The organism is Leptospiraceae bacterium, assembly GCA_016708435.1.
In the GTDB taxonomy this organism is placed as follows: domain Bacteria; phylum Spirochaetota; class Leptospiria; order Leptospirales; family Leptospiraceae; genus UBA2033.
The window spans coordinates 1-57,671 of record JADJFV010000008.1; the positions used below are offsets into that span (position 1 = coordinate 1).

At 35.1% G+C, this 57,671-nt stretch carries 49 protein-coding genes (1 of these 49 running past the window's edge); 22 read left to right on the forward strand and 27 right to left on the reverse strand.

Annotated elements, in window-relative coordinates:
• From IPH52_13175 to IPH52_13200, 6 genes are all read right to left on the reverse strand, one after another.
• Window positions 1-556 (reverse strand): ATP-binding protein (locus tag IPH52_13175; GenBank protein ID MBK7055977.1); only part of this gene is annotated, 556 nt, incomplete at its 3' end.
• 49 nt (window positions 557-605) lie between these two features.
• A complete protein-coding gene (locus IPH52_13180) occupies window positions 606-1,079 on the reverse strand; it encodes a tRNA (cytidine(34)-2'-O)-methyltransferase (protein MBK7055978.1) in 474 nt (157 codons plus the stop codon).
• A gap of 9 nt (window positions 1,080-1,088) precedes the next feature.
• Window positions 1,089-2,228, reverse strand: coding sequence for a S1 RNA-binding domain-containing protein (locus tag IPH52_13185; protein MBK7055979.1), 1,140 nt, complete (start codon window positions 2,226-2,228; stop codon window positions 1,089-1,091).
• Between the two features lie 18 nt (window positions 2,229-2,246).
• Window positions 2,247-3,452, reverse strand: a complete 1,206-nt coding sequence (locus IPH52_13190; GenBank protein ID MBK7055980.1) for a hypothetical protein — start codon at window positions 3,450-3,452, stop codon at window positions 2,247-2,249.
• A gap of 172 nt (window positions 3,453-3,624) precedes the next feature.
• Window positions 3,625-4,053, reverse strand: a complete 429-nt coding sequence (locus tag IPH52_13195; protein MBK7055981.1) for a PIN domain-containing protein — start codon at window positions 4,051-4,053, stop codon at window positions 3,625-3,627.
• Window positions 4,046-4,294, reverse strand: coding sequence for a transcriptional regulator (locus IPH52_13200; protein ID MBK7055982.1), 249 nt, complete (start codon window positions 4,292-4,294; stop codon window positions 4,046-4,048). Before IPH52_13200 ends, IPH52_13195 begins: the two co-directional genes overlap by 8 nt.
• Before the next feature lie 528 nt (window positions 4,295-4,822).
• Here IPH52_13200 and ilvC point away from each other — a divergent pair.
• From ilvC to IPH52_13215, 3 genes are all read left to right on the forward strand, one after another.
• A complete protein-coding gene (gene ilvC / locus IPH52_13205) occupies window positions 4,823-5,824 on the forward strand; it encodes a ketol-acid reductoisomerase (GenBank protein MBK7055983.1) in 1,002 nt (333 codons plus the stop codon).
• 311 nt (window positions 5,825-6,135) lie between these two features.
• Complete coding sequence (locus IPH52_13210) at window positions 6,136-7,761, forward strand: caspase family protein (protein ID MBK7055984.1); 1,626 nt, start codon at window positions 6,136-6,138, stop codon at window positions 7,759-7,761.
• 45 nt (window positions 7,762-7,806) lie between these two features.
• The gene (locus IPH52_13215) at window positions 7,807-8,223 is read left to right on the forward strand and encodes a hypothetical protein (GenBank protein ID MBK7055985.1); all 417 of its coding nucleotides are present in this window, start codon (window positions 7,807-7,809) and stop codon (window positions 8,221-8,223) included.
• Between the two features lie 33 nt (window positions 8,224-8,256).
• On the opposite strand, the gene IPH52_13220 is transcribed toward IPH52_13215, so the two are convergent.
• The 3 genes from IPH52_13220 to IPH52_13230 form a co-directional block, all read right to left on the reverse strand.
• A complete protein-coding gene (locus IPH52_13220) occupies window positions 8,257-9,021 on the reverse strand; it encodes a slipin family protein (protein ID MBK7055986.1) in 765 nt (254 codons plus the stop codon).
• 175 nt (window positions 9,022-9,196) lie between these two features.
• Window positions 9,197-9,589, reverse strand: coding sequence for a hypothetical protein (locus IPH52_13225; GenBank protein MBK7055987.1), 393 nt, complete (start codon window positions 9,587-9,589; stop codon window positions 9,197-9,199).
• Window positions 9,590-9,750: 161 nt separating this feature from the next.
• Window positions 9,751-10,038 carry a nucleotidyltransferase domain-containing protein gene (locus tag IPH52_13230; GenBank protein ID MBK7055988.1) on the reverse strand — a complete coding sequence of 96 codons (288 nt, stop codon included), beginning with the start codon at window positions 10,036-10,038 and terminating at the stop codon, window positions 9,751-9,753.
• Between the two features lie 367 nt (window positions 10,039-10,405).
• Between IPH52_13230 and IPH52_13235 the strand changes: the two genes are divergently transcribed.
• Entirely contained in the window at window positions 10,406-11,182 is a 777-nt protein-coding gene (locus IPH52_13235) for a redoxin family protein (GenBank protein ID MBK7055989.1), read from the forward strand.
• 192 nt (window positions 11,183-11,374) lie between these two features.
• On the opposite strand, the gene rfbC is transcribed toward IPH52_13235, so the two are convergent.
• From rfbC to IPH52_13275, 8 genes are all read right to left on the reverse strand, one after another.
• Window positions 11,375-11,923: a dTDP-4-dehydrorhamnose 3,5-epimerase gene (gene rfbC / locus IPH52_13240; GenBank protein ID MBK7055990.1), complete on the reverse strand. Its 549-nt coding sequence runs from the start codon at window positions 11,921-11,923 to the stop codon at window positions 11,375-11,377.
• The gene (rfbA, locus tag IPH52_13245; GenBank protein MBK7055991.1) at window positions 11,904-12,782 is read right to left on the reverse strand and encodes a glucose-1-phosphate thymidylyltransferase RfbA; all 879 of its coding nucleotides are present in this window, start codon (window positions 12,780-12,782) and stop codon (window positions 11,904-11,906) included. The genes rfbC and rfbA overlap by 20 nt, the downstream gene beginning before the upstream one ends.
• 69 nt (window positions 12,783-12,851) lie before the next feature.
• The gene (locus IPH52_13250) at window positions 12,852-14,882 is read right to left on the reverse strand and encodes a bifunctional (p)ppGpp synthetase/guanosine-3',5'-bis(diphosphate) 3'-pyrophosphohydrolase (GenBank protein MBK7055992.1); all 2,031 of its coding nucleotides are present in this window, start codon (window positions 14,880-14,882) and stop codon (window positions 12,852-12,854) included.
• Window positions 14,882-15,754: a carboxylating nicotinate-nucleotide diphosphorylase gene (nadC, locus tag IPH52_13255; protein MBK7055993.1), complete on the reverse strand. Its 873-nt coding sequence runs from the start codon at window positions 15,752-15,754 to the stop codon at window positions 14,882-14,884. The genes IPH52_13250 and nadC overlap by 1 nt, the downstream gene beginning before the upstream one ends.
• 47 nt (window positions 15,755-15,801) lie before the next feature.
• Complete coding sequence (locus tag IPH52_13260; GenBank protein MBK7055994.1) at window positions 15,802-17,184, reverse strand: LysM peptidoglycan-binding domain-containing protein; 1,383 nt, start codon at window positions 17,182-17,184, stop codon at window positions 15,802-15,804.
• Window positions 17,185-17,213: 29 nt separating this feature from the next.
• Window positions 17,214-17,549, reverse strand: a complete 336-nt coding sequence (locus IPH52_13265) for an STAS domain-containing protein (protein MBK7055995.1) — start codon at window positions 17,547-17,549, stop codon at window positions 17,214-17,216.
• Window positions 17,550-17,652: 103 nt separating this feature from the next.
• Window positions 17,653-18,759: a tRNA guanosine(34) transglycosylase Tgt gene (tgt, locus tag IPH52_13270; protein ID MBK7055996.1), complete on the reverse strand. Its 1,107-nt coding sequence runs from the start codon at window positions 18,757-18,759 to the stop codon at window positions 17,653-17,655.
• A gap of 88 nt (window positions 18,760-18,847) precedes the next feature.
• Window positions 18,848-20,647: a methyl-accepting chemotaxis protein gene (locus tag IPH52_13275; protein ID MBK7055997.1), complete on the reverse strand. Its 1,800-nt coding sequence runs from the start codon at window positions 20,645-20,647 to the stop codon at window positions 18,848-18,850.
• Between the two features lie 118 nt (window positions 20,648-20,765).
• Between IPH52_13275 and IPH52_13280 the strand changes: the two genes are divergently transcribed.
• The 3 genes from IPH52_13280 to IPH52_13290 are packed head-to-tail and all read left to right on the forward strand — an operon-like array spanning window position 20,766 to window position 24,602.
• Entirely contained in the window at window positions 20,766-21,662 is an 897-nt protein-coding gene (locus tag IPH52_13280; GenBank protein ID MBK7055998.1) for a site-2 protease family protein, read from the forward strand.
• Window positions 21,663-21,705: 43 nt separating this feature from the next.
• Complete coding sequence (locus IPH52_13285; protein MBK7055999.1) at window positions 21,706-22,137, forward strand: hypothetical protein; 432 nt, start codon at window positions 21,706-21,708, stop codon at window positions 22,135-22,137.
• Window positions 22,138-22,160: 23 nt separating this feature from the next.
• Window positions 22,161-24,602: a DUF2135 domain-containing protein gene (locus tag IPH52_13290; GenBank protein MBK7056000.1), complete on the forward strand. Its 2,442-nt coding sequence runs from the start codon at window positions 22,161-22,163 to the stop codon at window positions 24,600-24,602.
• Window positions 24,603-24,659: 57 nt separating this feature from the next.
• Here the strand turns inward: IPH52_13290 and IPH52_13295 are convergent, their stop codons facing one another.
• The 3 genes from IPH52_13295 to IPH52_13305 all read right to left on the reverse strand — a co-directional run bounded on the left by IPH52_13295 (window position 24,660) and on the right by IPH52_13305 (window position 34,080).
• On the reverse strand, window positions 24,660-30,008 hold the full coding sequence (locus IPH52_13295; protein MBK7056001.1) for an AAA family ATPase: 5,349 nt from the start codon (window positions 30,006-30,008) through the stop codon (window positions 24,660-24,662).
• Between the two features lie 199 nt (window positions 30,009-30,207).
• Window positions 30,208-31,401: a dipeptidase gene (locus tag IPH52_13300; GenBank protein MBK7056002.1), complete on the reverse strand. Its 1,194-nt coding sequence runs from the start codon at window positions 31,399-31,401 to the stop codon at window positions 30,208-30,210.
• A gap of 177 nt (window positions 31,402-31,578) precedes the next feature.
• Window positions 31,579-34,080 (reverse strand): SpoIIE family protein phosphatase, encoded by a 2,502-nt coding sequence (locus IPH52_13305; GenBank protein ID MBK7056003.1) that lies wholly within the window; start codon window positions 34,078-34,080, stop codon window positions 31,579-31,581.
• Window positions 34,081-34,595: 515 nt separating this feature from the next.
• Here IPH52_13305 and IPH52_13310 point away from each other — a divergent pair.
• The 5 genes from IPH52_13310 to IPH52_13330 all read left to right on the forward strand — a co-directional run bounded on the left by IPH52_13310 (window position 34,596) and on the right by IPH52_13330 (window position 39,831).
• On the forward strand, window positions 34,596-35,795 hold the full coding sequence (locus tag IPH52_13310) for a hypothetical protein (GenBank protein ID MBK7056004.1): 1,200 nt from the start codon (window positions 34,596-34,598) through the stop codon (window positions 35,793-35,795).
• 98 nt (window positions 35,796-35,893) lie between these two features.
• Window positions 35,894-37,333: a hypothetical protein gene (locus IPH52_13315; protein MBK7056005.1), complete on the forward strand. Its 1,440-nt coding sequence runs from the start codon at window positions 35,894-35,896 to the stop codon at window positions 37,331-37,333.
• Window positions 37,334-37,417: 84 nt separating this feature from the next.
• The gene (locus tag IPH52_13320) at window positions 37,418-37,897 is read left to right on the forward strand and encodes a hypothetical protein (GenBank protein ID MBK7056006.1); all 480 of its coding nucleotides are present in this window, start codon (window positions 37,418-37,420) and stop codon (window positions 37,895-37,897) included.
• 98 nt (window positions 37,898-37,995) lie between these two features.
• The gene (locus IPH52_13325) at window positions 37,996-39,150 is read left to right on the forward strand and encodes a hypothetical protein (GenBank protein MBK7056007.1); all 1,155 of its coding nucleotides are present in this window, start codon (window positions 37,996-37,998) and stop codon (window positions 39,148-39,150) included.
• 261 nt (window positions 39,151-39,411) lie between these two features.
• Window positions 39,412-39,831, forward strand: coding sequence for a response regulator (locus IPH52_13330; GenBank protein MBK7056008.1), 420 nt, complete (start codon window positions 39,412-39,414; stop codon window positions 39,829-39,831).
• Here IPH52_13330 and IPH52_13335 read toward each other — a convergent pair.
• A complete protein-coding gene (locus IPH52_13335) occupies window positions 39,828-42,770 on the reverse strand; it encodes a TonB-dependent receptor plug domain-containing protein (GenBank protein MBK7056009.1) in 2,943 nt (980 codons plus the stop codon). The genes IPH52_13330 and IPH52_13335 overlap by 4 nt on opposite strands.
• Before the next feature lie 180 nt (window positions 42,771-42,950).
• On the opposite strand from IPH52_13335, the gene IPH52_13340 reads away from it, so the two are divergent.
• From IPH52_13340 to IPH52_13355, 4 genes are all read left to right on the forward strand, one after another.
• On the forward strand, window positions 42,951-44,525 hold the full coding sequence (locus tag IPH52_13340) for a hypothetical protein (protein ID MBK7056010.1): 1,575 nt from the start codon (window positions 42,951-42,953) through the stop codon (window positions 44,523-44,525).
• 9 nt (window positions 44,526-44,534) lie between these two features.
• Window positions 44,535-46,088: a SpoIIE family protein phosphatase gene (locus tag IPH52_13345; GenBank protein MBK7056011.1), complete on the forward strand. Its 1,554-nt coding sequence runs from the start codon at window positions 44,535-44,537 to the stop codon at window positions 46,086-46,088.
• Window positions 46,089-46,093: 5 nt separating this feature from the next.
• Entirely contained in the window at window positions 46,094-49,306 is a 3,213-nt protein-coding gene (locus IPH52_13350) for a HAMP domain-containing protein (GenBank protein ID MBK7056012.1), read from the forward strand.
• Window positions 49,307-49,539: 233 nt separating this feature from the next.
• Window positions 49,540-50,493: a hypothetical protein gene (locus IPH52_13355; GenBank protein ID MBK7056013.1), complete on the forward strand. Its 954-nt coding sequence runs from the start codon at window positions 49,540-49,542 to the stop codon at window positions 50,491-50,493.
• 77 nt (window positions 50,494-50,570) lie between these two features.
• Here the strand turns inward: IPH52_13355 and IPH52_13360 are convergent, their stop codons facing one another.
• Complete coding sequence (locus IPH52_13360) at window positions 50,571-51,368, reverse strand: alpha/beta fold hydrolase (GenBank protein MBK7056014.1); 798 nt, start codon at window positions 51,366-51,368, stop codon at window positions 50,571-50,573.
• A 350-nt stretch (window positions 51,369-51,718) separates the two neighbouring features.
• The gene (locus IPH52_13365) at window positions 51,719-52,057 is read right to left on the reverse strand and encodes a nucleotidyltransferase domain-containing protein (protein ID MBK7056015.1); all 339 of its coding nucleotides are present in this window, start codon (window positions 52,055-52,057) and stop codon (window positions 51,719-51,721) included.
• 208 nt (window positions 52,058-52,265) lie between these two features.
• Here IPH52_13365 and IPH52_13370 point away from each other — a divergent pair, with 208 nt between their 5' ends.
• Window positions 52,266-52,724, forward strand: a complete 459-nt coding sequence (locus IPH52_13370) for a hypothetical protein (protein ID MBK7056016.1) — start codon at window positions 52,266-52,268, stop codon at window positions 52,722-52,724.
• 31 nt (window positions 52,725-52,755) lie between these two features.
• Here the strand turns inward: IPH52_13370 and IPH52_13375 are convergent, their stop codons facing one another.
• From IPH52_13375 to IPH52_13385, 3 genes are read right to left on the reverse strand one after another with little or no spacing between them, the layout of a single operon-like run.
• A complete protein-coding gene (locus IPH52_13375; GenBank protein MBK7056017.1) occupies window positions 52,756-53,085 on the reverse strand; it encodes a nucleotidyltransferase domain-containing protein in 330 nt (109 codons plus the stop codon).
• A complete protein-coding gene (locus tag IPH52_13380) occupies window positions 53,082-53,426 on the reverse strand; it encodes a type II toxin-antitoxin system PemK/MazF family toxin (protein ID MBK7056018.1) in 345 nt (114 codons plus the stop codon). Before IPH52_13380 ends, IPH52_13375 begins: the two co-directional genes overlap by 4 nt.
• Window positions 53,420-53,671, reverse strand: a complete 252-nt coding sequence (locus tag IPH52_13385; protein ID MBK7056019.1) for a hypothetical protein — start codon at window positions 53,669-53,671, stop codon at window positions 53,420-53,422. The genes IPH52_13380 and IPH52_13385 overlap by 7 nt, the downstream gene beginning before the upstream one ends.
• Before the next feature lie 284 nt (window positions 53,672-53,955).
• Here IPH52_13385 and IPH52_13390 point away from each other — a divergent pair, with 284 nt between their 5' ends.
• The 5 genes from IPH52_13390 (at window position 53,956) to IPH52_13410 (ending at window position 56,134) form a co-directional block, all read left to right on the forward strand.
• Window positions 53,956-55,092: a minor capsid protein gene (locus IPH52_13390; protein MBK7056020.1), complete on the forward strand. Its 1,137-nt coding sequence runs from the start codon at window positions 53,956-53,958 to the stop codon at window positions 55,090-55,092.
• Window positions 55,089-55,301 (forward strand): hypothetical protein, encoded by a 213-nt coding sequence (locus tag IPH52_13395; protein MBK7056021.1) that lies wholly within the window; start codon window positions 55,089-55,091, stop codon window positions 55,299-55,301. The genes IPH52_13390 and IPH52_13395 overlap by 4 nt, the downstream gene beginning before the upstream one ends.
• Window positions 55,298-55,480 carry a hypothetical protein gene (locus tag IPH52_13400; GenBank protein MBK7056022.1) on the forward strand — a complete coding sequence of 61 codons (183 nt, stop codon included), beginning with the start codon at window positions 55,298-55,300 and terminating at the stop codon, window positions 55,478-55,480. Before IPH52_13395 ends, IPH52_13400 begins: the two co-directional genes overlap by 4 nt.
• A gap of 191 nt (window positions 55,481-55,671) precedes the next feature.
• Window positions 55,672-55,815: a hypothetical protein gene (locus IPH52_13405; protein MBK7056023.1), complete on the forward strand. Its 144-nt coding sequence runs from the start codon at window positions 55,672-55,674 to the stop codon at window positions 55,813-55,815.
• Between the two features lie 7 nt (window positions 55,816-55,822).
• Window positions 55,823-56,134, forward strand: coding sequence for a hypothetical protein (locus tag IPH52_13410; GenBank protein ID MBK7056024.1), 312 nt, complete (start codon window positions 55,823-55,825; stop codon window positions 56,132-56,134).
• A 760-nt stretch (window positions 56,135-56,894) separates the two neighbouring features.
• On the opposite strand, the gene IPH52_13415 is transcribed toward IPH52_13410, so the two are convergent.
• Window positions 56,895-57,671 carry the 3' portion of a glycine--tRNA ligase gene (locus IPH52_13415; GenBank protein MBK7056025.1) on the reverse strand. It continues 615 nt past the right edge of the window, so only the last 777 of its 1,392 coding nucleotides appear in the window; its start codon lies off the right edge, out of view; it ends in the stop codon at window positions 56,895-56,897.

Consider the following 57,671-nt stretch of genomic DNA (forward strand, 5'->3'; position numbering starts at 1 on the left):
TGTTAGATGAGTATTTGCCTCTTTCGATTTCATTGGTTAAGTCAAATTCTTTGATGTTGTTGATGATGTTTAGTTTTAAAGTGCGGCTACTATCGATTAGGTAGTCAATATGAACAATGTTTCCATCGCCGTATTTCACTGCATTTTCAATTGCTTCGATAGTAGCAATCGAAATATCCATGATGTCTTCTTCTCCAACGTAATTGTATTCTAGAAAATGCTCTTGTCTGCTTCTGACATATTGAATAGGAGAAAACTTTGCTTCGCCGTAAACTGAATAACTATCAGCTAAGAAGTCTGTTCGTCTTGGTAATGCGATAGGCGAAATACAATATTCTGCTTTATCGAATTTTCCTTCATTGGCGTAACCTTTTGCTTTAAACGAGTCCAAAATATTTTTTACAGAGATTTCGTCTACTTGTAGTTCTTCGTTGTATTTTAGAATTCCTTCCAATGAAATCCATGCACAATAGTCTTTAATTGTTCCGGTAAGCCCGTCTGCAAGAATATCGCTTAAAAGCTTCTCCAAAAGTATGTCTGTTATTTCTAATGCCATGGTTGGTTTACTAAGATGTAATATATTTTATTTGTGTAAAGTTTTTATTTTAAACATTTTTTGCTGACTGCTGATTCAATTGTCGGACAGCCTCATACGATACAATAGCAACCGCATTACTTAAATTCAAACTTCTGCATTCTGGTCTCATTGGTATATGAATTTGATTTGAATCGGGAAATTGATTTCTAATTTCTTCTGGTAAGCCGCTAGTCTCTCGACCGAACACAAAGTAATCATTTTCCTCGTAGTTTTGCTGAGAATACAGGGTCTTTCCGAATTTTGTGACTAAAAAGACTCTTGATAGATCAGGAATAGTCGCCATAAATGCGTCCCAATCTGCGTGCTGGCACAATAAAAGGTGTTCCCAGTAATCTAAGCCCGCTCGACGCACAGCTTTCTCGGACATGTCAAAGGATGGCTTTCCTACGATATGTAACTTCGCCTGAATCCCAACGCACAATCGAGCGATATTACCAGTGTTTGGTGGAATCTCAGGACGATAAAGGGCGATATTTAGCATTAAAAAAAATTATTTCTTCAAAGACTTCTTTAATAGGAGTCCAAAGCTCGATTCACTGGATGTTTTGTTTTCTGAGACGTAGCTTTCGAAGTCCATGCGATCTTTTGCATCTTTTGCTTTTGCGAGAGAAACAGCGATTTGCTTCTTCGCAGGATTGACTTCGGTGACAAATACATCTAACTCATCACCTGGTTTGAAGTGATTAGCAAGTGCAGTTCTCGCAGGGTAACCAGTTTCTTTGTTTGGGAGTAACGCATGAAAGTGATCGTTTAATCTCACGAAAACACCAAACTGTTTGATGGATTCAACAGTCGCTTTGACAATGTCTCCTTCCTTAAATGGAACGTTAGTTGACCAAGGGTCATTGGAAGAGTCTTTGAGAGAAATGGAAACTTTGTTTTCTTTCCAGTCCATGCTTAGAACTTTTCCGCGAACCGTTGCGCCAATTTGAAATTCTTTGTTTAGGTCTATGTTTTTCTTGAAGCTTGCTTCACTTGCTGGAACTAACGCATCGATTCCATTCATGTCTACGATTAGACCGAAGTTGTGAATGGATTTTATTTTGCAAGTAACGTAAGAGCCTTCTTTTAATTCGCCTTTTAGAATTTCTCTTTTTAAATCTCTTTCTTTATCTGAAATTTTCTTTTGGGAGAGAACAATCTTTTTGTTTTTCATGGAAAGATCGTTTACCATGAATTTTAATTTTTTCCCTTGCACACCTTGGTTTTTTAGTTCTGAGTCTATTTGCGAATAAGGACAAAATCCAGTATACTCTCCGATCTTTACTTCAAAGCCAGCAGCAGTCTCTTGACCTACTTGTCCTAACACCGGGATTTCATTTTCATGTGCTATTTCAAGATTATCGAGTGTGATATCATCTCCTGTCAATGCAGTAGTGAAGTAGTAGTCTCCGTGATTTTCGCGAAGAAAATATACGGAGTAAAAATTACCGGGAACAAGTTCTGTTCCCTCTTCTAAAAATTCTGCATTGGAAATAATTCCTCTGATATTGTCTTGCTCTGTCTGAATGAAAGTATAATCATTCTTAACCGTTGAAACACGAGCATTGTATTTTGCTCCCGGTTCAAGACTTTTTCTTTTTTTGAAACTTTCTTCGAGTAGTGCTGCAAAATCGTTCTTATTCGCCATAACTTAACTTCTTTCCTATTATTTTTGTTGTGCTAATTGTTGTAATTCTTGAATTCTCTTGTTCTTATCATCGCTTTCCCATGCTTTTTTGCTAAACGCAGAAGCCTGGTAAACTTTTGTTTTATATTCTTCTTTGAAAGGAATAATTAATTCCTTGTCCGGTTCAGTGGTTTTAGCCGCTTGAATTTTTTTGAGTCCTTCTTCCCCTTCGTCATACCATTTTGGGTCAATAGGTAAATTGACTCTATAGCCACGGACGTTAGTCATGGCATAGGGACCATCGTAACCTTTGTCTTTTAGAATTTTACCGAAGAATAAAAATTCTACTTCGTTAGTTCCCTGTTTTAAAGGTCCATCAAAAGTTGCATACGCTAAATAGTTGCCTTCTTTTTCTTCTTTTAGATTTGCATCTAATCTATAATTTCCTGCTTTATAAGCAATCACGGTTGCATGAATCACGAGAGAGCCATCAATTAGGCTATCACGAAACGTATTTCCGATTTCTGCTGGCTTATTAGGAGAAGAGAAGAAACTCGCTGTTAGCTTTGCTTTCTTGTCTTTCGCATAAGTGATATTAGTCTCTAAAGACATTTGTCCCCAATCTGCCTTGAGAGGTCTCCAACGGAAAGTAACGATTCCATCTTTTGCAACTTCATCCCCATCACGACCATCATCATTATAGTCAGCGCTATGAGTAGGAGTTTTTTGGTCTTCGAATTCTTTAAAAACAGTCGCATTAACAACGTTTACTTTTACTAACTCATTAGAAGAATCTCTACATTCTAATTTTATGAACATATCATTGCCCAGTCCTATGACTGCCCATTCTTTTGGTTGTAAATGACATCTGTAGCCATTACCTTCTTTTTCTGTTGGAGAGTCAACCATGGTGATAGCATTGATTCCGATTGTAAAAGGATGAATAATGTCGTCATTTAAAGAAGAAATTGGTCTTGAATGAGGAGGATATTGTGCCCATTCTGTGTATTGCTCTAGCAAAAATTGGGGAGTAACTCCATCATCAATCTTTCCAGTTCCATTGCCAGAGTTCGTTGTTGTCTTGTCTTCAAAATTTTGAGTCCCACTTTGTGTTGGATCACTCGATTGAGACATAGGGTCACCTGATTTCCCCTTTGAACCCTTTTTGTTTCCACCGAAAACAAAAAACAAACCAATTGCTACTACTAATAAACCAATAGCCCCATATATAACATTTTTATTCATACAGCCTTCCTCATATTTTATCTTTTTTAAAGGTAAAAATTATTCTATATATCCTACAAATCTTTTTTATTTTTTTGTAAAATCTTGGACCGTTCTTTGACGCATTTGCTCTATCTAAGGTTATTGTTTTTTATAAATTGGATTCTTTAGTTTCTGTCATTAGAGTATAATTTCATTTCAAAAGCACAATACTCTTTAACAAATGATCAAATTTTTTACCGTCCATTGTTCTATAAACAGAAAAATCACTATCGAGAGTAAGGATACTTTTTGTATTTAACTTGTTTGCCAAAATAACAAGACTGGCGTCTGCAAAATCCATCGGAGTATCTGCATATTTTTTCATATACTTATGGATTAATACGAAATCATCGCCTGAGATATCGACGACAGAGACAGCGCCGTCTTTAATCCATTCTATAAAATCTAGTTGTCTATTTTTATTTTCATCAAGTAAATACGAAGCTTCCGTGATGACGGCGAGGGTTGTAAAAAGTTTTCCTTGGAAATTTTTTAAATAATTTCGAACGGCTACTGAGTGTTTGTCGCCTTCATCAAAGAAAGCGACAATGGGTCCCGTATCTAGAATTGTTTTAAGCATTATGCTTTTGTCTTATTTTTTTTCGGATTAATTCTTTGTGGTTGACTGATTTATCAGAAGGAGTAGTTTCATATTTTCCAAAATACTTTTTGCCGAGTTCATAGGCAGATGTCTTTTGTTTTTTGGATTCTATGTATAATAGAAGTGACTCCTGTATGATTTTTGTCTTAGTCTTTTTTTCTTCTTGGCATAGAACTAAAAGCTGGCTTTCTAAAAAATCTGGAATTCTTAAACTTAGCATAAAAAGCCTCCTGTATGACGATTGTAATACGTAATTAATTCATGTCTAGTCTTTTTAAACCAAAAGCAGTCTTCCTCTTTTTGTTCTAGATTCCCGTTTGTGTTGGAGTCGCAAATCTTTTACCATCCGATAAGTTAACAATACATATCGTAGCAGTCCATGTTGCGGTTCAAGTATCAGTTTAACTTTATCCGCGAATTTTTAATAGTATATTTAAACTGCAATATGAACTGCAACTTGAACTGGTAGGTGGTGTATCGTCTTCATAAAAGTCATTAATTTTAAAGTAAAGTTTCTCTCTCTACTAGCGTTAGCGATCGAGTGGAAACTCCTCAGCTTCACCGAGGAGTTGGAAGGAGAGCGCGGCGGCAATTCCAAAACGTAGGGAACGGTTTGAAACCGTTCCGTTTTACGATGCTGCTGCCGCAACGCCCAAACAAGCGACATAAAAGGTATCCTATTTTAAGGTTGAGATTCTACGTTTAAATTAGACAATGACTGTAAAATTCAATATTCACGAAGGAAAAAATGGCACAATTATTTTATGACGCAGATTGCGATCTAGGCGTCTTACAAGGAAAAACAATTGCAGTAATCGGTTACGGAAGTCAGGGACATGCCCAGGCACAAAACATGAAAGACTCTGGTCTTAAAGTGATCATCGGGCTTAAAGACAGTTCTAAGTCTATCAAAGACGCAAAAGAAGCTGGATTTGAAGTATATTCCATTGCGGAAGCTGCTAAAAAAGCAGACATCATTCAAGTTCTTGCTCCTGATACTGTGCAAGCTGATATTTACGAAAAAGACATCAAGCCAAACCTACAACCTGGCAATGCAATCGTATTCTCTCACGGTTTTAACATTCACTATGATTTAATCACTCCTCCTAAAGATATAGACGTTTACATGGTTGCTCCTAAAGGACCTGGACATTTAGTTAGAAGAGTTTACACAGAAGGTGGCGGGGTTCCTTGCTTGATAGCTATTTACCAAGATGCAACTGGAACAGCGCGTAAGCGTGCTTTGGCGCATGCAGCCGGTGTTGGTGGTGGTCGTGCTGGTATTTTAGAAACAAGTTTCCGTGAAGAAACAGAGACTGATCTATTCGGAGAACAAGTTGTTCTTTGTGGCGGCTTAGCAGCGTTAATCCAAGCTGGTTTTGAAACATTAACCGAAGCAGGATACGATCCTGAAATCGCATACTTCGAATGTCTACATGAAGTAAAACTCATTACTGACTTAATCTACGAAGGTGGACTAGCTCGTATGAGATTCTCCATTTCTGATACAGCGGAATACGGTGATTTAACTCGCGGTCCTCGTATCATTGACGCAGGCACAAAAGCTAGAATGAAAGAAGTTCTAAATGAAATCCAAAAAGACAAAGGTGCGAAGTTTGCAAAAGAATGGGTGGCTGAGACTAAAGCCGGTTATCCTAACTTCCAAAAACTACGTGACGCAGGTGCCGCTCACCCAATCGAAGCTGTTGGTAAAAAACTCCGCAGCATGATGAAGTGGCTGGCTAAGTAGTAATAACTTTTCTGCCACAGAGGCACAGAGACACGGAGTGTTTTGGAGTTTTTATAAATTAATGTAAGTTTGATATAAGAAAGTGTTCTGGTTGTCCGGGCTTTTTTGGATTCAACTTGATCCCCGAAATCTTTCTGTCGGGAGCGCGAAAGAGAACTTGGGAGACACTCATCAAATATTGAATCTTTTCGAACAGTTAAATGAACATTGTCCCCTCTGTGTCTCAGTGCCTCTGTGGCAAACAAACCATGCGAAAATAGTAAGTTCAAATTAGTAGCGCATAATGCGTGTTTCAAAATAAAGGAGATCCAATGAAGATTAAAATCGTTTTGTTTTTGTCCTTACTCATTTTCTCTTCTTCCAATCTGCTCGCTAAAAAATATGGGCTGATTCTGGGAAGTAATTATAAAGGCAATAAAGCTGGCATTAGTGAATTAAACTTATGCGAAGCGGATGCCACCTATATAAACGACCAAATTAAAAAGGTCGGAAACTTTGATGAATTAAAAGTCCTCCTCGGACCACAAATCACAAAGAATAATATCGAAAAAGAAATCAAATCCATCGGCTCAAAAGCTAAATCGGATGATGTGGTATTTTTATTTTTTGCTGGACATGGATTTTTTCAACGAGATGCAGCGGCTAAGAACGGTATGCGCAACTATATAGTCTGTTATGATAGACCGCATTTATCGGATGACGAACTCAATGAATATTTAAAAACTATTAAAACTCAAAAGACTCTCTTTGTTTTTGACTGTTGCTTCTCCGGTGGAATTGCTAAGAAAGGAAAAGCTACTCGTGGTGATAAAGATGTTCCAATTCCTGATGGTAAACAAGGAACTGTTAGACAAGATCCAGAAGATTTCTTCTTTCAAAACAAAGCTATCATCGCTTCTGCTGATGACGACCAGACTGCGATTGAAGTCGGTGGTGAAATTAATCATGGTATCTTCACATATCAATTTGGTCGTGCTTTAGAAAATGGAGACTTGAACAACGACAAGGTTGTTACCGCACTAGAAGCATTTTTTAAATCCCGTGATGCTGTAATCAAGATGGCACAGGACAACGATCATAAACAAGTTCCACAAGTATCGGGCGATGCATCCGGTATTTTCTTAGCAGGTAATCCTGCTCCTGTAATTCCTCCCGCACCTGTAGATCCTAAGCCAGAGCCAAAGCCTGAACCTAAACCAGAGCCTGCTAGTGATCCAATAAAACCTGATCCTGTTCAACCTCCTGTGACTCCAGCAGAGCCGCCAGTTATTAACGTAACGACTAATGGCGATTTGCTTATCAAGACTACGATCATTCGAGATAGATCTTACGGCTTACAAAGCTTACCCCCTGAAGAGATGATGAAGCAAAAGAAAAATCGTCAGGGCGACAGAAGAGTAAAAGTGTTAATTGATGACAAAGAAGTAAATTTCAAACTCATTCCAGTTAAGTCTGATTTCTGGGGCTCTGTATCTCGCGCTGGTAGACTCATACAAGGAGAGATTTATCATATCCTGGTAAAAGGAGTTGGCACTGGAGTTCATAAGATTACAGTGAAGGCAGACGAGTATCCTGAAGTAGTCACTACCTTCGCAGTCTTACAAGACAAAGAAAATGTTCTAGAGCTAACCAACGCAATGTCGGGATTTGCTGTCATCCAAGGAAATGTATTTTATAAAACCTTGGACAATCCTGTTATCAAGCAACCGATTTACATGCCAACAGTAAAGAGTGTAAATGGAGTTCAGAAAGTTCTTACAGACAATGAAGGAAACTTCTGGTTTACCAATCTTATCCCCGGCGACTATGAACTAAAAGCTTCTTTCGCTGAGCAATTAGAATTGAATAACTCCACCATCAAAGTAAAAGAAGGCGAAGTAACAAAGGTTCAAGTTATCTTGAATGTGAAGATGCCACTTACTAAGACTAAGTATTAGAAAGAATCGTAGAGACGTAGCGCGCTACGTCTCTACTGTTTACAAATGCTATCTAAGAAACCCACAATAGCCATTTGCCTCAACTCTGCTTTTCTCGGAAATAAAAAGATTGAAGACTTTCCAATAAGGCTTGGTGCTTCTGTTGTAAATCTTACTCAACGAAGGCGTGAATTCATTACGAAGGGATATGTAATAGATGCAATCGTTGCCTCGAGCGCATTTCCTTTGTTATTTGAAGTTCAAAAAATAAACGGAATGGATTATACGGATCGTGGTCTTGTAGATCAAGAGCCTACGAAAGAATTAATCTTAGATAAATCAATTAAAACAACAAGCCACCGCATAACTACTATTACCCCTGCCGTTGATCCAGACAAGCTTCATATAGGTATTGGAAATATCGAACTCGCAAGAGAGAATGTGCATAGAAATAAGAAGCTATTTAACGTTAGTTCGAAGTAATGATAATCTTGCTTTTACAATTCCTTCTAAAAATTAGATTTTCTTTTTTGGTTTTTTGATTAAATCTTCCGTAAATGCTTTTGCTAGATTTGTAAATTCGGATGGCATGAGGATAATCGTTGTTGTGTTATTCTCTGCTCCTATTTCTGAAAGCATCTGCATTCTTCTAAGTTCTAGTGCTAAAGGATTTTCTGCAATTTGCTTTGCTCCCTGGGATAGTTTCTCGGAGGCTTCTAGTTCAGCCTCTGCCTTTATAATACGTGCTCTTTTTTCTCTTGTTGCTTCTGCTTCTCTAGCCATCGCTCTTTGCATAGAAGTAGGAATCTCTACATCTTTCATTTCTACAAATTCTACTTTGATTCCCCATGATGCTGTGATTTCATCGACTATTTCTTTTAGATCAGAATTAATTTTAGTTCTCTCTTTTAACACTTCATCAAGTTGATTTTTCCCGATTATATTTCGAAGAGCAGTGAGAGAAACCTGGTATACCGCATACTCGAAATTAAACACATTGAGAATTGCTTTTGCGGGATCTACAATCTTATACCAAAGCACAGCATTTACTTTTATAGTCACACTATCGCGAGTAATTGTTTCTTGTTTTTCAATGTCTACAGTCAGTGTGCGAATATCTACTCTTCTTTGCCATTCGAGTAGGGGGATAATCCAATATATACCAGGACCTTTGACGGAAACAAAGCGACCCAATCTAAATACAACGGCTCTTTGGTATTCTTGTGCAATGCGAATACCGGATAATAGAAATAAGGCGACAATAACAATAATGAATTCCATTTGTTTCTCCTATGAGTTGGCTAATATAAAATATTCAAGATTATCTGTAACTTTTTAAATGATGACAATGTATTTAGCCTTATATAATCTATGTTGTAAAATGGAATCTTAAAATAGCAAGTCAATATTTTCTTACTAACTCACGTAAGGTGATTTAGTAAGATTGCTTTGCATGTTAACTTGTAGGCTCATGTAGTGTAGGTTCAAATTTATTGATTCCTTTGCATTTATCTTCAGCTTTTTTTAATAAATAATAATCAAGAAGTTGAAGGGTTTCTTTGTCCTTACATTGTTCTGACAATCTTTTTAGATATGCATCATATGCTTCTTGGGATTCATTATCTTTTTTTTTACTCGGAATACACATCCCAGCGATAAGAAGTCCATATTGACCAACGGTTAATTCACCACGTCCATATAATTTTTCGTAACACCAACTTTTCTTTGAGTCGATCTCGGTAAATCCTAAACAGGAAAAAGTAATCGCAACTACAATGAATAATGCTAGGATTGGGAATAGAGTAAAATCTTTGCTCAGGATTTTAGTGCAACCTTTTGTTACTAACATGAATTTCATTTTTGGGAAGATACAATCTTGTTTCAACACTTATTTGGAAATCAATATAGATTCCTGATTGAGGCTAATCTTTGTAAGTCAAATTGAAACTTCATTATATTCGACACCAAAGTATTGATGAATCAAATAAAATGTGCTGTAAACGTATCTTATCATTTTCGTTCATAAATGAGTTTCCGATCTTTTTGAATTAGTGGAAAAATGAGAGGAGAGATCGATGCGGGTGTAACTAAATCGACGTTTCGGTGTAGCTGATCTTCTAAGTCTAATTTATATTGTATTAATTTCATAAAGCCAATAGATTCGCTTAGTTCGACTAATATATCTATGTCGCTTGAATCTTTTTCCAATCCCTTCGCGAAAGAACCGAATAGATACGATTTGTTTATTTTTTTATCTTTAAAGTAATCTGAAATAGTCTGAACAAAGATTGGATTCATAATTCATATCATTTGAATCTAAGAAGAAAAAACAATCTATTTTTATTTCTTGCTTTTCTTAATTGACTTTAATCATAAATGGTGGCAAAACAAAAAAGATGTGCAAATTTGCAGGAGCCAGAGTGTGGTGCAATACTCTCCATCCATGTAGACATTCATTCAAGCATGAAGGATAAGAATCAGTATCCCCTAACTAGCACTGCTTTCTAATTCTCACCTTATCGAAAGTAGATACAAGGCGTTATTCGCTCGCTAATATCTTTCTGTATTCCCCTTGCAGATATAGTAATTATAAAAAGCGCAAAAACAAAGGTTGCCGCAAGGAGTCTAAATAAAATAATAGGCTTATGAACGGAGTCATACTTTTATGAAACAAATCATTTCTCTTTTTATCTTTTGCATTCTTTTTTCTTTTACAATCTTTGGACAGAGCATTGAGCAAGTCAAGCCCTGGTTAGGAATTTCCATTGAGAGTAAACCAAATGGAGTTAATATAATACAAGCCATTCAAGGAACTCCCGCAGAAAAAGCGGGACTTAAAACGGGAGACCTCATTAAGAAAGTAGATTCAGTTCCCGTGAAGGAACCGAAAGAATTAATTGGTTATATTCAATCGAAAGGTGTAGGGTATGAAGTAATCGTAGAATTTGAGCGTGATAAAAAACCAATGAAGCTTTCTATTAAACTAGAAGCAAGACCGGATGAATTTGCAGTCGTAAAAAAACAACTAACAGGAAAACCAATGCCCGATTTTTCTTTAGAAGGAATGAACGAAAAGAAAACGTTCACTAAAAAAGACATCGCGAGTAAAGTTACCATCATAGAATTTTGGGCTACTTGGTGTGGTCCTTGTCGTGCATCACACGAAAGACTATCTGAGTTCGCAGAAAAGAATCCGTCCATTCAAGTATTGGCAGTATCAAACGAAGAAACTGAACTCATACAAAAATATATAAAGAGCACAAAACACAAATTTACCACAGTTCGCGATGCGTCAGGCGACTTACATAAAACTTTTATGGTCTCCGCTATTCCAATGACAGCACTCATCGACAAACAAGGGCGCATTCATTCTCTATCTCTTGGCGGTGGTTCTTACTTAGAAGAAATTCTACAAGCAGCTAGTGAGCTTGGGAAGAAGTAGATTTATCATCTAGCTTCAACGTAGTCTATAGCCCTTCGCAAATTAAATTCGTCTAGATCTTTGTATGTTTTGAATTTTAAGATAATGCCTTTCTTTTTTTGAAAGGGCGAAGTCTTTCTAGCTCGGATATTAATTTCTCCTGAGCTAGTAAGCATTCAAGTGGAGTTCTCTCTTTTTTTTCTCCGATGATTTTTACGGAAAAATTCCAAGAGATTCAGCGAGTAGGGGAAGCTTCATGTCTTTGTCGGATAATAGTGGTTTTGCGATCATCCAATCTATTTGTAGAGTTGGATCATTCCATAAAATTCCGCCTTCGCTTTCTTTGCTGTAGAGATTGTCTACTTTGTATAGAAATTCTGTTTCTGGTTTTAAAACTAAATAGCCATGAACAAAACCGCGTGGAATTAAGAGCTGTTTAAAATTTCCACCGCTTAATTCAATGCCAAACCATTTTTTATAAGTCTTGGAGCTTTGTCTTAAATCAACGACTACATCGTATACGGCACCTTTGGTAACACGCACAAGCTTAGCTTGATCAAAAGGAGGCTTTTGAAAATGTAATCCGCGCACAACTCCTGTGTCTGTAGACTTAGCATGATTATCCTGCACGAAGTTAAAATTTAAACCTTTCTCAGCAAAGGCTTTATCGGAATAGCTTTCATAAAAAAAGCCACGGTCGTCTTTGAATACCTTTGGTTCAATTACATAGAGTCCTTCAAATTCAGTCTGTAGAATGTTCATTGGCTAGCCTTATTAAATATTGTCCGTATCCGTTTTTCTTCATTGGTTCTGCTAATTTTAAAAGTTGTGCTTTGTCGATATAGTTTTTACGAAAAGAAATTTCTTCGAGGCAACCAACCTTTAGCCCCTGACGATTTTCAATTACTTCGATGAATTGAGAAGCTTCTAAAAGTGAGTTATGAGTTCCTGTGTCAAACCATGCTATTCCTCTACCTAAGAGGTTAACGGTCAATTGCCCCTTTTGTAGATATACTTTGTTTAGATCAGTTATTTCTAATTCGCCTCTTGGGGAAGGTTTTAGGTTTCTTGCATATTCACAAACTTTATTATCATAGAAATATAGTCCCGGGATTGAGTAGTTAGATTTTGGCTTGAGTGGTTTTTCTTCGATGCCTAATACTTTTCCAGATTTATCAAATTCGACTACACCATAACGCTCAGGATCATTTACATAATAACCAAAGATGACTGCACCGTTTTCTAGTTTAGTTGCATCGACTAGACTTTCAATCATACCATGTCCGTAGAAAATATTATCACCAAGGATAAGACTGCAATTATCCCCATCAATAAACTTTTCTCCAATGATGAATGCTTGTGCTAGTCCATCTGGGGAAGGTTGAATCTCATACGAAATTTTAATTCCAAAGTCTGAGCCATCGCCAAGTAAAGAGCGAAAGAGTGGACTATCATTCGGAGTTGATATAATTAGAATGTCTTTGATTCCAGCTAGCATTAAAGTAGATAGCGGATAATAGATCATTGGCTTGTCGTATATTGGCATGAGTTGCTTACTAACGACTCTCGTAACTGGATAAAGGCGTGTGCCAGAACCACCGGCAAGAATAATTCCTTTCATAATAAATCCTTTTGTTTATTTAGTAATCTTGTATTTCAAGTTGTAATTGCGTCAAGGGATTTTCCAAAATTATTTTTCCATTACTCTCTCAGCAGAGATGATATTTTTGATGGCTCGTATATTGTCTAAAATTTCTTGCAGTTGATCGAGATGCTCTATTTCAATTAGAAATCTTGCTAGCAAAGTTCCTTCGCCGGCAGAACTTGCACCTGCTTCTAAAATATTTGTTTCTGTTCTTGAAATAGACTCAACCATTTCTAAATAGATTCCTTGTCTATCGTAAGCTTTGACTTCAATTCGAACAGGGACTGGATTGTTAACTCCATCCCATCGCACTGTAACAATTCTTTTTTTATCAGAATGATTTTTTGCTATAGGACAATTTGATTTGTGAACTGTAACTCCGCGACCCCGCGTAATAAAGCCGATGATTTCATCTCCGGGAAGAGGGGAGCAGCAAGAAGAAAGTCTGACTAAAATATCTTTGATTCCTGCAACCACAATACTGATTTCGCGTTTTTCTTTGCTTTTCTTTTTGTCCGGTTTTAGTTTTTTTAATGTGGTTAAATCAATTTCGGGAACTGTTTCATTTGGTAGTTTTGCGACATAGGAAACTGATACATCATTCGCTGTTTCATCTTGAATTTTACGAAAGTATTGTCGTAATTTTTGTTTGGCTGAAGATGTGCGAACAATGCGCAACCATATCGGTGACGGTTTCACCTTCTTATCCGTTATGACTTCGATTTGATCGCCTGACTTAAGTTCTGTTCTAAGTGGAACCATTCTTCCACTAATCTTTGCTCCCTTTGCATGAATTCCTACATCAGTATGAATCCGGAACGCATAATCTAGAATAGTCGATCCCTTGGGAAAATTGTAAATATCCCCCTTGGGAGTGAATACAAATACTTCGTCCTCATGAAGTTCATGAGTTAAATCTTCCAAGAATTCTTTTGAATCCGAATCAGTGCTAGATTCACTCCAATTGCGAATTCGTTCAATCCATTTGGCTGTCATGGAAACGTCTTTAGAATTTGTTCCTTCCTTGTATGCCCAATGAGCGGCTATTCCATGTTCGGCGATATGATTCATATCAGCAGTTCGAATTTGAATTTCAAAGGATCTACCATCTTGACCGATCACAGCAGTATGTAATGATTGGTATTGATTTGTTTTTGGTGTGGCTATATAGTCTTTGAATTTTCCAGGAACAGGAGTCCATATGCTGTGGACAACTCCAAATACTCCATAACAATCTCTGACTTCTTTTGTAATGATTCGAACTGCACGTAGATCATTTATCTCATCGAAATTTTTATCTTTATCTTTCATTTTTTTGTAGATAGAATAAAAATGCTTAGAGCGTCCTTCTATTTGCACATCGAGGTTAATCTCTGCTAGCCGTTGTTTTATTATTAACTTCGCGGTCTCTATAAAATTATCCCGCTCTGCTTTTTTGGCTGCTACTTTCTCTTTTATATCTTGATAGGCTTCTGGTTCTAGAATTTGAAAAGCAAGGTCTTCTAATTCGGATTTAATTTTATATACACCGAGTCTACCGGCTAATGGTGCGTAAATGGAAAGAGTCTCTTGTGCAATGGTCTTTTGTTTTTCGGGTCTATGAAATTGAAGGGTCCGCATATTATGCGTCTTATCTGCTAACTTAATCACGATTATACGTGGATCTTTAGCTGTAGCCATAAGCATTCTACGTAGATTCTCTGCTGCAATAGATTCAAAGTTCATTCTTGTTTTATTTTTGACTTTAGACATTTTAGTAACACCTTCTACTAGCTTTGTAATGTCTTTCCCGAAATCACGAATCATATCATCTTTTGAATAAGCAGTGTCTTCAATTACATCATGTAATAGTCCAGCGGCAACTACGTTAGGCTCCTGTCGTAATTCATTTAGGATGTAAGCAACATTTACCGGATGAATGATGTAAGGCGCACCTGAATGTCTTTTTTGATCTTTGTGTTTATTTTCCGCTAATTCATAGGCTCTCCGAATTAACTCTTGGTCTTTTTCGCTAAACCTTTCCGCAATTGCTTCAAATAGCAATTCTACATTGATTTCTCTCTTTAAAAAGCCCATCAGTGACTCTCTATCTCAAGACTCAAATCTAAGAATCGAGTTGTATGTGTGAGATAGCCCATACTTACTCCGATTGTTCCGATATTAGAAAGCGCATCTAATTTTTCAGGTGTAATTCCACCCGAGCATTCAATTCGAATATTAGGTTTTTCTAATTTAATTTTATTTACTGCAATCTTTGTATCTTCAATGCTAAAATTATCAAGTAGGATAATGTCCGGGGAAGCATTCAATGCTTCGTCTAATTGGAATAGACCGTCAATTTCCAATTCTACTTTTCTGTCTGGAAAATTCTTTCTAATCTTTGCAACTGCTTCTAGTATAGAGCCTGACATAGCAACATGGTTATCTTTAATTAGCCCCATATCGGAAAGGTTTTGTCTATGGTTGCATGCTCCTCCAATATAGACTGCATACTTTGCAAGCTTACGATAACCCGGAAGAGTTTTTCGAGTATCAAAAACCATTAAACGGTTTTCATACTTCTTGGAAATTTTATTTGCTTCCGTTGCGATACCGGAGAGGTATTGTAAAAAGTTAAGTAACACTCTTTCAATGCGCAAAATCACGATTAGACTTCCTTTTAATGTTAAGAGAGTCTCTTTCGGTTTAAATGCCTCACCGTCTTGCTTTAATACTTGATAGGAAAAAAGATTTCCAGTTTGTTTATTTAATTCCTCGATGACAATTGTGCCTGCAAGAACTCCTTCTTCTTTTGCAATTAAGGTAGCATTTGCTTTTTGTTCTTTTGAAAAGATTGATTCAGAGGTAATATCTTTTTCTGGCATGTCTTCTTCTAGAGCTAAGCGGACAAGCTGCGTGAAGTCAGAAGATGTTAATTTACTAATTGGATTTGTGTAAAATCTGTCCATATAACAAATTTTACACGTATTCAATTTGCCGAAAGTAATTTACTTTTTTATTTTTTAGTTTTATCTTTTGGTTTCGTGATTTTAGTCGGAATTAAAATGACTTGATTTGGATAAATTAAATTAGGATTCGAAATATCTTTTTTGTTTGCTTTATAGATTTCTTTCCAGAGATCTTTATTGCCTAAATATTTTTTGTCAGCAGCAATTCTCCAGAGTGTTTCAGGCGGAATGCGTTTTTGGACAATGTGTTTTTTCCATTGAACTTTGGAGTCAACTACTTGCGAATTTTTCTCTGCTTTGTCTTTTTTCTTAACGGGGATAGCGTCTTTTGCATCTGCTTCTTCGCGTGCTTTCTCTAATGCAGGGTCACTGGAACGATTTTTAGCCGATAAATCCCCATTCGCGTTTTCTTTTGATTTTAGTGCTTCGTCGGCTAAACGAATAGACTCATCAGTTTGTTGGATTGAATCATAAAATCTTTCTTTTGCTAGTAAATCTACAGACGAAGCAAAGGCTTCTTTTGCTGCCGATAAATTATCTGTGGCTACTGATGATTTTGCGTCATTTTCGCTTGAATTCAAAAGCTTGTCTGCATCTTCAATTTTAATAGTAGCTATTTTGATTCTTTCCTTTGCGTAAGGAAGAATCACAGAGGTCATCAGTTCGTTCGATTCACCGCGAATTTTTTCTGCTTTTTTAAATCCATCTCGCAGACTTCCCGACTCCATCATATTCACTGATGACTTGTATTCAGCTCGCAGGGAAGTAATTTTTGTGAGGACAGTTTTATCTTTGCTGGAATATTTTTCGATGAGATCAAGGTTTGTTTCAATGTCAGCAGAAGAATCTACGACTGCTTGTGTTTGGGCAAGGCTTAAGTCTCTTGCCTTTTCGGAGGCTAGTATAGACTCTTTGTATCGCTTAATGCCTTTTTCGTATTCGTTGTAGGCAATTTCATTTCCTGCAGGGTCATTCTTCGCAAGCTTTGCATCAGCATTCTTTACAATCTCATCGCCTTCCGCTTTTAGAAGATTCGCTTGCTCATAAATATCGGAAGCAAGAGACTCCGCCAAAGCAATATTTGCTGCATCCAGTGAAGAATCAACTTCTTGACGTAAATCCTTCACATAATTAGGCAAAGACTTGTTAATTGCTAATCTGGCTTTATCTGTAGCTGTTTGGGATAACTGAGCTACTTTTTTTAAGTCGGGACTTGGTTCGGCTATTGTTTCATGAACTAGAAATAAGTTAGTTCTCGATTCATCTAATTCGGCTTTTGCATATTTATCCGAATTAAAAAGCTTTGCTCTTGTGACTTCTTGCTTAGCGATGCTGATTTCTTGCAAGGGCAGTGTTGCTTTGCAAGAAATCAGACAAATTGATAAGGCAGGGAAAAAATACTTTGTATACTTGCTAATTGAGTCTCTCATGAACTTTTTTTTAAACAATCAAACATTGATTATTTAAAAGCGCCGACAGCATCTGCTTCAGCATCAAAAATTTCAAAGAAAGATGTAAGCTTTGTTAATTCAAAAACCTTCCTAACAGAACCAGCTACGTTGATGATCTTGAGACCACCTTGGTATTTCTTTAAGTTTGATAGACTTGAAATAAGAGCACCAATTCCGGAAGAGTCAATGTAAGATACTTTCTCTAAATTGATAATGATCTGATATCTTTTTTCTTCGATCAATTTAGCAATTATATCCTTTATTTCAGGTGCATTGTATAAATCTATTTCACCATTAATGTCAAGAATTACTATGTTTTTGTTCTCTCTTCTTGTGATTTCCATTCTTGTTAATCCATTCCTTGGTTATTAATAATCAGTTTGAGGTATTTTTGGCAACTAATATATAAATCCACTATAATAAAATAAGTCAACGATAAAATTTACATTAATTGTATAATTTTTTCCAGTTCGCATAAAATTCTAAAAAATTAGAATCATAAATAGATTTTCGAATCTTATTCATAAATTCATTCATAAAAAATAAATTATGATAAGTGCTAAGTGTAAAAGCCAACAATTCTTTCACTTTATGCAAATGTCTGATATAGCCAAGACTATAATTTTTACAGACTTTACAATTACAATTTGGATCGATTGGATTATTTGCAAAGCGATGTGATTCATTTCGTAAATTTACCTTTCCATAAGAAGTAAATACTTGTCCATTGCGAGCATTGCGAGTAGGTAAGACACAATCAAACATATCAACGCCATTTTTTACTCCATCTAGAATATCAGGAACAGTTCCCACACCCATTAGGTAACGAGGACGAGTTGCATCAAAGTAGGGAGCAATTCCTTCTAGAATACGAATGAATTCCGGTCTTGGTTCACCAACAGACAATCCACCGATGGCAATCCCATCGAATGGTAAAGAATTAATATGCTCTAAGGATTTAATTCTAAGCTCTAAATCAACTCCGCCCTGACTAATCCCAAAAAGATTTTGATTATTGCGATTCTTTTCAAAATGACTAATGGATTTTTCTGCCCAATAATGAGTTCGTGTTAAGGATTCTTCTAATCTTTCTCTATCTGCTCCATACGGTGCACAATCATCAAGAACCATCATAATATCTGAACCAATCGAGCGTTGAATATCGATTACCTTCTCAGGTGTAAATTCATGTTTTGAACCATCTATATGCGAGCTAAATTTGACTCCATCCTTTTGATATTTAAAAAGACCGTTTAGACTAAATATTTGGTATCCACCACTGTCGGTTAATAGTGCTTTGTCGTAAGACATGAACTTTTTTAACCCGCCGAAAGAATCTAAAACTTCTGTTCCGGGACGTAAATAAAGATGGTATGTATTTCCAAGGATTAAATCAAGATTAAGCTCGCGAATGTCTTCTGAGGTAAGGGATTTTATCGTTCCGCGAGTGCCTACAGGCATAAAGACAGGTGTTTGAACCTTTATACCATTTAAATCCAGTTCGCCTGCGCGAGCCAATGAATCGGAGGATTGTTTTTTTAAATTGTAGATCATAGGTGGGATTTGAAATTCAAATTACGCATAACATTGTAGGTGATGCATATATGCATCACCTACAATGGAAAAAAATCATTAGAGAAGGTTAACTAATCTTAAACACACCAATTAATTGGCTTAATTTTTCGGATTGTGCGGCTAATTCGGAAGTAGACGCAGCCATTTCTTCCGACGAAGAAGCTGTGTTTTGTGCGACTGAGTTGACTTGCTCTATGGCGTTTGAAATCTCCTTGGAAGAAATCTTCATTTCGTTCGTAGCTCTAGAGATAGATTGGGCCATTTGAGATAAGGTGGTAACTGATTTGAGAACTTTTTGGTTTCCACTGCTTTGCATTTTGGTCGCATTGGAAATAGAATCAGACAATTGAGCTGCTTCCATGGACTTGTGTAAAATCTTGTTTAGAGACTCTACCACTTGACCTACGATGAGCTTACCATCATTTACCTTTGTGATACTGTCTGTAATCAGCTCAGCTATTTCGCGTGTCGCTTTTTGAGATCTCGCTGCAAGTTTAGAAATTTCTTCTGCTACTACAGCAAAGCCTCTTCCTGATTCACCGGCTCTAGCAGCTTCAATAGCAGCATTGAGCGCAAGTAAATTGGTTTGCTCAGAAATATCATTGATTACGTTGATAATGTCTGAAATTTGCTCAGAACTTTCTTCGATGGCTGCCATTCGCTTAACGGTTTCGTTAACCTTGACCTGTCCTTCTTTTGCTTCTGCGAGAGCGGACTGAGATCCTTCGTTTACGGCACGGGCAGTTTCTGTAATTTGAATGATAGATTTTGAAAGCTCATTCATGGATTTATTGGTTTCAATCACTTCTTTTTCTTGGTCACGAGCACTTTCTGATACATAAGAGATGGATTCTGTGATTTCTGTAACTGCAGAAGCTGTTTCTTCGAGAGAAGAAGCCTGGTTGGTTGCTCCATCTGCTAAGTTTCTAGATGTCGCGGATAACTCTTCTGCGGAAGAAGCAAGGTGGTCAGATGTATTTCCAATTTGTTTGACCACGTTTTTCAGATTCTCAGAGGCTTTGTTCAGACCTCGCACGAGACGACCAATCTCATCATTCGAATTGTTTTCGACATAGATAGTTAGATCCCCATCAGCAAATCGATTTGCCATTTTTTCTGCTGAGATAATCGGATAAGCAATGCGACGAATCATCATATAAGTTGTAATAATAACTACGACTAGAGAAATTGCATATCCAATCCAAAGAACGAGTTTGAGGGAATAAGAAGTTCCAATTAGACCTTGGCTACTTTGAACTAAGCCATCAGATGTGAATTTGTTGAGTATTCTTATCTTTTCTAAAAATTTTACATACGTTCCAGTTTTTTTAACATATAAATCAGCATTGTCCCTCTTAATTTGAGACTTTCTCCAATCCTGAGTATCGTATTTGAAATACTCTTCCATGCTCTGATCATATAAAGGAGTTCCATCATTCAAGTCTGTAACAATCTTTTCTAAATCATCTAAGGCAGTAAAAAACTCTTTAAAATCTTGGTTATCGGATTTATTTTTCATTCCGCTAAGTCTGGAAGAGTTATCTTGTAAAAACTTGCGTATCCTTGGTATTGCTTCCGAATATTCCTTTTGAAAAGCCTTCACCTGATTCATTTCCCTTTCAAAATCAGCTTTATTCTCCGCATTCACTGCACGGACTAGATTCAGTCGGCGATTATCCACACCGAACTTTAAGTCATTCAAATTGCCTTCAATATTGACAAATATATCTGAGACAATGGAGAGTTCCTTCTCCATTCGGCTTAAACCCATGGTCCCAAGTATGGCAATGATGAGAGAGAGTATTTGGAATACTCCGACCGAAAGAATGATTTTGGCTTTAACACTTAGATCTTTGAGATTGAACATATATTTTATTATCGTAACCTGAGACTATTTTTATTAAAAAACAATTTAGGAAGTTGACGAACCCTGAAACCTATTAAGATTAGTACAAGTGAAAAGTAAAGTCGGATTTCATATTTTGTTGTTTGTTCTCACTTTTTTGACTCTCACGTTCAAAGAAGGCACATGGGCAATTTTATTTGCATTCAATGAGAATAAGAAACTGTTAGAAGAAATTTTTTGGCGTGAATACCCCTATGCCCTGTCTCTGCTTGGTATTCTTTTTTGCCATGAGATGGGTCATTATGTTCCAGCTAGGTTTTATAAGCTTAAAACCACGCTGCCGTATTTCATTCCTATGCCTTTTAGCCCTGTAGGAACGATGGGTGCTGTCATTCAAATCCAGGAGCCGATTCAAGACAAGAAGAAGCTTTTTGATATTGGAGTGGGTGGACCTTTTATGAGCTTAATTCTTTCCGTTCCTTGCTGGATAGCGGGACTTTATTTTTCAGAGTTAGCCAACCTCGCCGATTTTGCTCATCAAAAAAATATTCTCAGTTTCGGAGATAGCCTATTTACCTATTACACGGGACAATGGGTGCTCGGACCTTACGATCCTATGACTACTACCATTCTCATTCATCCTCTGGCTAAAGCTGGATGGGTTGGTCTTTTAGTGACTGCGATAAATTTATTTCCGTTTGGTCAGTTAGACGGCGGACATATTGTCTATGGCATGTTTGGGGAAAAATATCGAAATTGGATCAATTATTTATTCTTTGCATTTATCTTTTTAGGATTTGTAAGTATCACATGGGTGATTTGGGGGTTTATCATCTTTTACCTCATCAAGGTAGAACATCCCTATGTTCCCGATGCAGAAGTTGATCTGGGATGGGGAAGGCGGATTTTGGGCTATTTTATGTTAGCCTCTCTTATTTTTATATTTATACCCGTGCCTTTGAGTTCGGGAGAAACAATGCTCTATGAAGATATTTGGGAGTCTTTGCAAAAGATAGGGATAAGCCAAACGCATTAAAAAAAATCATTTCAAAAAATAACTACTGTGGATAAATAAGACTATGACAACTTCTACGTCTCCAAAGAATTCTCCGACTCTACTTGTAACTCTTCCAAATCAGATGGAAATGGTTCCGTTACCAATTTCAAAATTCTCTATTGATGTTAGTATTCTAGGAAATTTTACTAGAACGAAAATTGGAATTCAGTTTTACAATGATTCCGATAGAGTGTTAGAAGGACAGTTTGTATTTCCACTTCCACAGGGACAGACTATTTCCGGTTATGCGCTAGAAATAGACGGAAAGCTTAGAGATGCAGTGGTAGTTGAAAAAGCAAAAGGTCGTCAGGTATTTGAATCGACGATTCGACAGAAGATTGATCCGGGGCTACTTGAACTTACCCGCGGAAATGTTTTCAGTCTAGAATCTATCCCATTCCCGCAAAAGGTTATAAAAGCATTGAAGTTAGTTTTGAACAAGAGCTTTCGCTAAAAGAAAATGGTTGGGCTTATCTTTTGCCGTTACAGTTTGAAGAGGCGATAGAGGATTTTTCTATCCATATAGATATTCCCAACCAAGAAGTAAAACCTATTCTATATCAAAATGAATTTGCTGATTTTAACTTTCAAAAAAAAGGCGACTCATACTGTCTTGACTATCAAGCTAAAAGAATTCTTGTGAATAAACAAATTGGTTTTTTAGTTCCGCAAGAAAAGAATCAAAAGACTCTCATTCAAAAAAAAGACAAAGACAAGAATTACTTTTACATGAATTTAATTCCAGAAGCAAAGTCACGTCCTAAGAAACTTCCGGCTAATGTATGTTTGCTCTGGGATGCTTCTGATTCTGGAAAGAAACGAGATTTGAATAAAGAGCTTACGTTGCTTCAAGAATACTTTCAAAAGATTCAAAATCTAAGTTTAGAAATTGTCCAATTTAGTTTTTGGATTCATTCTTCTAAAACCTTTACAATACAAAACGGAAATACAGAAGAAGTAATTCAATACTTAAAAGAAATACAATACGATGGTGGAACACAGTTTGGTGCATTGGATTTAAGTAAATACAAGTGTGATGAGTTTTTACTAGTCAGTGATGGAATTTCCAATTTTGGAAGTTCAGAATTAAAGTTATCGGATACTCCTCTGTATGCGCTCAACTCTAGCTCTATAGCAGAGCATTCATACTTGGAATATATTTCTAGAAATTCGGGTGGAGCTTATCTCAATCTAACGCAATTGGCATATGTAGATTCAATTCAGATTCTAACCAATCAAATGTATTCTTTTTTGTCTGCTAGCTTTTCCAAAGACAATATACAAGAGGTATATCCTTCTTTGCCAACAATTGTATTCAAAGATATTTCTTTTGCAGGGATCATGGAAGGCGATAATGCTGAATTAACTCTAAAGTTTGGATATGGAAAAGAAATTACACACGAAGAAAAGATTAGCATTTCTGCGAAGGATACACTAAAAGAAAATTCCTTTATCGAAAGAATTTTTGCTCAAAAGAAAATTTTAGAATTAGATTTATGTTACAAACAAAATAAAGAAGAAATTACTCGTATCGGAAAAGAATTTTCCATTGTAACTCGTAACACTTCTCTTATTGTTCTAGATCGCATAGAAGACTATGTGAATAATCGTATTATACCTCCAATTGAACTACAAAAAGAATACTTTGATCTCATAAAAAAAGAAGAGCAAGTCAAAAAGGAAGAACAGAAAACTCACTTAGATGAAATCGCAGATAAATTCCAAACTCATATTGAGTGGTGGAACAAAGAGTTTAAGTATATAAAAGAAGACACTTCTAAAAAGAAAAGTGCAAGACCAGATGAATTTAATGCAGGCAGTCCAGCACCTGCTATGTTAGCACAGGCATCGATGGAAATGGATCGAGAAATTTCATTGCCAGAGTCAGAAGAGGGGGATATGGATGAAGCGATTTCAGTTAGTGAAGAATCTTTATTATCCTCGTCTATGGCAGATGAGCCAAGTCCTGAAGAAGCAAAGACAAGTTCCGCAGAAGAGGCAGTATCCGCAAAAGGATTTATTACTCTAAAGAAATGGTCGCCTGATGAATCGTATCTTTCCAATCTCAAAAATGCTTCTGATAAAGATGCGTATGCCATTTACCTCCGAGAGAAAGAAAATAATTTTAATAGCTCTGCTTTCTATTTAGATGTAGCGGATTTCTTTTTAGAAAAGAATCAGACAGAGATTGCTCTTCGAGTTTTATCAAATATTGCTGAAATGAATCTAGAGAATCACCAGCTTCTTCGTATTCTCGGGTATCGTTTATTACAGATAGGACAATGGAAATTTGCGATTAAAATATTCGAGGATGTTTTAGAGATAAGAGAAGAAGAGCCACAGTCTTACAGGGATTTGGCGCTCGCTTGTATGGCTGACAAGCAATACCAAAAAGCATTAGACATGTTCTATTCTGTAATCCAAAGAGACTGGGATGCGAGATTTCCTGATATTCAATTGATTGCAATCCATGAAATGAATGCGATGATTGAAACCTGTAAAGAAAAATTAAACTTTGAACAAATAGATAAACGATTTCTAAAAAACCTTCCTGTTGATCTTCGCGTGATATTAACATGGGATGCGGATAATACCGATTTAGATTTATGGGTAACAGACCCAAATGGGGAAAAATGCTATTATGCCCAAAATGAAACAGGTATAGGGGGAAGGATGTCGAATGACTTTAGAGAGGGATATGGACCGGAAGAATTCTTATTAAAAAAAGCAATCCCCGGAAAGTATAATATTCAAGCAAATTATTATGGTAGCAACCAACAAGTATTATCCGGAACTACAACCATTCAAGTCACCTTAACTACCAACTTCGGAAGAGCCAATCAAGTAGATAAAGCCATCACCATGAGATTAAAAGATGTAAAGGAAGTCGTCGAAGTCGGTGAGTTTTCTATGGATTAGCCGGGACTTTGTAAAAGCAAAGAAAATCTTGCTTTTACTCAATCCCACAACCCTTTATTATTTATGATCCATCACTTCTACACCTTCCCAGTCAATGGGAACCCCGTGCTCCATATAATAATCTGCACGCTTGAGGTAGAGCTTAGCGGCAACATCGCCTTTGTTATTTTCTAATACTTTTTCAAACATAGATTTTGCAGATTGAAATTCTTTCATGAGATAAGCGTTAATTGCCATTTCGAAGTATTGCTTTGTATTCATAAACAATTCTAGTTTGTAATCCGGTTGACCGTTTAGAATTTCAATTACTTGCACTGACTCCCGTTTGCCCTTAACCACAACTCGGTCTAGGACTCGATAATAGTATTTATCAGGATCGGTTATTTTTTGAAACACACTGTCTGTAATTAGAATGGAAGATCCGTAAATTTTACTTAAACTTTCTACACGGGAAGCAAGGTTGACTGCATCGGAAATCACAGTGCCTTCCATTCTATCTTCATCTCCAATGGTGCCAAGCATTAGCACTCCTGTATGCAGACCGATACCGATGGAAATGGGATCATAATTACTTTTTATTCTATGCTTGTTGTATTCTCTAATCTCCATTTGCATGTCAATACTTGCTCGCAAACCGTCTTCAGGCTCTTTAGCAAAGAGAGCCATGATTGCATCCCCAATGTATTTATCGATATATCTATTATTATTGCGAATCATAGGACTAACTCGACGCAGATAAGAATTTAGAAAATTAAAGTTTTCCTGTGGAGTCATTGCTTCTGATAGTCCGGTAAATGCGCGTATGTCGCAAAACATAATTGTCATTTCTTTTTGAACTTGATCACCTAGATGAATACTGGTAATTTTTCCTTTTCCTAATAAATCAAGAAACTGCTCCGGAACAAATCTTTTGTATGCTTGGTTTAGTTCAATTGTCTCGGAATACAATCTAGCATTTTCAATTGCGATTGCAGCCTGAGAAGAAATTGTTTGCAATAACTCTACTCGTTTTTGCGTAAACGCTCCGGCAATTTTATTATTTTCCATATAAAGAACTGCGATAATTTTTCCCTGGTTCTTAAGGGGAATGCAAAGTATTGATTTCAATTGACTATTGGCAACATATTCATCATTTTGAAATTTTCTTTCTTGGGAAGTATCATCTAAAATTACATCTTGCTCAGTTCTAAGAACATAGTATATAATTGACGACGAATAATTTTCAATATCCGCTCTTTCTGATTGAGATGTGTCTATGTGTTCTGAGTTCCCAATCATGCCGGCTCTCAAGTAAAGTTTTTCATCTTTTAATAGAAATAATAATACTTTTTCGGCTCCTGCATTTTCGATGCATATTTTTAAAACTCTATCTATTAATTTTTCCAGAATAATTTCTCCTGAGATAGATTGAGAGGCTTTTATTACTGTCAATAAATCTAACTCAGCTGAAATGCGAGACGTTCCATCCTGTGAAGTGGTTGACTTGAGTGAGGAAGAACTAGTTTCATTGCTAACCGTTCTAAAAACACTTTTTTCCTTTAATAAGAAGTCGGAATATTTTTCTTTTAGATGCTCTGCTTTTGGTATTGCTCCCCATTGTCTATAAAGGTATTCGGCGGTATGTAAATAGTTAGCCGCAAGATCAGGAATGCCTTGCGAATAATAGAAATTACCTGCTTTCTCACTGGCGAGTGCTTCTATTGGTAAAAAACCATTCTCTCTTGCCGATTGAATTGCATTTTGATAATATTTTATTGCTCCCTTTGTATTATCCTTTAAATGATAATACTCTGCTTGCACTAACATATATTTACAAGTATAGTTTTCTTTTGATTTCTCAGCCCAGCTTTTTAATTTTCGGATATTTCTTAGAATAGTTACTTTATCGATAACAGATAATTTTCTGCTTTCACTAAAAGAAATTAAAGAGAGAGTATAATAAAAAGTAAACTCAACTACGTCTACTAATCCCAAGATTGATTTTAAATCTCTGTTTGCTTCTTTTGCATATTTGATTGCTGCTTTGTAGTCTCCGTATAAATAGTAAGCCTGACATTTATAGATATTATAAATACAAAAACCAGATCGATAATTAGATTTCTGAAAGACTGCAAGCATTTTATCTTCTTCAAAATTTCCTTCATTGAAGTAAAATTTATCGGGTGTTAAACCAGAAATAGTTTTCATGATTTGTATTAGAAGATCTATATTGTAAATCATGGCTCTAAATCTGGTTCTATAAATTACAAGTTTGTATTTTTCCGCTTCCGCGAGGACGATCGGCAATGGCACTCCCAGAGTATACATTTGAGCTACAATTCTAATTGCAGAATAGCAGGCAAAGGTAAAATCTCCTGCATCTAAGCTTCTATTCATTGCTTCTATTGCGAGTGGAATTGTTTTTTTTATATGCTCCTTCCAATGCATGATAATACAAGAATGGGCAAATAGAATTTTGCCTTTGAATTCTTTGTCTCCATACTGATCGCATAATTTAATTGCGAAAAGGGAAAGCTTATAACCTTCTTCGATATTTCCCAATCCATGTGCAATAATAACGCTTGTCGTGCTATATGCATATACACTAGCCATCGAGTGACCGTATCGCAGTGAATAATAAGATCCTGACAAAGTCGCTACACTATATAAAAAATCTTTTCCTAATAAATAAGCAGGGTTTGTAATCGTAACAACTAAACGAATAATATTTTCATTGCGTGTATTCTGGCTTACGGGACGTTTAACTAATTCATCTTCTGTATATTTTTTTCTAAATTTATTTACTTTGTATAGATATAATAAAAGAGAAAAAACAGATGGAGAATAAGGGATATTAACCCCACATAATTGCAGAGCTTTTAGTCCACTTTCAATTGCTTCTTTCATTTTATCTTGTCCTGTATAAAACAAGATATTCAGGTAGTGGATTTGTATTTTTTCTTCTACGGTGCGAGAATTTTGAATTGCTTTGTTTAAATATTGTTCAGAACTTTCTAGTTCTCCTAGTAAATATTTACATTCTCCTAATCCTTTAAATAAATTGTAACTTAATTCATAATAATTGTCTTTCCAGATATCAGTTCCCAACAAGTCTTTGCAAATAGAAAAATAATATACTGCTGTTTCATAAACGGATGAATCTTTTGCAATTTTTCCAGACTTATAATTTAGGTGAATTAAAATTTCTTTTTCTTCTTGTTGTAAGTATTGTTTTCCTTTATTCCAATGGTTTGTAATATTTAATACTTGATTTTCTCTTTCTTCTTCACTGGACTTAAAATAAAGTATTTTTCCTATTTGGTAATGATACAAACTTCTGTCTTCATCTGGAATAAGAGAATAAGCCGCTTGTTGAATTTTATCATGTTGAAATTTATACACAATATTTTCAGATGAACTTTCATCAAAAAGAGCAAGGTATTTATAGTTATCACTTAAGGGAGTAATCAACTCTTCTGAAATAATAAACAATAAATTCCCGACTAAATCATTTTTTTTAATCTCTGTGATTACTGATAAAGACATTAAATCAAATTCATTTCCAATGCAGGAAGCAGCTTTCAATATTGATTTTAAGTGATTTGGTAATTGATGAATTTTTTTTAGCATTAAATCCAAAACATTATCAGATATTTCTAGCTTAAGGATATTCATCATATCCCATTTCCAGCGGCCTATTTGCGAATCAAAAGATATTAGATCGTCATGATATAATTTTAAAAGAAACTGATTTAGAAAAAAAGGATTCCCATCTGTTTTTGAATGCAATAGATTTGCCAAATCTTTACAACTTTCAAAGGATGTATGTAGGGTTTCAGAAACCAAGCTGACTACTGATTGTAAATCCAAAGATTTTATTGTAAGGGTTAATAGTTGTTTGCCGATCTCATTTTGTATTGAGGTTAATGTTCGAACAAAAGAGTGAGCTTCATCTACTTCATTGGATCGATAGGCGCATAGTATTAGAATATGAGAGGTATAATTTTCAGTTACTATCTTATGTAATATTTTTTGACTTCCGCTATCTGACCACTGCCAATCATCTAAGAAAAGAATCAGTGGATTTTCCTTAGAACAAAATACACTTACTAAACTTAGAAATGTATGATAGAAACGGTTCTGAGCTTCTTCTGGTGATAACTCATCAATAACCGGTATATCATTTAGAATTTGTTTTAACCTTGGAAAAAATTCTAGCAGCAAAGAAGCATTATTCCCTATTTTTTCTGAAATCTTTTTTCTCCAGCGAATTAGGTTTTCTTCTTTTTCTGCTAGGATATATTCAAAGGCATCGCTAAAAGCTTGTATGAATGGAAGATAAGGAGTGTTTTGTTTTAGTTGATCAAATTTACCAGTAAGAAATAAACCTTTGGTTTGTGTTAAATTATTATGTAATTCTTTGACTAATGAAGTTTTGCCTATACCCGAGTATCCGTTAATCAACAATACTTCATTAGATCCCTGACATGCTTTTTGAAAAGAATCAACTAATATTTGTAATTCTTTTTCTCTTCCATATAGTTTTTGAGGAATTGATAATTTCTCGGAAATATCGTTCATTCCAATTGTAAAACTGAATTCAGAAATATTTGTAAGATTATTTAGGCATTGAGTTAAATCAAATTGTAGTCCTTGTATTGTCGCATAACGTTCCTCTGCATTTTTCGATAATAGTTTCATTACAATGTCTGAAATTATTCTTGGAACTTGTGATTTTTTATCTATTGGTGGAATAGGAGTTTTAGTAATATGATAATAGACCATTTCCATTGTATCTAGAGAGTAAAATGGTAGTTTGCCTGTAAGCATTTCATAGAAAGTAACACCTAATGAATATAAATCCGAACGTGAGTCTAAAGCTCGATTCATTCTACCTGTCTGCTCTGGTGAAATGTAATTTATAGTGCCCTCCATTCTATCAACGGATTGGAGTCTTTTATTTTCTTTAGGAATACTCGATGCAATATCAAAATCAGTTATCTTTAATTCTTTTGTAACAGGATTAATTAGAATATTCTTGGGGTTAATATCTTTGTGAATAATATTTTTGCTATGAATCACCTTGATTGATTCACATATCTTGATGGCAATAGATAAGAAATCTTTTATATCCGTCGGATACTTACTATTATACTCTTTTAGAGAAATTGCATTAAAGTCTTCAATTACAATGTAGTATGCATTATTATACTTTTCCAATGTATAATATTTAATGACATGCGGTGAATCAAATAAGGAGGCAATTTCAAATTCTAATTTGTATCTTCCAATGTCTACTGGGGAAGGGTATTCAGAATTTAATAATTTTATTATCTTGTAGCCTGATTCATTTTTAGCTCGAAAGACAATAGATTTGGAACTCTCGTAAAGTGTTTCCTCTATAGTGAAATTAGCAATCGTCAGCATTTATTATTTATCTTGTAGGATGATTAGAGACATGCTTTTTTATATTTGTTACAATTCTAAACAATAAAACATTGGCTCTTTTTAATTTTCTTTTTTTTATGAATACCTGTCAACAAACTTTACGTTTTAGAGAGCCTTATCTCAAATCACAATAACCTCGCATCTTATTTTATCAGTTCAAATAAGAAGGATAGATTTTTTACTTATCCAATAAATTTTCCAGCATGAATCTAATTTCATTTCCGCCCATGATCTTTCCAATTTCTTCCTCCGTAAATCCTTTTTGGATCAATGCATCTGTAATTAAAACTAGACCTGTAGTATCAAAGGGTGCTTTTATTCCTCCATCAAAATCAGAACCCAAGGCGATGTGGCTTATACCGATTAGATTCGCAGTGTATTGAATAGAATTTGCAATTGCTGCTGCATCTTTTCCACAGGTTGCCGTTTCCCAGAATCCGATTCCGATTAAACCACCGTTAGCCGCTATTGCTTTTAATTGGGAATCACTTAAATTTCGGTTGTTATTACAAGTTCCTTTTACACCGGTATGAGAAACAACTACAGGACGTTTTACTAATTTTAGTATATCGTCTATTGTTTGTTTGGATGCATGAGCTAAATCTACGATCATACCTTTTTCTTCCATTCGACGAATCATTTCTTTGCCGTTATCCGTTAGCCCCCCTTTCTTAATGCCATGAGCAGAGCCACCCATTTCAGTATCAAAGAAATGAGTAGGAGCCATCATACGGTAACCTGCGGCAAACAATACATCTACGTTAGCAGGATTTCCTTCCAATACCTGTGCGCCTTCTAGAGCCAGTAATCCTGATACAATATTTTTCTCTTGTTTCTTTCGTTCGAGAAAATAAATCAAATCGCTCTTTGACTCAATGAGAACAAATACGCCTTTGGAGTTTTTGGACATTTCTTTTAATCGAGAAGCCTGGTAGAGTGCTCTTTCTTTTAAACTATTCCATGTTTTGACAGGCCATCGATTTGCGATAGCCAGGAAAATGATATTATCTGTCTTATCATCGTTTTGCTCTATGTTTAAATTGCGCGGTGTTTTACTCACAACAGCGAATACTTGTAAAAAAACATTTCCTTCTATTAAGCGGGGAATGTCTGTATGCCCCAGACTGCTTCTTACGAGTAAGTCTCGCCCCCAGAGAAGTGAGTCTGCATGAAGGTCTGCTGCTTGCAATGTTTTGTGAAGCTCTATCGCTTTTTGAGAAGCTTTGTAGGGAGGAGATTGAATCAAAGCATTTGCTTTTTTTTCAATGATTGCAGTCCCAATAAAAAAGAAAAAACACAAAGTTAAAATCATTAGGACTAGAAATGATTTTATGAAAAGGGTCGCAGTAGATTTTATAGATAGTTTATTCATAAAAATATTCAGGCGGGACTCTTGGCATTGCGACGAAGTGTATACTTTAATTCTCGTTTTTGTCTCAGCATGGCTATCGAATTCTGGTTTCTTTTTCGGGTTCGTGGCTCTTTACAGGTTAAACCCGTGGGGGTTTTTTTGCGCCTTTCTTATGTGTTTAGATCTTAAATAATTCTGCTAATCTTCTAAAAGAAAAATCTTAGTAAACGCTTTTTCTCTACCGCCGTCGGGAATTAAGCCTGCAAGGTATTTTGCTCTTTCGATATTTTTCAACCTGAAATAACAATGAGCTAGGTTTACTAGATTGCGAATATGTTCTGGTTCTCTCAGTCGAACTCTCTCTCCGAATTTAATAGCTTCCTTAAACCTTTGGAGTTTTTTGTATGCGTAAGAAATTAGAAAAATACTTTCTGTGTCAGATGGATTAAAATTTAAATAATCTTCTGCTACTACAATAGCCTGTTGGTATTCTTTTACTTGAATCAAGGTTTTAATTCTTTTATGATCTGCTTCTCTATTGGTTAATGGCTCTTTGCCTGTAAATTGAATGCTCATCAGAGACAAATCGTCAGTAATCTCTCCTGTCTTATAAAGTAAGTCTACGATTTTGTTTATATCAGCTTTAGATTTTTCTACTGTGCCTAAAAATAGATTCTGGTCGTAGTTTAGTTTTTTCTCTCCCGTTTTTTCATCTAGAATTAGAATGTCATCTCTTCCATCAGAACCATTTACAACAATATCACCATCTTTCATTTGAAATGTTTTTACGTGAATATAACTCTGTGTAATTTCTGTTCCTAATTTTCGAAAGATAAAATCTTCATCAATGAAACTCGCTTTTCCATCTCGATAAAGAACACTTACAGGATGCTCTGCATTGATAAAATACATAAGACCGGTTTGATTGTCTATTAAACCCATTACAATAGAAACAAGCATTGAGCCCTGGAAGCTTTCAAAAACTTTATGAAGTTCAATAAAAGAATCTTTCAACCATTTTTCAGGATATTCTTCTTGCACTGTTTTACTGAGTCTTGTTCTTTCTAGAATGGAATCAAACACAGAGCCAGTCACCAGCGCACCGCCGGCACCCTGCATAGATTTCCCCATTGCATCAGCATTGAAGAAAACTGTCATATCGCGGTTACACAGTGTTAAACTCTCTGCGCGACAGAGATCTCCTCCTAAATCGGAGACTTTATTTTTAAATTCAAAAGTCTTTTTTTGTTTTACAATAAAATCAATTAGAACCTGGTTTTTATCTGCATGATTGCGACCGAGAGGTTTAATCAAGAGAGAGGTCAAAAAATAATCTCCATCTTGCGACATTTTTATTTTTTTTACATCTGCTAGACTCTGGCTTAATTCTTCTGTGCGGAGTGCTACTTTTCTTTCGAGGCTTTCGTTGAGCTCTTCTACTTCTTCGTTGAGTCTCACAAATCGGTTTGCTAGAATGATTGCAAGGCTTAGAATGAAAAAAATAAAAGCATACCCTACGACTCTAGGAGTAACAAGAATTCCTCTACTACTTAACATATCCACAATAGACGCCGCAATGACTATGATTGCACCGGCTAATATGAATATTGCGTCCTTATTCTTTTCTCTAATTTGGTTTATTAGATAGTAGATTAGCATTCCAATATAAATCACCCAGATTGGTTGCACTATCATTGTATTGATAAAATCATAATGGCGCACATTTAAAACAAAAAGCACATAAAGAAAAGAAGCTAAGATGATAAAGTCCATTGCCTTTAATACAGAGTTCCATTTGTATTTAAAATAGACACGAATGAAATGAGCAAAGATTGGTATTAGGATATTTAAAATTAGGTATTCAATTTTTTTTAAGTATACAAAGTCTATTCCTATATCATACTTAATTTGGTTTCTTAAAAATTGATAGGCAACGAGTAGGATAGTGAAAGCGGCAAATAGTAAGTTTTCTCTTTCCTTTTGTCTACGAAGGTATAAGAATAAAAAATAAAATCCAACTGTTATATAAACCATTAAAAGTAAAAGTTTTATATATTCATCCCCATAAAAATGTTTCTCCATAATTTTTGTGGGACCTATTTCTGTTTTATCTTGATCGATGCCAATATAGCCTTCAAAGTATTCTTCTGCTTGAATTAGAATTAGATTTTCTTTTCCTTTTCGGATTAGACTAGAAGGGATTTCGTAGATGCGAACTTTATCATAGGCTCTTGGTTGCGAGCTTCCAAATTCTCCTGTCTCGCCAATTAACACTCCATTGAAATAAGTTTTATCTCTATCACTGATAGTGCCAAGACGAATTGAAATTGAGTTTGCTGAAAAATTTTCTGGTAAGAGGATACTTTTCATTAGCCAGATTCTATGGATGTCTGGCTTGCCCTGTTCTATTTTATTATAATTGGAAGGAATTTTATATTCTATCCAGGAATTTGAATTTGTTCCATAGTCAAAATACTTTGTCGTAAACTCAGTAGGATTTATTTCTTCTGTCGATAAATACCATTTCGAATTTGCATTTGAATCTAAACTCGTAATTTCATCTAAAGATTTTATAATCTGAAAAGAATTAAGACTCTGGCTTTGTGCGTATACTTGCGTTAAAGAAGAAAATAAAAATAGAATTGTAATTAAATATTTCCCGATTCGAGATTGATTCCAGCATTGAATTCTGTTTTTCATATTTCGACCATCCTTTTCTATTGCACTTAGCCCAAAGAGACTAAATCCACCCATTGTTCTAAATAAATAAGTATATGAATCCGTTTCAAACAAATTACAAGAACATTTTATTTGAAATGAGAATTAAGAGTCCTTTTGCCTTCCTTTGCACCTCCTTGCAGTCCATGTTGCAGTTCTTGTTGCGGTTCAAGTATACTGACAAAACATTGCGGATAATGAAGAACTGCTACCTGAACCGCAACTTGAACTGCAAGGAGGTGTATATTTAATACGAAGGAAGTCAAAATTTAACTTGAAGATTGGTTCTACTATGGATAATGGCATTCATCCAGATGGCTTTGTCTGGGCTTTGACAGGATCAACAGAAAACATATCATCCTGTTAATCTTGTTAATCCTGTCTAAAATATACGGCACAATGAAATTTGCTTTAGGACTTAGTAAATGGCAATGATGAATATTATAAAAATAGCAAAGATAAAATCGATCTTCCCATTCATCAAAACGACTTTGTCTATGTATCGCTTGGCAATCATCTGTGTTCATCTGTGTTCATCCGTGGTAATCTTTTCTTTCTCTTTTTGCAATGAAATCAAACGACCACCAATAGAGAGTATACTCCTAAATAGCCTCTTGGTTGTGCCGACAGCGGGACTAGAAAGAGTAGGGGTTGTGACAAGTGACTTTGGAACTAGCGGCAAATTTGCAGTAATCAATCCGGATGCACAACTTTCAGTTCCGACTGTGGCTAATATACATTCTGATGCAGTAGCAAGATTCATTGATGGAAAAATATTTATCATCAATCGACTTAATAGGGATAGTATTTTAATTTTAAATCCAGCAAATGGTTTTCTTCCAGAAGCGGAGTATTCTGTGGGTAAGGGAAATAATCCGCAGGATATAGTAAAGGTAAATGAGAATAAAGCCTATATCACACTTTATAACAGTAGAAATCTGCTCGTGGTAAATCCTTATTCCGGTGCATTCATTCGTAATATAGATATTGGAGCTTATGCGGAAAATACTTCGCTTGGTATAGCAGGAGCGGATGGAATTCCTGAAATGTCGCAGATGTATTTGGACGGAAGCTCCCTTTATATACAATTGCAAAGACTCGATAGAAATGATCCTTCCGGAATTCCAACGCCTAATAGTGATTCACTACTACTCGAATTAAATGTGAATACAGACAGTGTTGTTAAAACTTATATATTTAAATCTAGAAATCCCACAAGTCGAATTCAAAAGATTGCAATTGGAAGTGAATCCTTTCTAGCTATGTGTGTGCCTAATCGTTTAGGATTTATCAGTAAGCAAGATGGGGGGATAATAGCATTTAGCCTTACAACAAAGACATTTAGAAATAATTTCCTTTATGCAGAGACAGATGCAGGCGGAGATATTCTGGGAATGCAAATCAAAGACGAGAATGAAGGCTATGCTTCTGTATTAGATGCAAGTTTTAATAAATCCATTCAACAATTTAATCCAACCACAGGACAAAGAATAAAAACAATTCTAAATTTTCCCGCAAGCGCTGGAAATATTGCAGGACTCTTACTTACTAAATCAGGAAGACTTTATATGGGTGACGGATCTTTTTCTAGCCCCGGCGTTGTCATCTTCGATACCACCAAAGCGGATAAGCCTCGTTTAACTCAAGGCAATATCGACGTAGGACTTCGCCCTTTTGATTTAGTTGAGTTGCAGTAGATAAAAAAAGTTATTGACAATTTATTAGATTCGGAGATATTTACTCTACTTTTTATGTGTCTATCATAGAGAGAATGAAATGAAAATGAGAACAAAACATGAGACGAAAAACAAATACTAACAATACATTCGCTAGTGCAATTCTAGGAACACTAGCACTTAAGTTTACGAAAGATGCAATTTTTAAAATAGCGAATATTGATGACAAATACAAACCCATTACGCTTCCGCTTGACTTAATTTTGATCAATTCATTTGTAAAAGATAAGAATTTAAAAAGAGACATCCAAGTAGGACTGTCCATCAATGCTGCTAATGACTTTCTACAGAATACAATTCTTGAAAACAAGATTCCAGAACCTATTTTATTATTAGATGATAAGAGAATTGATATTAAACTTTCTCAATCAAATAACAGTCCGAATATTTTAAACCTAAGTAGTTCGCAAATTGAAAAAGATTTACGCGATTTAGTAGTAGGTAATAAATACAAGGTGCTTTTCAATGATAGTTCCTCCATTGAGAGAAATGGAAACGGACTTATTTTCTATATCCAAAAATTCGACTCGATCACAAAATTAAGAAAGAAAATAGAGTTTTTAAGTTTGCATGGAATGGAAGATTTTAAATTTCTTATGGAGAAGTCTTTCTTTAATAAGCAAACATTAAAAGACAAATTAAATACAATCGGAATCCAAGAATTTTTAAGAGATGCAATCCCTCAATGCTATGAAGAGTATAAAATAAAAGGAGGAAACGCGAAAGCAGAAAACAGGTTTGCTGGAATGACTTTTAATTATGAGAACAGGCAACAGGCGTATGCCTCTGATGCAGAATTTACACAGCATACTAATCCTTATTGGGTTCAAAATGCTACATTTTATAGTTACAATGAAGATAGGTCATTTTCTGATTTTGTAACGCTTGAGAAATACTTAAAACAAAAACAAATAACGGGAAATCTCAGCAATGAAGAGATTAATAAAATTCGAGACAATTATTATTGCAATCAACTGAATTGCAAAGAAGCGTCCAAAGTTAATCTTTTAAAATCGGCTGGTTTACTCCGACCCGATTTAAACATATTTGAAGCAGAAAAGGTATTGAGAAAAGCAGGAATCAACAATGCGAAATATGCGAGTGAGTATATTAAGGTTTTAAAGCATATGCAGACTATGATTGAGGTTGCTAAGTTAGAATCTGATTGGGCAAAGCTTACAGGGGCAAACAGAAAGAAACTACAAGTAAGAATCTTTGGATTCAATGATATTGATATGTTATTGCCATTGGGCTATACGTATATGACTCAAGGTGGAACCCCTAAAGAGGCTATAGTTGATAAATCTCCACACGAATTCAACATAGTAGGAAAAATCAAGGAAGGTCTCTATAAATGTGATGATCCCATTCAAGAAGGTAAGCCTAGAAAAACAATTTTAAAAAAATCCAACATTATTACCCGATTAGAGTTTGTTGATAAAACATTGGATATTTATCCATACCTTGGAAGTATATATGGAATTATAGAAAGTAAGTGAGCAATGAAGTCTTTTTTGTCTTTCATTCTAATATTGTGCCTAGTTTTCGTTACGTGTGAAAAGAAGCCACCGACTCTTGAGGATGTGAAAAAAGAATATATAGAAAGCGATAACGCTCTGCCGCCTAATGGTGATTATCCTTTGTATATATCTCGCAGAGATATAGACTTATTAGTTGAAAAAAAATACAGCTTCGATCTACCCCTTACAGAAATAAAGTCAGGAAATGTTACTTGTGAGTGTCAACCTGACGCTAGTGCACATATTTATCATGATACAAAAGTTATGGTAGTAGGTAGTTGTCGGTTTTTTTATCGGAATATTACAGCACATTGTACATTGCGTATAAGAAATTCCTTACTAGAAGGTTACTCTGACATTAAAATGAATGAAGAGAATTATTGTGGAGCGGGTTGTTTTTTTGGAAAAATTCCTCCATCACATATCCCAAATGAACAGGAACGAATTTACGAACAAGATATTTATAAGCAAATTGAAAGTTCCATCGCTAAAGAAAGATTTTGCAGAGAAAAGATAAAACCAGCGGAGGAGACTGTTCGCTAATTTGTATTCTAGCAACAAAGGGAATATATTTTCTTAGATGACAGACCAAAAATTATATTTATAATGTCCATTCAGTAGATAAGGAGCGAGGAACAACTATGCAACAATCAGAAATTTCTTTTCAATACAATACAACGGCTTCGGCGATAGGTAGAGTTATTTTATTCTTCTTTTTAGGAATCTTATCTTTTATTGGAGCTATCTTAATTTTAGTTGGGCTAGGAAGCATGGGAGCGGAAGGCGATGTATTAGTCGGTTTAAGATTTATATTTCCCGGAATTACATTGATTTTATTTTCTTCCCTTGGCTTGCTCTATAGCAAGATTAGCTCACAAGCCAGTGTTGTTCGATCTTATTTTGATACAGTAAATAAAAGATACTATTTAGAAACTAAGAACGGAGAGAGCGGCTACATCCCATTTGGCGAAATAGACTCTCTTGGGATGCGAAGAGAAATTGTGAGTGGAAATAAATCATCAACTACCTACTATATAGTTTATCTCTTAAAAAAAGATGGAGCCTGGTGGGATGTTTATTCTTATATGAGTGAAGGGGAAGCTCTCGCAACGTTAAAAGGATTACAAGAGAGAGTTCATTTCGACAGAGACGAAGAATTTAACCTATTAGAAACAGAAAAGAAGTCAGAGCTTTTTTCATTCACAGAAAATGAAAACGGAGTTCTATTCAAATGGGGCGAACAGGTTAGTATGCTCTATAGAGTTATGGGGATACTTGCCGTTATTTCCTTTCTTAGCACATTTGGAATCATTGCATCGATGATGAGCGAGGTAGATTCTTTTGGGTTTTATATCCTCATGGGATTTTGCACAATCTTTGGCATATTGGTATTATTCGCCATATTCAAATCTATCTTTGGATACAAAGACTACGAACTAGAAATCACAGAAGACAAAATTATTCACTTCGGTGTCAAAAAAGACAAACGAAAAATTCTTTCCGAAATTCCTACCAGGGAAGTTAAATTTACTCAATACTCTTTTAATATTATTAAACAAGATATTTTCAACGGACAGGAAATTTTTCTACTGAACGAAGAGTTCGCAGGCAAATTAGAGAAATATAAAAAAGGCGATTTCGGAATTATGGAAATGTTTGCTCTCATGAAAGAAATCATGTATATGAACAAAAACGTAATTAAACTTCCCTTCCCCGGTTTCAAATCTCTAGATATAATCTTATTCGAGAAAAAACTAGACGAGGAGCTGAAAAAGATTAACCCTGATGTGATTTAGAGTTGCCTATAGAAAACATATTTAAAATATAGCTTGAAGACCTAGTTCCCAAAAAATATTGTCACTAGTGGAAGAGTAAGTAAAAATGGAATCTAAGCCAAAAAGAGGGATTAAATTTCGGTAGACAGTGAGCCTTGCTATGAAATGCTTAGTTTTTAGGCAAAGAAGACGGTTTGTTGCAAAAGTAAACGTTTCTGTCTTAAAAAATAAGTCCATTAGATATGCATTATACTCAAATCCTTCATTTGTCAAAGATAGAATATGAAAGCAATTATGAATAGAGTTCTATGCATAGATGATGATTCAATCACTCTAATGCTCTGCAAAGCCACCATTAAACAGGCTTCCTTCTCGGAAGAGATTGACACTGCCCTCAATGGACAAGACGCAATTGAATACTATGAAGACTTATTAAATAAGAGTGTTGATGGAGAAAGTTATTCTTATCCGCAGGTTATTTTTTTAGACCTAAATATGCCAATTTTAAGTGGTTGGGAGTTTTTAGATGAGTTTATGAACCGATACTACCTAAAATTCAATAAGACAAGAGTTGTTATCCTATCTTCAACTGTAGATCATCGCGATAGAGAGAGAGCAGCCGAATATCCTATTGTGATGGATTTCTATTCAAAGCCTATTACCAAAGAAATGCTTCATGATATTGGACAAAAACTAAACTAAAAGCTATAAGCTACTTGTAAAAATAATTCTCGGCCCGCCTGTGGGTGATACGGACTTACAAAGCCTTCTGGATTCCCTACACCGGTAGAATTTACATAACTTGGTTGAATGGAATCAATTGGACGTGTTGCATTTCCACTTTGTCTTCCCATTCCCATATAAGACTTGTTCAAAATATTTCTTCCTATTACTTGTAATTCTAAACCATCGATTCCCCAAATATCTTTGTAAGTGATTGTAGCGTTTAATAGGGTATAGCCGGACATAAACCCATCTGGTTTACCTTCTGTTTGATACGGGTAAGACTTCGTTATAAAATTTGGATCGTAGGGTTGAAAGTATCGATTTGTAACAGGTGCCTTTCTTCTTCCTACCCAATTCATTCTTAGATTTACATTTAACTTTTTAAAGAATAATAAGTTTACACCTAGATTGCCTTTTCTTTCTGCAATATTATCAATTTCTTTTCCATCATACACGGGGCTAATTGAAGTTACACTCCCAAGTCCATTTGCTTGCACGTTTAGTTCTGTCTTTACATCTCTGTCGCGGGTAACGGTGTAATTCCCAAAGAGTTTAATTTCATTCGTTATTGCAACATCACCTTCAAAGGTAAACCCGTAGATATGAGTTGGTTTATAGTTTTGGAAAATAGTCTTTCTTGCATCTGTAGCATTTGGATCTGGATTTTTACCTTCTGCGATTTGACCGTCTAGTAGACTAATGAAATAACCCGCTTTTAAGGTTGCCATTTTATTTATGAAAAAAGAATTCTCTACTTCATAGGTTTTGATTTTCTGTGGTTGCAAGGAGAGATTTCCCCGAAAGGAATCATACAATTGAAATACTGTGGGCGCTTTGAATGCTTCTCCATATAGAAACTTCACATTATACCATTCTATCGGTTTACCAATAATAGCCGCTCGCTTTGTCCATATTTTTCCATAATCAGAATCCTGATCATGACGCACACCTAAAGTAAATGACAATTTATCATTAAAGAACTTTTGTTCATCTTGAATATACCCGGATGCCGTTGTTGAATAGAATACTGTTGCTACGCTTGGATTACCGCTCGGAAAAGAGGATGATACGATGTTTGAGTTTTTATTCTGTTGTCTGCCAAGAGATACTCCGCCGACTTCATCGCTACTGGATTGTCTTGTAAATTTATCTAATTGTATGCCTATTACTAATCGATTGGTTTCTGTCGGATTGTAGTTAAATACCTGTTGCACTCCTGTCATAGAGCTTGGCGCATAATATTGCTTTGCCTTATCAAAAGTTGGAATTGTCAATTGACCATTTGACACTGGGAAATCCACTCTTTGATATTGGTATGTATACTCAAATCCCGTCTCAGGCATAATAGAAGTATTGCGATAATACATCTTACTAGTCGAAAATAGTTTTTGTGTAATATTTGTTTCATAGGCGGCATTCACGAAGTAACCCTTATGATGTTTCATGAAAGGAATATTGGGAGTATTTGCAAAGTATTCATAACCGGGCACGTAAGAACTAAGCCCTTCTTTTACATCCCAAATATTAAAACCAAGTGTTAATCCATCTTTAGATAAAGCGCCTCTTAAAAAATAATCTTGCGCTGAATTGTTGTATCCATTTGCTATTGTTTTTCTAGTTCCAAAAGGAGTTCTATCGTTATTAACTGTTGTTCCGTCTGGTCTTGGTTCCGGCGAAATCTTAACTCTATCCGGCTCGTAGTTATTGTTAAAATAATTTCCCGGATCCGTTCTTCCTTTTCCTCTGTCTCCATCTGTATTATAATATCTACCTGCCATTTGAAAGATCATATCGTTTGGAAGTTTAAAGGCAAGGAGTCCTTCTGGCATATAGGTATTATTCTTTCCGCCTTGCATTCTTGCATCTCCCATCACATTCGCATCTTTTTTTGAGAAGAGAGATTTTCCCTTTCTAGTGATGATGTTAATTAAACCCGCATAGGCGTTTGCCCCATACAAAGCAGAGCCTGGACCGAGGATAATCTCGATTCTCTCCACATCAATGAGGACTGTATCAAACTGAACATGTCTAAGCCAACCATTTCCAATATCATTTTGTATTATCCCATTCTCCATGAGTAGAATCTGTGTTTGTCCTACGTCTGAAATTCCACGTAAGATTAAATCCGTTGGGTATTCGCCTGAGTCGTTAAAAGAATTAAAATCAAACCCCGGCACATCTTGGAGTAGCTCGGTTAATGTCCGGTAACCTCTTTCATGAATCGTATCGCGGCTAAATACATATACCTTAGAAGGAGCATCTGATATTTTTTGACTTGTCCTAGAAGCTGTAATGACTTCCTCGTCTCCAAATTGCTTTAAAATTTCTTTTGCTTTTTGAGCCTTATCTTCGTTAGCCACAGATACTGTAATTTCTTTTCCAATGGGTCTGGAAAGTAAATGATCGTAGATATTTTCACGAATCTCAGTTTTGGAAGGATTTGCTAGAACAGAAAAGGAAACTGCTTCTGCTAGATTTTGAATTACTTTATCTTCGTCTTCTTTGTATTTGTCTTCAATATTCTTAAAGCTTTCGCCTAGAGAGTCAGCGATATCATTGGAATAACGAACTACATCTACTAGGTTTCCTGTCTTTGGGTCGTATAACAGTGCGTAAACGGTAAGAATTTTTTTTTCCTTTTTTCTCTGGTAATATCCTTCTATATAATAAAGCGACCGATTACCCTGCGCAGTTTTTATATTTGCTTCTTTGATTCCTTTTCCTTGCTCCACTGTAAATCCCCTAGACTCAAAACTGCTTATTAGAGAAGATTGGAGTTTATCTTGCGTATTCGCATCTAATTCGGATTTGTGCGGAAGAAAGGAGCCTAATAATATTTTCCTCTCTACATCTTTTGAGGAAAGAGAAGAAATTATTGTTAAGAATCCTAGAATCAAAAAAAGACTTAATTTCATAAACGAAAATTTAAAGATTTTACTTTACCTTTTCGAGGAAACTATTTATATATTCTAAGACGTCAAGGTTAAATTTACCAATAAAAAAACAAAGAATTCTAAGTGTTTTCCATTAGCCGCACTTTGCTTTAAGTAAATAAGATTTTTACAAAGGGAAACTAAAGGGTTATAAGAAAATCCATGCTGAGCCAACTAAAAAAATATTTTCTAATACTAATTCTAATTTTAAATACATCTCTTTTCTCAGAAGAAGATTCAATTGAAATTCTTTTGTCTTCGAATAATAGCATTTATTTAAGCACATTGCAAAGTATTCAGTCAACAGCTAAGAAAAAGCTCAATCTAAATTTTACTAACAGCATGAATGATTCGCAGATGAAGGATTTTTTCTCTGCACTCGAAAAAAGAAAGGTTCCTTTTTTAATTACTCTCGGTCCACAAGCTAGTCTTTTAGCAAAAGAAAATCTTAATACTACACCGATTCTTTATTCTCTTATCAATTCTCCGCGCGCCCTGGGATTTAATTATAAATCAAATGCCTGTGGGGTTCATATGGATGTTCCCATTCAAGATTTTTTTCGCGCCTTAAAAGACATTAAGCCTGAAGCAAAAACAATCGCTTCTTTTTATAGCAATCCCACAGGAGAGCTTCTAGTCAATGAAGCGGATTACAGTGATTCCCTGCATGGGATTATATTTCAAAAAATAAAAGTAGAAAATAAGAATGATTTTTCGGAAAAACTTTATTCCTTAAAGGGAAATATCGATGCGTTCTATATTGTTCCTGATTCTATTTATACGCAAGAAAATTTTGAGATACTATCTAAATTTGCAAAAGAAAATAAAATTATTCTCATGACACAAATTCCATTTATCGTAAATATTGGAACAACGTTTAGTATAACGCCTTATTATGCGCGAGTAGGAACATTCATTGGGGATATGGCAAATGAAATTCTAGCAGGCAAATTAGAATGTAAAAATGGATACGCGAGTGCAGTAAAAGAATTTTCTCTTAGTCTAAATAAAACTTATGCGCAGGAGTCTGGAATTGATTTTCCTACTAATATTCTCAATCGAGCGGAAAATAGCCGTTTACTCATAGAAGGAATTCATTTTTATGAGAAAGGTAATTTAGATGTAAGTAGTCTAGTCATGGAAAAAATTCTTAAAGAAGATCCTACTAATTTTACAGCGTTTTATTATAAAAATTTCATCAATCAGAGAATCAATGGAGATAAGATTCAAGATTATTTTAATCGAGCAAAAGAATTTAGAAATGCAAAGAACTACAAAAAAGAACGAGACCTGTATTCTCAAATATTAAATCTACAACCTGAAAATCAAAATGCAAAACTTGGTTTTCAAGAAACACTCGTTTTAGAAAGTGAATCTGAAAGAGAAGAAGGGGAACGGCAAGAATCGAATCATCAAATCTTTTCGGCTTTGCAGAAGTATTTAGTTTCCCTAAAAATCTTAGACTCCAATGCAAAATCAAAAGCCAATTTAACAAGACTGAGACAGAAGGAATTAAAAAATATCCTTGCCTATATCCAAAAGGGAAAAGGTCTTTATGAATCTCGAAAATATGGAGAATCCGAAGATATGTTTCAAAATATTCTACTCGTCGAGCCAGAAAATAAAAACGCAAAGGAATACCTTCGACTCTCTAAAGAGAAAAAAATAGCAATGTTAAAATATGAAAATTGTATTCGAGAAATGGATAAGAAATGTTATTTGCTATGGAGAAAGTAATACTACTTGATGTTTGATTTTACAAAAAAGAGATTTATCAGTATTAAAGTTAAGATTTCGATTCTGACTTCTGCTGTTGCTGTGTTTTGTCTTTTCATAATTTCATTTGTATTTTTATACAATAGTAAAATTCTAATGCAAAAGAGAACAATCGAAATATGCCGCAACTTTGCAGAAAATATTTCTAACGTAGCCCGCGAAGACTTAGTATTAGACGCTACGTATGAATCAACGAATTCCGTAGTAGGGGAAATTATTAAATCTGAAATTGAAGGTTTACAGAGCATTTATATTGTTAATGTTTACGGTAAATTCGTAGTAAACTTTAATAAAACAAAACTAGAAGACTCTGCCACTGAAAAAGAAATCCTCTATTTGAAAAATATACAATCCCTTGATTTGCAAGAAGTCTACTTAAAGGAAACAAATCAAAATGTGCTAAAGATTACCTATCCTATTTTTATTAACTACAACGAACAAAACTTAAAGATTGGTGCTGCCATTTTTGAATACGATAGAGACAAAATATACCAACCAATCTATGAAATGCAGAACAAAATTATTTTAATTGGAATGGGGATAACGATATTTACCCTCATATTCACTCTCTATGTTTCTAATTATATTACAAGACCGATCGTATTGTTTTCGAAAGGTGTGCAAATGTTAGCCTCTGGAGTGCTCGAACACAAGATTGTTATTAACAGTCACGATGAAGTAGGTTTATTATCTGAAAAATTTAATGAGATGAGTAATAATCTACGCCAATCCTACGAGCAATTAGAAGAAAAAGTTCTAGAAAGAACGGCTGAATTAAATGCAAGCTTAAACGTTATCCGCAAAGACCTGGCAATAGCAGAGAAAATTCAAAAGACTACTCTTTCTTCCAATTTAGATCAGCATAATGATTTAGAAATAATCATTAAGTATGTTGCAATGACAGAGGTAGGAGGAGATTTTTATTGTGTAAATAAGTTAGGAGAATCCACAAGTCGTATTTTTCTAGCAGATGCAACCGGTCATGGGGTGCAGGCGGCTCTCATTATGATGGCGATTCAGGGGATTTATGATGGAATAAAAAACTTTGCACTGCCGGTCAATGAAGTATTGGAAATATTCAATCGGGAATTTAGTAGAAGGTATGGTTCTCTCAATACTTTTCTAACTTGCATTATACTTGATGTGGATACTTCTGATTTTGTGATACGCTATGCCTCTGCCGGTCATCCTGCCGGATTATTAATCAATAAAGAAAAGGACTTTCTATTATTGTCTAAGACTGGACCTCTTATTGGTGCAAAACCTAATTGCAAGTATGCGCAAGTGGAATATCCATTTAACAAAGAAGAAAGAATATTTGTTTATACTGATGGTATTTTTGAAGAGTTCTATGAAGAGGAAGAATTTGGAGAAGATAGACTAATAAAATTTCTAATCGAAAACAAGGATAATACAATCGAATCTTCAATCGACAATCTACTTCGTGAGTTGACTTCTTTTCTTAAAACTACTACAATGCAAGATGATGTCACAATCCTCGGAATAGGGTATACGGCGAATTAACCGTTATGAAAGAAAAATTCATGCGGGTTTATAGATTCATTTCTGATCTCATATTCCTACTCCCGATTATTCTTTTTTGCTACGGATTTTCTTATTATGTTTATAAAACAAATTCGGATAGGTTTTATAAGGCTATTTACGACAAATTAACTATAGCCGCTCATTCTATTGAATATATTCTACCAACGAATTATCACGACAGGATAAATGGACAAGATTCTATCTCAAAAGAAGAATTCGCAGAGATAAAGGAAACACTGAATAGATTTGCTCATGATGTGCAGGTTGAATATGCGTATACAATGATGAAAGTAGACGGCAAATTTTATTTTACATCTGCAAATAGTAAAACAAAAGACCTCGTTCAAAAAATAGATACTTATTTTTGGGAGGAATATACAGAAGCAAAAAATAGCCAATTGAATGAAGTTGATATGAATGTATCGAAAGCTATTCTCATTCATTCTAGGGACAGATGGGGAGACTTCCAAAGTATTATCATTCCTAAGAAAACAAAGAGCGGAAAAGAATACATCCTTGGAGTAGATATTAATACTCAGGGGATTCAAGCGCCAATTCGTTATTTACTGCTGACTGTTGTTTTGATTGGAATTGGTCTATTCCTACCATTAGCATATATTGCATCAGACTTATTGAATAGAGAGGCAATTTTTCATTCTATCTTTATTGAAAAGAAGAAGAAGAGTTTACTTGTTTCTCTTCTGTTATCGATTAGTCTAAGTATAGTCTTTGGTGTTTTTTACTATAACCGCAAGACAAATCAAATCTATGAGTATACTGACAACGTATTGCTGACAACGGCGCTTTCGGCTAAGAATATTTTACCGCGTGACTATCATGAAAAACTGGATTCTGTAACAACGTCTAGTTACGAAGAAATCAAGAATCGATTCGATCAATTTGCATCGGATATTCAAGTTGCTTACATTTATACAATGATAGAGAAGCAGGGCAAACTTTATTATACCGCTAGTAATGTATTGGAAGGGGATAAAGAAAAAGGACTTGATACAAATTTCATGCAGGAAGTGACAACTTACAAAGAAACCATTCAGCAGTCTATTCATACAAATCAGATTCTTTATTTTAACGAATACGAATCTGCCTGGGGAAGTTTCCGCACGGTTCTCATTCCAATCAGGAGTGTTGTTAAAAAAGACTATGTGATTGCAGTTGATATTCCAATTGATGCAATTGAATTGTCTTTAAAAAAAGTTTTTTATGAATCACTCCTGGGAGATTTTATTTGCTTTCTACTTAGTTTTTGTGCCCTGCTACCCCTCACTACTAAGATACTTTCAAAAAATATTAGTTGGGATTATCGAATTAAATTTATCAGCTTAAAGTTTAAACTCGGTGTTCTTACATCGGGATTAACAATTGTTTGCCTATTCGGTGTCTCTTATATATTCCTATACAATAACAAAATCATTCTTCAAAAAAAGACATTAGAGGTTTGTAGGAATTTTGCAGCTAATATATCCAATATTGCAAGGGAAGATTTATTAGAGGATACTACGTATAATGCGACTAATTCGGCTGTGAGTGAAATTCTAAAATCAGACATTGAAGGTTTGATGGATGTTTATATTATAAATGTCTACGGCAAATACGTAGTAGACTTCAATCGAACAAAAGTGAATGAATATGCACCCGAAACACTGATTTCATATATTCAGTCTGTGAATCAAATTGATTTGATAGAAGAATTCTCTATCCAAACGAATCGAAATATTTTAAAAATCACCTATCCGATATTCATAGAGTATAACGATAAGCCAATTAAGATAGGAGTTGCTATCTTTGAATACGATAGAGATATGATTTACAAACCAATCTATCAAATGCAATCGATTGTAATTGTAGCGGGTATTGTTGCTTTGCTCCTGACAATTCTACTAACGCATTTTCTTGCTTCGTATATCACAAACCCGCTCTTGTCCCTAGCGAAGGGAGCACAGATTATCGCGGCAGGAAATTTAGATCATAAGATTTCGATTAGCTCCAATGATGAAGTAGGAGTATTATCTCAGCGTTTCAATGAAATGAGTCTAAATCTAAAAAAATCTTATGATGAATTGGAAGAGAAAGTTGTTGAGAGAACGGCTGATTTAGTGAAATCACAAGCTACACTTACGACCGTGTTGTCTAACGCACCGCTTATTTTATTTTCAGCCGATGTAAATGGAATCATTACTCTCTCGGAAGGACAAAGTTTAAATCTAATTGGAATAAAAAGTGGACAGGCAGTCGGAGTTTCTATCTACGAAATGTTCGAGGACAACGAAGAAGTATTAACTGCAATTCAGACTGCTTTAAGTGGAGAAATAAAAATCCTCCAAATCAAGTTAGAGCAATTTTCATTTGAAGTCAATTACTCTCCGCTCTATGATGCCAATGGAAAAATCATAGGGCTAATTTCATTATACTTCGATATAACAGAAAGTCTAAAGGCACAAGAAATTATTCGTTCCGAAAAAGAAAAGTCTGACCGGTTACTCTTAAATATCCTCCCTGAGAAGATTGCAAATGAATTAAAAGAAAATGGATTTGTAAAACCAGTTCTCTATGATTCTGTGACTGTCATCTTTACAGACTTTAAGGGCTTTACTAAGATAGCAAGTAATATGCTCCCGGAAGACTTATTAGAAAAGCTAGACATGATATTCTTACAGTTTGACCAAATCTGTGAGCGCAGAAATATAGAGAAGCTAAAGACAATCGGAGATGCCTATATGTGTGCGGGCGGATTACCAGAAGTTAACTCTACTCATCCTATTGATGCCTGTCTTGCTGCCATTGAAATGCAAAACTTCATGAACGAAACAAAATCTATTATAGAGCAAATATCAGGAGAGCAGTTTTGGGATATGCGATTAGGGATTCACACAGGAACGGTTGTCGCAGGTGTTATCGGCAAAACAAAGTTTGCCTACGATGTATGGGGAGATGCAGTCAATACTGCTTCCCGTATGGAGTCTAACGGCTCTATCGGCAAAATCAATATCTCAGACTCCACCTATCACAAAGTAAAAGACTTCTTTGAATGCGAATACAGAGGCAAAATAGAAGCCAAGAACAAAGGAATGATTGATATGTATTTCCTACTACGCATTAAACCGGAACTGTCCCGCGACAAAGAAGGTATTATTCCAAACGAACAATTTGCTGAACTTTACAAAGAGATTATTGGATAGACGGATACTTGTTATTACCCACATCTACAATCATTTTGTAAATTTTCATAGGTAATTTCCCTTTTTATATAAAGAGTAACCCCTATAGCAAATACACCGAATAGGTATAATCCCCAATTAGCCGTTTCACCTATAGACAAACAAAAAAAATAATCTACACTTTCTCCTATTGCTTTAACTGAAAAAAATGAAATTCAGAAAAGCAGAGATGAATCAATTAGGAGTAAAAGATCATGAACTCATTCTATCAAGTAATTATAAAAATATATGAAAGAATAATTCGTAAACTAATCATAGGTCTCTGTATATGTGGAATTTTACAAAACTGTTTAATGATACCAAGAGACTCAATGATTAAAGAAATTTTACAGCAAGATTCCGGGATTAAGGATAAAACAATTTTTTATGTTTCTTTTATTTCTAATCCAGTGTTGGAAGATACAGAATATATAGTGGATTCAATGGAGAAAGCAAAGATCATCGAAGAAGAAATTGAAAATTGTAAGTGCATTAAGAATTATAAAGTGTTGCCATTAACCACTGGAACCGGAAAAGACATTCATACTACTCTTTATACAGAGCAGAAAAGTGATTATAACAACAAAGTATTTTTAGAATTTTACATAAATCAACATAGTTATAGAAGTCTATTCAATCTTTTTTACTTTTTTGATACGGATAAAAAAAATAAACACTCTATTTATAATTTTATAAATAAAGAAAGTAGTCCGCTAGATAATTTCAAAGAAAGAATATCCCATGTTCTTAAAATACAAAAAAATGAAATAGAAGAAAAACAGAAGGAAGCAAAATTAGTAGAGAAAATACTCAAAGAAGCATTTAAAAGTAATAATAATAAATCTTCTAAGAAAGGCGGAGGTGGGGCAGGGTTTGTCATACTTGCACTTGTTACTTTTGTATTTACGGTAACTATTCATTATGCGCAAACAGATGTTCATTTGAATTATTCCCACTTTCAATATGATAAATTAAAAGAAAAGAGACATTTTATATATACTCTTGATACATTTTCTCATTTATTTTTAATGTTTAAAATTCCATGGAAGATGCCACAGACTCATTATAATGAGGCTTATAAAGAATTATCCGCTATTGCTTTGAAAGAGGTAAAAGGAGATAATTTACAAATTAGTAGTAACGCTGATTTAGGCGAGCTGAAAAAGTAAATGGATTACAATCAACTGAAAGCGTTATTAACTCCCCTTAGCGCAAGGTGAGTTAATAATTGTAATTGATTGAGATATTACTTTAGATTCTCCAAAATAAAGTTGTATAATAGCTCTATCATTTGATCGAATTCCTTTTTATCGTTGCGTTTACTCTTTGCAGAAGAACGAATGGAAGGATTAAAACGATGATCTGCATTGGGGATAATGGCCAATTTACAATTTGGAATTAGTTTATACAAAGATTCACTCTGCTTAACAGGGACAATTTCGTCTGCATCTCCATGAACAATCAGTGTAGGAATACGTATCTTATCCGCTACGACAAAACCATTGCTCTTCTTTAAATCCTGAAAGAACTTATAATTGAGACGATAGGTTTCTCCTTCGTCATTTTTATAAAAGGAAAATCCTTCTCGTTTCCATTCCTGTAAACTTTCTTTTGTTCTATGAGTTAATTCAATTTCTAAGAAGTTAGTAGCCGGGCATTTTAATCCCAGAAAGAGTAAGTCTTTTGATTTTGCAGCAGTGAGTAATGATGTTAATCCGCCAAAGCTTGCCCCAATGAGTCCAATCCTTTTATAGCCTTTCTTCTTTAACAATTCAATCGCACAAAGCAAATCTTCTACTGCTTCCGATACCGTTATATCTTCGAACTTTCCCTCACTTTCCCCATGTCCATAAAAATCAAATCGGAACGTCGCAATGCTTTTTTCTTTTAGCATTCCTTGCAGTCTTGTATTTGTATTATTGTCTTTCGTTGAATGAAATCCATGACAAAGTATTACTACCGGATGATTCTTATTAGCTGCTTCTACCAGAACCCCACAGAGTTTATCGCCTTTTTTGTTTTTAAAGTATAGTTTGTTGTTCATTTTTTTGTGTTTGGGGTTTTATCTACTGTCTTTAAAATATCCTGTGGAATCGAAATTGCAATTTTGACTTGTGGCATAATTCTCTCTTACAATTTTACAAAAGCCCGATTTTTTCTTGTGCCCAGCTATATACTGATTCTGCTAAAGCAAGAGCTTCTTTGTAATCATTTTCATCCGGTTGTTCGCCAATTTCAATAGGATAACGGGGCCTACCCCCCATTTTTGAAGGGGTTGTTGGGGGGGATCTTCAATTTTTTTTTTTAATTTTCCCCCAAAAAAAACAAAAATTTTTGAATCAAGTTTTGAAAATTTGGAAATCCAGCGCATAAGGTAGCCAAACTTGATAATTCTCATCCTCTCTCATAAAGAATTACTCCGTTTTGATATATATTTTTATATATTAGATATTTATCTTCTTTCAATGCGTCAAATTTTTCAGGAGTATTTACAACCAAGTCAATTGCTTCTTTTGCTTCGTATAAATCATAATACAATTTATGTTTTACTTTTCGAATATTATCAATTCCAGTTTTCAAAACGCAAATATCATAATCACTGTCTTTATGCATATTACCTTTTGCACGAGATCCAAACAGAATTATTTTTTCAGGACTAATTTCTTTAACAATGATTGAAATAATTTTCTGAATCGTTTCTTGCTCTATTATGTTTTGTTCTGCAACTTTCATTGATTCTCCTGATTGTTATTTGGAATAACTTTCATTAGGTTAAATTAAGTAGCTGTTGTCAAGAAAACAAATGTCTGAACTTTGATTCATTTGATTATTAAATCAAAATTCGAAGATTAATTTTCTTTTAAGAGTTGACATGGACTTACGATGAATACCTCTTTTGCTTATTACAGCCAATAATGAAAGTATTTATCTAGTCAACTTTATGTATAAGAATCTCATTCGATTTTCCATCGTATTATATTTTATTTCATTAGCTTTGCCAATTTTTTTTTGTGGGATACGGAGCACTACGTATGGGTTTGAGATTTTATTATTTGGTTGGATGGGAATATTTACTTTAAACTTCGCATGGTTTGCAAACTTATTTTATGGACTAGCACTTGCTCTTTTTATACTTTCTAAGAAAAGATTAGCATTTATGATTTCAATTCTAGGAGCAATCATTGCTCTAGATGCGTTCCGAATCGAATATTTGTATGGAAGTGATATAAGTGGCACGTCCTTTCCTATAGCAATAGCGATTACTTCTTTTGGGCTAGGGTTTTATTTTTGGCTAACAGCAATTTACATTTTGCCTTTTGCGATTTATTTTTCTCAAGAATCTATTAATCAGAATCATGAAACTATTCAGATACGAGAATCCTTACGTTCTATCCACTGAAGCAAAAATAAAAAATAATCGCTGTTATAACTTATCCAAATATTCTTTTACCAATTGGAAATCTTTTTTTTAATTCCCAATCTTTTTCTTCCCAAACAAGACAGGAAGTAATTCTATCAAATTGATTGAGTGTGTCCACGCTTATATCTAAAATCTTATCTTCTATTTCCTCTGTCTTCTGATCGACGATTGCAAGAAAATCATAATCGGAATAATCTTTTGCATCTCCACGAGCACGAGACCCATAGAGGATAAGACTTGTTAGATGCTTGTCTAAAGATTTATGAATACCATTGCTGAAAAATTCAATCAAAGGATCAGGTGGGCTTAGTTTTTTATTTCCGTTGGATATTTCTATCATAAATTCAAAACCAACTTCAAACCTTCTTTAACGAGGGATAACTTTTGTTTAGATAGGGAACCAATTTTTTCAAAAAGAAAATCTCTGTCAATACTTCTGATTTGAGAAACGTTAATAACACATGCCTTTGGCATTCCGAATTCATTTTTTAAAAGTCGAACATTTCCAGGAAGAAATTCATATTTTAAATTGGAAGTAATTGCAAGCACAATGATTGTATTGATGTTTGATTCGTTGAAAACATTGGATTGAATTACCAATGCAGGTCGTTTGCCTTTAGGCTCAGAACCTTTCGCAGGAGAAAAATCTACCCAGAAAATATCTCCCTCTTTTACTACCATTGTTCCCCATCATTGATTTTCTTGTTTAAAAGTTTAGAGGTTTGCTTTTGTTCTTTTTGTATTTTGGGATCAGAGAAAAGTCGATTGATTCTGTTTATAATTTCAGACTCTTTTGACTTAGTGCCTACTAGTTGTAAAACATTGGAAATGTAGGCACTCCTAGATACATTCCTTTCTTTAGACAGCTTATCTACTGTCTTTAAAATATCCTGTGGAATCGAAATTGCAATTTTGACTTGTGGCATAATTCTCTCCTCGGTATGAATAATTAATCATACTGATGATTCATACTTTTGTCAAGAGAACAAATGTCAATTCATTCTATAATGGAATTCGATATGGTTTGTTATACAATGCCTTACGTCTTGCCTTCTCACAAATAGCTGCTTATTCTCGAAAATTGACTTTTCAGTTTATTCAGAAATTACCTATCGAAAGACAGAAGAGTATGGCTGAAAGATTTCAAGTTCAAGAAATCTCCCCCGTCCCATCTTTTCGAAAGAGGGGTGTTACTTTTTCGAATTTGCGAATGGACTCTGCCGATCCTCCCATTTCCATAAACGATATTTTCCGTAATGGAATTAATGATGACTATATTAATGCAGTCACTCAGACGAATGTTGAATTGATTAATGTAGCGTATAAAGAGCATTATGCGAAGATTCAAGAACTTGTTTTAAAAGGAGCACGAGAAGGGATTTCTTCTAAGCTCATCGGAAAAGAAATTTCTAATTTAACTGGTGTATCAAAATCCAAAGCGGAATTTTGGGCTCAAGATCAATCTTCTAAATTCTTTGGTGAGGTAACACGCTTTAACCAGACAAGCGCGGGTTATGATGGTTTTATTTGGCGGTCTGTTCGTGACTCCCGTGTTCGTTTGACTCATCGGGAATTAGAGGGAAAATTCTTTACTTGGAAAGACGGGTCTAATGTTGCTCATGCTCAGTATCCAGGGCGTGATTATCGTTGTCGTTGTTTTGCGGAGCCTGCGTTTAAGGATGAGTATAGGCCAGCTATTGAAGCGCAATACAAAGCACAGGCGGAAGCTCAACGGGCACAGATTGCAATTCAGCAAGCAGAAGTATTAGGAACTAAATCCAGTAAAGAACCAATTTCAAATAATCAGATTAAAACGACTCAAGTGGTTTTACAAAATAATATACAAAAGGTTGCAGCTACATTTATAGAATTATTTAATTTAAATCAAAATGATTTGAGCCAAATTACTTTTAGAAGTATGACTGCAAGTGAAATAGGATTATCTGCATCAGGTTTATATTATTCAGCAAATCAGGAAATTGCAATTTCATTAAATGAACCAAATCAGAAACTTACTTTAGTTCACGAATTGAGTCATTGGCTCATGGATTCAATTGGTATTTCCAAAATAAGAAATAATCCTATCTTTTCGGAAATGATACAAATATATAAAAGTGGATTACCTTCTAATATTTCTGTTTATTATCTAGAAGATGAAGAGATTTTTTCGCGTATCATGGAAATGTATGTAGCTAATACTAAGAGGGGAGAATTTTTGAATGAACTTAATAGAAAGAAAAAGCTTTACAAAATCAGGGGAATGGGTAGTCTATTAGATGATTCAAAATTTTTAAAGATAAAACCAATGTTAGAAAATCTTTTAAGACAAATGGGTAAACTGAAATGAACGATTGGAAACAGAAGGCTGACAAATTATCTGAGAATGATATAAAAGAAATACAAAGTCGCATGTTTGATTTAAGTAATGGTATTTCAGAAGAGGAGTTTTGCATTTGTGCAATGGCTATAGAAAAAGATTTAACAGTAGATGAAGCTAAAGAATTTTATATAATGCACTTAGGCGAATATGGTAAAGTTAAACATAATTTAAAATGAACCTCTACATGGAAACGCAAAATGGGATTATGCAAATAGATGATAATACCCGAAAAAAAGTAATCTCAAAATATCGAAGTCCACAAACAAAGAATTGGATTTATTATATCCCTGCCAAATCATTTAGTGACGCAGAAAAATCTCTAAAGAAATACAAAAAGAAAAATTCCTTGACTTAACATAAGTATCCTATTTATTTTTACTCGTGCGAGATAGAAAGAAAATACGACTTATCCGCGAGACAAATTCAAAGACAGTGTAGAAGAATCATTATCCGTTACATCAAGGAAGGCGGACGTTTTTCTTTCTAGAAATTTCCATAGGCGGCAAAGTTCTATTTACCTCAAAGCTTTTATATTGTGAAAATTTCTTGAGCATTAACAAAGCAGAAATTCCTTTTGCCTCAGTGCCACTGGATGAAGTCGATTTCAAGAATACAATTGTATCTGATTTAAAAGTAAACTCAGAAACATTTGCTGAAAATGTCTTTCTTTATTTTGATGATGGAGTATAATTGAAGTATGAAAAAGATAATCTTGTTTTTAATTTTAATTCCATACCTGCTTTTTGCAGGTGATAAAATCGGGAGTGATTGCACTCTTAAAGGTAAAAAGCTTTCTGGAAAAATAAGGTTTGTAGAAAACTTCGAAGATTTTAAAATTAGAGTAGTCTCTGCAAATGAAGATTTGCGAGTCGAAGTTGTCACCTATCCAACGAAGGATTGTGGCAAATGGGAATATGTCCAATTCTTTGAAAACTTCAAAGTTAAAATTGTAAATGCAAATGAGGATTTTACAATACGGTATGTTATTGTAAGCCCAGGTGTAAGATAGATCATGATTCTATTTGGAAGAAAAATTGAGCTTACTATTGTTTCTGCTAAGAATGATACGAAGCTATTTTCTTTCAAAGATGGATTCTCTTTCTTTCTAGTAAATTGCAATCAACTTCTCCCATAATTCTATTCCATTCAATCCCACAAATTAAAAGCTTAAAACAAAAACGGATTGCGTCTCTTTCATAAAGAGGTGTTTTCATGCAATTATAATTTCCAAAAGAATTTCCGAAGAACTTACCCTTCTTCAAAAAACCAATAACTAGAAGTATGACTTCCAATAAGATTCCTTTTGCTCATCTCCGGTCTAGCTACGGTTATAGCTTCGGTCTAACAGCGGATAGCCACCCCAATTGGAAGCGGTGCTACACCGGCTCTATAAGCGGAGCTAGACCGAAGGAGAGTAAACGTTAACATATAGACAATAGATAGTTCGATACTGGAAAAATATATTTTGAGATAATCCTTATTGTTCTAACAGTGATAGACCCCCGATAAAAGATCTCGGGGGTGACAGGGGTAATCGTTTTTAGTAAAAGGTCACATTCGATACACGGCTCTATTCTTGAGTCAACCTTCTTTGTTGACGCACTCAGTGACCGAACTTTTTTCTCTGATCCGTATTCATCAGTGTCCAAACTCAATGTTGCTTAGATCGCAACATAATGGAGTGAGAGAATAAACTCCTTCCTCTCTGTGTCTCAGTGCCTCTGTGGCAAAAAAGGGGTTGAATGTATTCAACCCCTACAATGTTGAAATTACTTAATTCTATCGAGCAGATACTTCGGAATATCCGCTATTGCGATGCGTTCTTGTTTCATGGAATCACGCTCGCGCAGAGTAACGGTGTTATCCTTTAGGGTATCGTAGTCAATGGTAATGCAGAATGGAGTTCCGATTTCGTCGTGGCGGCGGTAGCGTTTGCCGATAGCTGCTGAGTCGTCGTAGTCTACATACCAATTGCTCATGAGTGAGTGGTAGATTTCTTTTGCTTTTACATCTAGACCGTCTTTTTTCATGAGAGGGAAGATGGCTACTTTTACAGGAGCTACTTTAGATTGGAAGCGAAGGACTGTTCTCATCTCATCGCCTTCTAGTTTTTCTTCTGCGTATGCGTCACTCATTACAGCTAGAAAGAGACGGTTGAGTCCGAGTGCGGGCTCTACTACGTATGGGAGGTATTTTTTATTAGCCACTTGGTCATGGTATTTTAAATCTACACCGGAAAATTTTTCGTGTTGGGTTAAGTCATAGTCTGTGCGTGAGGCTATTCCCCATAATTCTCCCCAACCAAATGGGAATTTGTATTCAATATCCGCAGTTCTATCGCTATAGAAAGAAAGCTCTTCTTTTGCGTGTTCTCTGATTCGAAGATTTTCTTTTTTTAAACCTATAGTCTCTGTTAGCCACTTCATGCAGTAGTCTACCCAAAAAGTAAACCAATCACTTTGAGTTCCAGGCTCACAGAAATATTCCATTTCCATTTGCTCAAATTCTCTTGTTCTAAAGATGAATTGTCTTGCCATGATTTCGTT

Coding starts and splice junctions, on each gene's coding strand:
- IPH52_13190 (MBK7055980.1), bottom strand. CDS start 3,452: ATGAATAAAAATGTTATATATGGGGCTATTGGTTTATTAGTAGTAGCA.
- IPH52_13230 (MBK7055988.1), bottom strand. CDS start 10,038: ATGAATCCAATCTTTGTTCAGACTATTTCAGATTACTTTAAAGATAAA.
- IPH52_13260 (MBK7055994.1), bottom strand. CDS start 17,184: ATGAGAGACTCAATTAGCAAGTATACAAAGTATTTTTTCCCTGCCTTA.
- IPH52_13210 (MBK7055984.1), top strand. CDS start 6,136: ATGAAGATTAAAATCGTTTTGTTTTTGTCCTTACTCATTTTCTCTTCT.
- IPH52_13340 (MBK7056010.1), top strand. CDS start 42,951: ATGCTGAGCCAACTAAAAAAATATTTTCTAATACTAATTCTAATTTTA.
- IPH52_13235 (MBK7055989.1), top strand. CDS start 10,406: ATGAAACAAATCATTTCTCTTTTTATCTTTTGCATTCTTTTTTCTTTT.
- IPH52_13400 (MBK7056022.1), top strand. CDS start 55,298: ATGAACCTCTACATGGAAACGCAAAATGGGATTATGCAAATAGATGAT.
- IPH52_13375 (MBK7056017.1), bottom strand. CDS start 53,085: ATGATAGAAATATCCAACGGAAATAAAAAACTAAGCCCACCTGATCCT.
- IPH52_13360 (MBK7056014.1), bottom strand. CDS start 51,368: ATGAACAACAAACTATACTTTAAAAACAAAAAAGGCGATAAACTCTGT.
- IPH52_13275 (MBK7055997.1), bottom strand. CDS start 20,647: ATGTTCAATCTCAAAGATCTAAGTGTTAAAGCCAAAATCATTCTTTCG.
- IPH52_13295 (MBK7056001.1), bottom strand. CDS start 30,008: ATGCTGACGATTGCTAATTTCACTATAGAGGAAACACTTTACGAGAGT.
- IPH52_13385 (MBK7056019.1), bottom strand. CDS start 53,671: ATGCCACAAGTCAAAATTGCAATTTCGATTCCACAGGATATTTTAAAG.
- IPH52_13350 (MBK7056012.1), top strand. CDS start 46,094: ATGAAAGAAAAATTCATGCGGGTTTATAGATTCATTTCTGATCTCATA.
- ilvC (MBK7055983.1), top strand. CDS start 4,823: ATGGCACAATTATTTTATGACGCAGATTGCGATCTAGGCGTCTTACAA.
- IPH52_13390 (MBK7056020.1), top strand. CDS start 53,956: ATGGACTCTGCCGATCCTCCCATTTCCATAAACGATATTTTCCGTAAT.
- IPH52_13355 (MBK7056013.1), top strand. CDS start 49,540: ATGAACTCATTCTATCAAGTAATTATAAAAATATATGAAAGAATAATT.
- IPH52_13370 (MBK7056016.1), top strand. CDS start 52,266: ATGTATAAGAATCTCATTCGATTTTCCATCGTATTATATTTTATTTCA.
- IPH52_13300 (MBK7056002.1), bottom strand. CDS start 31,401: ATGAATAAACTATCTATAAAATCTACTGCGACCCTTTTCATAAAATCA.
- IPH52_13330 (MBK7056008.1), top strand. CDS start 39,412: ATGAAAGCAATTATGAATAGAGTTCTATGCATAGATGATGATTCAATC.
- IPH52_13305 (MBK7056003.1), bottom strand. CDS start 34,080: ATGAAAAACAGAATTCAATGCTGGAATCAATCTCGAATCGGGAAATAT.
- IPH52_13325 (MBK7056007.1), top strand. CDS start 37,996: ATGCAACAATCAGAAATTTCTTTTCAATACAATACAACGGCTTCGGCG.
- nadC (MBK7055993.1), bottom strand. CDS start 15,754: ATGGACAGATTTTACACAAATCCAATTAGTAAATTAACATCTTCTGAC.
- IPH52_13310 (MBK7056004.1), top strand. CDS start 34,596: ATGTATCGCTTGGCAATCATCTGTGTTCATCTGTGTTCATCCGTGGTA.
- IPH52_13195 (MBK7055981.1), bottom strand. CDS start 4,053: ATGCTTAAAACAATTCTAGATACGGGACCCATTGTCGCTTTCTTTGAT.
- rfbC (MBK7055990.1), bottom strand. CDS start 11,923: ATGAACATTCTACAGACTGAATTTGAAGGACTCTATGTAATTGAACCA.
- IPH52_13265 (MBK7055995.1), bottom strand. CDS start 17,549: ATGGAAATCACAAGAAGAGAGAACAAAAACATAGTAATTCTTGACATT.
- IPH52_13365 (MBK7056015.1), bottom strand. CDS start 52,057: ATGAAAGTTGCAGAACAAAACATAATAGAGCAAGAAACGATTCAGAAA.
- IPH52_13250 (MBK7055992.1), bottom strand. CDS start 14,882: ATGGGCTTTTTAAAGAGAGAAATCAATGTAGAATTGCTATTTGAAGCA.
- tgt (MBK7055996.1), bottom strand. CDS start 18,759: ATGATCTACAATTTAAAAAAACAATCCTCCGATTCATTGGCTCGCGCA.
- IPH52_13345 (MBK7056011.1), top strand. CDS start 44,535: ATGTTTGATTTTACAAAAAAGAGATTTATCAGTATTAAAGTTAAGATT.
- IPH52_13220 (MBK7055986.1), bottom strand. CDS start 9,021: ATGGAATTCATTATTGTTATTGTCGCCTTATTTCTATTATCCGGTATT.
- IPH52_13215 (MBK7055985.1), top strand. CDS start 7,807: ATGCTATCTAAGAAACCCACAATAGCCATTTGCCTCAACTCTGCTTTT.
- IPH52_13395 (MBK7056021.1), top strand. CDS start 55,089: ATGAACGATTGGAAACAGAAGGCTGACAAATTATCTGAGAATGATATA.
- IPH52_13285 (MBK7055999.1), top strand. CDS start 21,706: ATGACAACTTCTACGTCTCCAAAGAATTCTCCGACTCTACTTGTAACT.
- IPH52_13180 (MBK7055978.1), bottom strand. CDS start 1,079: ATGCTAAATATCGCCCTTTATCGTCCTGAGATTCCACCAAACACTGGT.
- IPH52_13410 (MBK7056024.1), top strand. CDS start 55,823: ATGAAAAAGATAATCTTGTTTTTAATTTTAATTCCATACCTGCTTTTT.
- IPH52_13315 (MBK7056005.1), top strand. CDS start 35,894: ATGAGACGAAAAACAAATACTAACAATACATTCGCTAGTGCAATTCTA.
- IPH52_13380 (MBK7056018.1), bottom strand. CDS start 53,426: ATGGTAGTAAAAGAGGGAGATATTTTCTGGGTAGATTTTTCTCCTGCG.
- rfbA (MBK7055991.1), bottom strand. CDS start 12,782: ATGAAAGGAATTATTCTTGCCGGTGGTTCTGGCACACGCCTTTATCCA.
- IPH52_13335 (MBK7056009.1), bottom strand. CDS start 42,770: ATGAAATTAAGTCTTTTTTTGATTCTAGGATTCTTAACAATAATTTCT.
- IPH52_13225 (MBK7055987.1), bottom strand. CDS start 9,589: ATGTTAGTAACAAAAGGTTGCACTAAAATCCTGAGCAAAGATTTTACT.
- IPH52_13185 (MBK7055979.1), bottom strand. CDS start 2,228: ATGGCGAATAAGAACGATTTTGCAGCACTACTCGAAGAAAGTTTCAAA.
- IPH52_13200 (MBK7055982.1), bottom strand. CDS start 4,294: ATGCTAAGTTTAAGAATTCCAGATTTTTTAGAAAGCCAGCTTTTAGTT.